This is a genomic window from Bacillus cereus group sp. BfR-BA-01360 (assembly GCF_022663595.1).
GTDB classification, from domain to species: domain Bacteria; phylum Bacillota; class Bacilli; order Bacillales; family Bacillaceae_G; genus Bacillus_A; species Bacillus_A cytotoxicus.
Window position 1 is genome coordinate 1 of sequence record NZ_JAKUFV010000022.1, and the last position, 57,671, is coordinate 57,671.

The following is a 57,671-nucleotide window of genomic DNA, read 5'->3' on the forward strand; positions in this document are numbered from 1 at the left end:
CTCCTGTAGGTCCAGTTGGCCCAGTAATACCAGTTTCTCCTGTAGGTCCAGTTGGCCCAGTAATACCAGTTTCTCCTGTAGGTCCAGTTGGCCCAGTAATACCAGTTTCTCCTGTAGGTCCAGTTGGTCCAGTAATACCAGTTTCTCCTGTAGGTCCAGTTGGTCCAGTAATACCAGTTTCTCCTGTAGGTCCAGTCGGCCCAGTAACACCAGTCGGCCCAGTCGGTCCTGATGGAAGAGTAAATGGTGGAATAGGCGGTAATGTAGGGCCGATAGTGTCAGGGTCTAGTGCACTAGCTGTTAAAAATTCTTCATCGTTTGAATAATTTTCTTTTGACATAAATTCACCTCCAAAAAGCATTCATTATATAGTAGATGTACAGCATGAACAAAATGACACTGACATATGAATTATTTCTTTTTGGGAAAGTTTTCACTTCTTTCAACATAAACTTGAGTGGGAGAGGGTGAGGATTTTGAGAGATAAGGAAATTACAATTAGCTTATGTATGATTGTGCGAGATGAAGAACAAACAATTGGAAGATGTTTAGATTCTATTCAATCTCTTGTTGATGAAATAATTGTTGTGGATACAGGATCTATTGATCGGACGCAAGAAATTGTTCGGGAATACACACCTCATATATACGAATTTCCTTGGGTGGATGATTTTTCAGCGGCTCGTAATTTTTCTTTTTCAAAAGCGACACAAGATTATATATTGTGGCTCGATGCAGATGATGTCTTATTAGAAGACGCGCAAGAATTGCTAAGAAAATTAAAATGGGAGTTAGATGATAAAGTAGATGCCGTTTCTATGCCATATCACCTCGTAATGGATTCGAATGGAAAACCTTTATATTGTACGAGAAGATATCGGCTCGTTAAGCGAGAGTGTGGATTTGAATGGTTTGGAAAAGTGCATGAATATTTAGCGGTACATGGTGAACTTTTTCAAAGTGAAGTTGCCATTACACATAAAAAGGAGAAAAAGCCAACAAATCGTAATTTGAAGATTTTCCAAAATATCGTAGCAAATGGAGAAGAATTAACTGCTAGAGATATTTTTTATTATGCCAATGAATGTGCAGATCACCAGCGCTATGAAGATGCTGTTTCATTATATGAAGTATTTCTAGAGAAGGAAGAAGGATGGGATGAAGAAAAAATTTACGCGTGTGGGAAGCTGGGGGATTGTTATTTACATTTAGGAAAATGGAAAGAAGCTATATTAGCTTGTACAAGGTCGTTTCAATATTCTATTCCGAGAGGTGAGAATTGTACAAGAGTAGGGGATATATATATGAAACAAGAGAAATATGAAGAGGCTATATTTTGGTATAAGTTAGCAACAGAAGTGCCTGCTCCCCAAGCGAGTCCGTTTTATAGTCCAGCTAGCTATACATGGCTTCCTTATTTGCAAATGTGTATTTGTTATAGTCGTCTAGGGGATCAGGAAAAAGCTCTTTATTATAATGAACTGGCAGCAACTTACGTCCCAAATAATGCAGCTATTGAATATAACAGAACTTACTTTAGAAAGGTATTTAGGCAGGAATATGAGGGATAACATGTAGCGTGAGTGCGTAGAGTATGGTAAGGAACTTAAAATAAGAAGTAAGATTGTCGATCATTCATAAGGAGGGGAAATAACATGAATAAAGAAGAGTCTCCCTTATATAATGAAAAACCAGATTTTTATTATACAGGAGCAAATCCACATTTACTAAAACATATAAAAAGCGAATGGAAAGAAGTATTAGATATCGGATGTTCTGAAGGTGGATTGGGAGCTGTCATAAAAGAAAAGGGAGCACGTGTGTCAGGGATTGAAGCATTTTCTAATGCGTTTGAAAAAGCAAAGCAGAAATTGGATCATGTTTTGCACGGTGATATTGAAACGATGGAATTGCCATATGAGCATGAACAATTTGATTGTATTATTTTTGGGGATGTGTTAGAACATTTATTTGATCCTTGGGCAGTGATTGAAAAAGTAAAACCATATGTAAAAAAAGGTGGAGTCATTTTAGCGAGTATTCCAAATGTAGCTCATATTTCAGTTATCCAATCATTATTAGCCGGGAATTGGACTTATACAGAATTTGGACTTATGGACAAAACGCATATTCGCTTTTTTACTTTTAATGAAATGCTAAGGTTATTTTTGAAGGCTGGTTTTTCTATACAAGAAGTTGATCGTGTATATGTGCCATACGATCAAGATGTGCCGCTCATTGAGGATTTGCAGAACATATGCAATAAATATCGATTAGGGAGCGGTTTTTTAGCAGAATCAGTTGTTTATCAGTATGTAATCTTGGCGGAGAAACAAGAATGAATCAGGCGGAGAAAACCATTTTATTTGTTACATGTGTTAACGATCAACAAATGTATGCAAAATGTGTTAAGCATATTATGAATTTAGAAGTGCCAGATTCATACCGCATTGAGTTTCTACCGATTCGAAATGCCAAGAGTATGACAAGCGGATATAATACAGCGATTTCTCATCCGGCAAAATATAAAGTGTATTTACATCAAGATGTGTTTATTATTAATCGAGCATTTTTATATGGAATGATTGAATTATTCACAAAACATGAGAATCTCGGGATGATTGGGATGGTTGGTGCGCAATATGTACCGCAAAATGGCTTATGGAATATTGGAAAAGGGGTTGTGGGGAAGGTAATCGGTTATATGAATGATATTTTCTATATGGCAACATTAGAGAAACCATTTCATGAATCAAAAACATTTATGCCTGTAGAAGCAATTGACGGATTGTTAATGGCGACGCAGTATGATATTCCATGGCGGGAGGATTTGTTTGATGGTTTTCATTTTTATGACGTATCGCAATCATTTGAGTTTCGAAAAGCAGGATATACAGTAGGAGTTCCTGTGCAGCGTGATGCATGGTGCATTCACTATCATATTGATTTAAATTTGGAGCATTATGAGAAGTACCGTAAAATTTTTGTAGAACATTATATGGAGGAAAAATCGTAAGAGAGAAAGGATTGTAAGCATGCAAGAAAAGACAATATTATTTGTCATTTGTACAAATAATGAGGAACTTTTTGCGCAATGTCAAAGACAGATTCATAATTTATTCGTACCTCCGGGATATCGAATTCAAATTTTACCAATATATGGAGCGAAAAGTATGACAAGCGCATATAACCAAGCAATTTCGCATCCTGCAAAGTATAAAGTGTATTTGCATCAAGATACTTTTATTATTGATCGAAATGTGGCTATTTATTTGATTGATCTTTTTACAAAGAATGAAAAGCTTGGATTAATTGGTGTTGCTGGTTGTCAAAGCCTTCCCGCTAGTGGGATTTGGTGGGAAGGTAAAAACTTAGTCGCACAAGTGATTGAATACCGAGGACAAAATTATCAATTGTTGAATTTAGAGCAGCCATTTTATAAGTCAAAGACATTTCTATCTGTGGAAGCAATTGATGGACTATTTATGGCAACGCAATATGATATTCCATGGCGCGAAGATGTATTTGATGGTTTTCATTTTTATGACATTTCCCAATCGATGGAATTTCGAAAAGCGGGATATTTAATTGGAATTTCTACTCAAAAAGCACCGTGGTGTATTCATTATAATGGTGATGAATTTGATGCTGTAGCGTATGAGAAATATAGACGAAAATTTGTAGAACACTATATGAAACCACTATTTTCATTATAAGGTAGTGGTTTCATAGTTAAGTATAGAGATAAGGAATAGATTGATTACTAGTATAAGGAGTAAAGGAGAGATTTGGGTGAAAGGGATTATTTTAGCTGGAGGAACGGGATCGCGGCTATACCCCATTACAAAAGTAACGAATAAGCATTTGCTTCCAGTTGGTCGTTATCCGATGATTTATCATGCTGTTTATAAGATGAAACAATGCGGTATTACCGATATTATGATTGTTACGGGAAAAGAACATATGGGGGATGTTGTTAATTTTTTAGGAAGCGGTCATGATTTTCATGTTTCATTCACGTATCGCGTGCAGGATAGAGCCGGAGGGATAGCTGAGGCGCTCGGACTTTGTGAACAATTTGTTGGAAAAGATCGGATGCTTGTTATACTAGGAGATAATATTTTTTCAGATAATATTTATCCATACGTTCAGGAATATGTGAAGCAAGAAAAAGGAGCAAAGGTATTATTGCAGGAAGTGGAAGATCCAGAGAGATTTGGAGTCCCGGTTATACAAAATGATAAAATTATTGAAATTGAAGAAAAGCCTAAAAAACCGAAAAGTTCATATGCAGTGACAGGAATTTATATGTATGACGCTGAGGTGTTTTCGTATATTAAGCAATTAACACCTTCAGAAAGAGGAGAGCTTGAGATTACGGATTTAAATAATCGGTATTTGAAACGTGGCTTATTATCTTATAATATTATGTCTGGTTGGTGGACAGACGCAGGAACACATGCATCATTGCAGAGAGCAAATGCATTAGCGTGTCATTTAGATTTTGGTCAACAATTTAATGGGGAATAGGTGGGTATATGGAAATAGTTGAAACACATTTTCAGCATGCTTTATTATTACAACCTCGTTTATTTGAAGATCATCGTGGTTTTTTTACAGAAAGTTATAATTGGAAAGAGTTTCAAAAATTAGGCGTTTCTTATTCGTTCATTCAAGATAATCTTTCATTTTCAGCGAAGGCCGGCACAGTGCGTGGTTTGCATTTTCAGAAAGAGCCGAAAGCACAAACGAAATTAATTCAAGTATTAAAAGGGGCAATCTATGATGTTATTGTGGATTTACGCGTTTCCTCTCCAACATATAAAGAGTGGAAAGGCTTTATATTAAGTGAAGAAAATCATAGACAGCTTCTTGTGCCAAAAGGTTTTGCTCATGGATTTTGTACGCTCGTGCCAAATACACTCGTCATGTATAAAGTAGATGAATATTATAGTTCAGATCATGATGATGGATTATATTGGAATGATGAAAGCTTGGCGATTACATGGCCGGTCAGTGAACCGATTCTTTCAGAAAAAGATAAAGCGTTGCCTACATTTGACCAATATCATGATTGTTTTAAGTAGAGGTGTTGGATATGAATATATTCGTAACTGGTGGAGCAGGTTTTATTGGAAGTAACTTTATTCGTTATATATTACGGACGCATCAGACATATCGTATCATTAACTACGATCTTTTAACATATAGTGGGAATCTTGACAATTTGCAATCTGTTCATCAAGATTCTCGTTATTTTTTTGTACAAGGAGATATTCAAAATCGAGAACTTGCCCAAAAAGTAATTTTGCAACATCGTATCGATTGTATTATTAATTTTGCAGCAGAATCACATGTAGATCGAAGTATTGAAAACTCAACTCCCTTTTTCAATACAAACGTAATGGGAACAGTCGCATTGTTAGAAATAGTGAAAGAGTATCCGCATATAAGAATGCTTCAAGTTTCAACAGATGAAGTGTATGGGTCGTTAGGAAATAAGGGGCTTTTCACAGAAACGACACCACTAGCGCCAAGTAGCCCATATTCTTCAAGTAAAGCAAGTGCAGATATGATTGCTCTTTCTTATTTCAAAACATATGGAACGCACGTCTCAATTACACGTTGTTCAAACAATTATGGCCCGTATCAATATCCTGAAAAGTTAATTCCGCTTATGATTATTCAAGCGTTAAAAGGAAAACAGTTGCCTGTATATGGAGATGGAAAAAATGTTCGTGATTGGCTTCATGTAGAAGATCATTGCCGAGCTCTTGATGCGGTTATGCATAGAGGAAAAGCAGGAGAAGTATATAATATTGGAGGGAATCAGGAAAGAACAAATATAGAAGTGGTGCGAAGTATACTACAGCAACTTGGAAAGTCAGAAACAGCCATTGAATTTGTAGCAGACCGCCTTGGACATGATAGGCGTTATGCAATTGATGCAAGTAAAATAAAGAAGGAACTAGGATGGAGTCCGACTTATACATTTGAAGAAGGTTTAAGGGAAACGATTGAGTGGTATTGTGAGAATGAATTATGGTGGAGCCGACTACAACAAAAATAAGGAGCGACTGTATGAAGAAGATCAAAGTCTGTATTACAGGAGCTAACGGTCAGTTAGGGAAAGAATTGCAAGAAGTATTTATGCTTGATAAATATGAAGTGCATCCCTTAGGAAAAGATGTTTTAGATGTAACGAAAATGGAAGACGTGATGAGGCTGATGCAACAACTGCAGCCAGATATCGTTATTCATGCTGCTGCTTATACAAAAGTGGATAAAGCGGAAGAAGAGCAAGCATTGGCTTTTTTAGTCAATGCAATTGGAACAAGGAATATCGCAGTTGCTGCACAAGAGTACAATGCAAAGCTTGTTTATATTAGTACAGATTATGTGTTTTCAGGTGATCAAAAAGAAGGATACCATGAATTTCACGCTACAGCACCTATCAATATATATGGTCATTCAAAGTTAGCGGGGGAACAATTTGTCCAAAGTCTACATCACAGGTACTTTATTGTTCGGACTTCCTGGCTATATGGAAAGTATGGGCATAATTTTGTGAAGACGATTCTTCGCTTAGCGGATGAGAGAGAGGAAATATCAATCGTTTCCGACCAAATTGGTTCACCAACATATGCTGGGGATTTAGCTCGTATGATTGAAAAATTAGTAGAAACGAATTTATATGGTATCTATCATGTGTGTAATAGCGGATCATGTTCTTGGTATGAATTTGCAAAGAACGCATTACAAATAATGCGAAAAGATGTGAAAGTTCATCCTATAACGACAAAAGACTATGGAGCAAAAGCAAAGAGACCTCAGTACTCTATTTTGAAAAATCATATGATAGAATTAAATGGTTTTCCTATTTTGAGAGGATGGAATGAGGCGTTGGCACAATGTATAGAGAGAATAAAGTGAAACTTTAATCAGTGGGGTTTTCTTCATCCCCCACTGATTATGAGCCCTCACCAATCAGGCTGTTACGGGTAGCCCTACTCCCACCTATCTTCCTTGCTTCTTTCTGAATCTTGAGGTGGGAGCCTTACTGCCCTAAAATAGCGGGATAAAGTAAAAAGAAAAAGCGGCTTTCGAAAAATCTTTTCGAAAGCCGCCTTTTTTATTAACCAATTTGTGCCACAGTTAATGCGGCAGCACGAACATCAACGCTTCCAATCACTTCAACAGGAACAATTTGAATAAGGTTACCAGGGTTCAAATTAATAAGAATTACACCGCTAGAAACATCAACTTCACCAGTGCCTACGATATTAGAACGAACTGCAGTTCCTGAACCAGGAATAATATTATCCAGTGTATTTAAAGTTAAAAAGAATCGAGCAGCCTCTGGAGTAACTGGAACATTATCAAGACTAATCGTCAATGTATAACTAATTTGATAAATACCTGCTCTTTCAATTCGAATTCCAGCTCCTGTGCTAACAGTATCATTCAATACAGGTACACTAATATTTGGATTTGGATTTGTGCTAGGTAATGCTAGAGGAATGCCTAATGTTGCAAATTGAGGTGCTGAAGCATTAAATGCAAAACCGAAAGCGGGTAGTGTATCGACTGGAACGTTGGGGCAAAATTGAGTAGGCTTACAATCCCAAGAAGACATATTTTTCACTCCTTTACTTGTTCTACTGTTATTTAATGAATTAAATCATGTTCCTGCCATAGACAGGTTCCTAATTTTTGTAAAAAATACTCAAAAATAATGTGAATGATATCGAAAGTAGGAGGAAAAGGCTTTGATTTTAATGCAGGACAAATAAAGTGAAACTTTAATCAGTGGGGGTTTTCTTCATTCCCCACTGATTATGAGCCCTCACCAATCGGGCTGTTACGGGTAGCCCTTGCTACTCTTTGAACCCTTGAGGTGGGAGTCTTATTGCCCTAAAATAGCGGGATAAGTCAAGAGGGAGAAGGAGTCCTGTTTATGCAAGTTGTATTGTTAAGAGTCTCGCTTTCTAATGAATGATCATTATGGAAACAGTGATGGGGTGGCATCGTTCTACCACCCCAATTGTTCGGTAACATATACGTCGTTACATTAAATAGAGACATCTCGTAAGCATTGGATACCACAGAAACAATTTAAATCAACAGTAATACAAGCAGTTGTCGCACGCAATGAAGCATTTGGCACATTTAAAAATGTACAAATTGGGTTATCGCTTGTATCTGGTTCGCCTCCTACAAATACGGCTAAAACACGCAATACGGCACAGCAATCATCATCTACACTTTCAACACGGAATATAGGGGATAGGCAGCTTGTAATAGATCCTGATGGAGCGAATGCTTCAAACGGTGTTCCGGATTTGGTAAATAAAACAAAAGGTCTTGTATTGGCAACTCTTGCGTCATTATTTGGCCCTAAAAAGGGAACTTCGCAACCTGTTGAACAGGTTGTAGTTGCACATTCTTGTAACTCATGTATAAAACGTACTACATTACATACACAATTAGAATCAAAATTCGAATCAAAATCGTGAGGATGCTCCTCGTGACAGTTGCAGCTCATTCTGTTCACTCCTTATCGTGTGTTCTGACATACACTATTACAATATGAATGGAATAGGATTGATATTACGCTAATTCATACGATAAAAGCATGAATTTTTCATTTAAAATAGAGAGGCATTAGGAAGAATGAGACGTACAAGAAGTAAAAAAGACACCTAGTGCATTTAAGAAGGTGTCTTTTTTGGTAACGTGATATATAAAAAACGAGATATGTCTAATTTTTTCCCTCTAAAAAATTGTGGAGAGGAAATATACAGTTCTTCTTTTGCACGCGTAATGGCAACATACATCAATCTTCGTTCTTCTTCTAACGCTTCAGAAGAATCTGTTGGGCGATCGTTTGCATCTTTTAAAGAGGAGGAATGTGGCAATATGCCATCGCTTGCGCCGAGCAAAAAGACACAAGGGAACTCAAGGCCTTTTGCATTATGAATGGACATGAGTGATACGGCGTCTTTTTGTGGTTTTGTTTTTAATGCTTCCATTTCTTTTTGATTTTGAATCGCCGCATGAACAAATTCTAAATAAGCGGGAATATCGGTAAAACGATTGGCAGACTCGATGAGTTCTTCCAGCATTTCTTCCTGAATATCTTTATGCATCGTAAAGGAAGAACGATCGTTGTTCTGCAAGTATTCTAAATATTTCCCTTTTCCTTTAATAATCTCTTTTAGTGCTTTTTTTGGTTCCAGCTCTTTTATAAACTTAATAAAATCGATTTTGTCATTCAGTTTTTTCACTTGAAATGATTTTAAATTTGGATTCAGCAGTAGGAAATGAAGAAGGGAAGGGAATCTTCCTTCACCATATTTCCACTTTTCACGTTCAATAAAAGAGAGGCAATCATCACGCCCAATATACATTGTTGGCAATATGCTTGCCAGTGCCTCCATCTGAAACGGTTCGTATGCTAAGCGCAAATGATCAAGCACAGGCTTAATTAAAGAATGTTCATAGAATGATTGACTGGCGCCGTACTTAATAAACGGTACTTTATGAATGGTAAGTTGATCGAGTAACGAGCGACTTACAGAATGTGTACGATATAATAAACAAAAGTCTTTATATGAACGTTCACCGCTTGATACTTTATCTTGAATCAATTGCAGAATTTGGTTTGCTTCATCAAGTGTCGTAGCAGGGCGAGCGTAAAATGGACGCATTCCTTCTTCATGCACAGAATATAATTCTTTATGGAAACGCTCTTGATTCAGCTTGATGACTTCATTTCCAAGTCCAACGATAAATGGATTGGAACGGTAATTTGTATTTAACGCAATGATTGTTGTATCATCAAATTCTTTTGGAAAGGATAATATAATTTGATGACTGGCACCGCGCCAACCATAAATCGCTTGATCATCATCACCTGCGATAAATAAATTATTTTGTGGTGCAGCTAATAATTTTACAATCTCATATTGTGCGTAAGAGGTATCTTGAAATTCATCGACTTCAATATATTGGAAACGCTCTTGTAATTGCATGAGCAAAGGAGCGTTATTTTCAAGCATATAGAAGGTTTCAAGCAGAATATCATCAAAATCAATATAGCCGTATTTTTGCTTCACTTCTTCATAGCGTTCATATACTTCGCGAAATTCTTGCTCAACAGGTGTTTTTGCTTGTACATCTTTCGGACGATGTAATTTATTTTTTTCAAGTGAAATCATGGCGAGCATCGTTTCGGCATCATAAGCATCTTTTAAGCGCAATTCTTTTAAGATTTTCTTAATCATAATTTGTTTATGTTTTTCATTTGCTAAAATTTGCTGATTATATCCTTGACTACGCAATAATTTTAAAAAGACAGAATGAAACGTTCCTGCCACAACATAGCTACTTGCAGCATGATTCATACCTGGTAAACTAGCAACGCGACTTCGAATTTCTTCCGCTGCTTTTTGTGTAAAGGTTAATAACAAAATATTGCGTGGATGAACTTTTTTTACATTTACTAAATAACCAACGCGCGTGGTTAAAACAGAGGTTTTTCCACTCCCAGCACCAGCTAAAGTTAGGACAGGACCTTCTGTTGCTCGCACTGCTTCTAATTGTTTCTCATTTAAATAAACGCCTTGCTGTTCTAAAGCGCGAAAATAAGCGGCATCTGCATCATGCTCCATAATTAAATGGGAAGATGTCTTAGGAATATGATATGTCGCTTGGGGAACGTCGGCGTGTGTTAATAATTTTTGTGAAAATTTTTCCTGAGTCATACATTCACCTTCAAATTTATAGCATCAACTTTTAACTTTAGCGGAAGAAAAAGAAAATAGCAATGTAAAAAACAGGAGGAATGACCTCCTGTCTTCAAAAGTTATAATTTTTTTATCATGATCACATGCGGTATATTTGCTTCTAAAAAAATATCAGAAACAGTTTGGTATCCTAATCTTTTATAGAAAGATTCCGCATGTGTTTGCGCATGAAGTTTGAGTTTTGGTATTGCTTCTTCCTTGGCATATGTTTCGCGCGCATCCATAATGAGTTTTCCAATTCCTTTTTTTCGATAGGAAGGGAGAACGCATATGCGCTCTATTTTCCCGATACCATCTACCATACGCAAGCGCCCAGCTCCAACGGGAATGTCGATATCGTATATGACAACATGTTTGGCGATTTCTTCAAATTGATCATATTCTTCTTCAGCAGATACATGCTGTTCTTTCACAAAGACTTGTCTACGCACAGAGAATGCATCTTTCAGTTGTTAATCTGTTTGGACAAGTTGTGCCTTCAAATTATTTGCTCCCTTTCCCAAGGTGAAAGGTTTCGTGTACATTCCACGTTTCGTTTTCTAATTGATACAGGAGATGGAAACGATCGATTGTTTGTTCATAATAAAAATCTTTCATGCGCAAACGTCCTAAAATGTCAGCGTGCTCAGCGTCCGATAACTTTTGGGCAATTGTTAAATGTGGTACGAAAGCATACTCGCGTTCTTGTGTAAGGAACCCTTTATGCATTTCTTCATTTAAGAATGTCAGTTCAGGTGTTTTTTCAACTTTAAAATAAATAACATTATTAACAGGGGCAAATGAGCCTACCTTTCCAACATGAAGGGTGAAAGGATTCGTTTTATTTGCAATTGTACGCAATTCTTTCACAATCGTTTCTAATTGTTCTTCTGGTGCTTCAAAGGGTGCCTTTAATGTGATATGTGGCGGAACTAATGCATAATGTGGATCATAGCGCTTACGCAACCCGTTCGCTTTATCTTGAATCATTTTTGACGGAAAGATTACAATGCCTAGTTTCATTTCTCAATTCCTCCCTTTGTAAGTCTAGTTAGATTTTAAAGAAAACAAATCTTTTTTATATTATATCAAATAATTCAGAATACTGCTGAGTATTATTTCATTGATAGAATATGAGCAAAGGCTTTTGGTAAATCCATTTGCCAATATTTCCATGTATGATTCCCTTCAAACTCTTCGTAATGTGTAATGAAATTTCTTTCAGTCAGCAATGCATGTAGTTTTCGATTCGGTTCAACGAAATCGGAAACTTGTCCATCAGTTCTTTCTACAGCTGTTTCCTCTGTCCCAATGACATGATAAATATCCAATGCCTCGGGCTCTTTAAACTCTCGCACAAGATTTAATACCGTTTCATCTACAAATGGAGATTGCATAACAACTTTACCAAATGTATGCGGATACATAAGTGCTGTCATAAAGGATACTGTACCGCCAAGTGAGTCTCCTATTAATACGCGACCTTTTCCCATCTGATATGTTGGATAATTTGCATCAATATACGGTGCTAATTCATGAGCAAGAAAGCGAATATATGCGTTATTTTTCACTTCATTTGGAAAATATTTCTCCTTACGGTCGTGTACATTTTTATATGGAATCCCGACAATAATGGTACGGTCAATTTCTTCGTTTTCACGAAGGCGTTCAAGTGCACGATGTGCCTTCCCAAGTTGAAAATAATCTTTTCCATCTTGTGCAATAACGACAGTATGTTTATGAAGAGGTGTGTAATGAGTCGGTAAGTAGACGAGCAGTGTCATCTCTTCTTGAAGTGCTGTACTGAAAAATGAAATTTCTTCGATTTTCCCTATTGCCTGGTTCATGTAAATCCCCCTAAATAAAAATAGCGTATAGATATCCATTCCTTTTCCGACATATGAATCTAAGTAGCAGTGATAGCTGCATGCTCTTTTCTACTTGAATATGTATGTCATTTTATATTTTACCATAATAATAGAAAGAATCTAAAAAATTAGTATTTCAGTAAGGGAAGAAAAAAGCTATAATGAAGTTTGATTTTGATAGAGGGAGGGGGCAATTCATATGAAAAAGGATAAATCAATCGCACTGCCATTAGCAGTTTCTATTATAGCAATCTCATTTGCAGCTATTTTCGTGAAGATGTCTTCAGCGCCATTTTCTATTTTAAGTATGTATCGCTTATGGATTATCACTTTCATTATGCTACCTATTGCGTGGAGGAAAAGGGAAGAATTTCACAGAATTCAACAGAAAGACTGGTATTTTTTAATCGGATCAGGATTTTTTTTAGCGCTGCATTTTTTATTATGGTTTGCCTCTTTAAAGTTGACAACAGTTGCAAGCTCGACAATCATTTTAGCACTCCAGCCCATTGTATCCTTAGTAGGCGGTTTCTTTCTATTTAAGGAACGAACAACATATTCAGCAATAATCACGATGGGAATTGCTATTTTAGGTGTCATGTGTATTGGATGGGGGGATTTAGGATTAAGTAAGAAAGCGATACTAGGAGATCTTTTATCATTTTTAAGTGTCATCGCAGTCGTTGGTTATTTATTTATCGGTCAAACAACAGTGAAGAAAGTATCGCATTGGATTTATAGCTTTACTGTTTTTACATTTGCAGGTCTTTTTATGGCCGTTTATAACATAGTGATGAATGTACCATTTACAGGATATTCAGCATGGGACTGGTGGATTTTTCTTTTACTTGCCATTGTACCAACAGCTTCGCATATGATTAATAATTGGTTGCTAAATTACGTGAATGCTACGACGATTTCAATGAGCATATTAGGAGAACCAGTTGGTGCATCGATACTTGCATTTTTCTTACTTGGAGAAAAGCTAAATAGTATGCAAATCATCGGCAGCGTCTTTGTCCTATTTGGTGTATTTCTTTTCTTATTACAAGAACAAAAGCGAAGATCAAAAGGGCCAGTGAACGAAGCTGTATATACACAAGAATTGTAAGTGCTAGATTCATTATACTGATATGAGGTATGGTGAATCTTTTTAGAGTGTAAAAAAATATCATATAGTGGAATGACTCTTTTTGTAGTTCAGTTCATTTATAACATTGGAATGATCTTAGGGATACTACCAATTATTTCTATATCATTACCTTTCTTTAGTGAAAAGTAAAAATCCTTAAATCCAAATTAAAAAAAGCGGCTTTTGAAAACCGCTTTTTTTAATTTGGATTTGTCATATACGGTTGTACGTGTACGATGCATAAATCACGAAACTTTCCTTCAGTCGATGTTACGATAATGACGGCTCTTCCAGCTGATTTTCCTGTAATGGTGACCGTATTTCCTTTTGGAGATAATGTGATAATGTTCGAGTTCATATTTGTCCATATTACCTCTTTATTAGTTGCGCTCTCTGGCAAAACAGAAGCTGATAATTCGATGCTTTGTCCAGCTTTGATCTTCAATTTCTGTTTTTGTATATGAACACCAATTACGGGAACAACAGAAGGAGCGATGGAAAAGTTTCGTTGGATGTTGAGACAGGAAGCAGAAGTATTTGTGATAGGTGCAAGTTTTCTTATGTTTTGCGGTTGTAAAGATGCCAGCATGTGGAAGTCTCCTTTCTGTATAAGTATCGATAGTTATACTATAAAGGAAGAGTGTTATGGTACATTTAATGAAACATAAAGAATTTGTTAATTTAAGGAAGGAAATTGTCGAAGTACCCACGAGATGAAAAGAACCTCCACCTTTATAAGAGGGAGGTTCTTATTTGTTGCTTATGCAGTTTTCTCAAATTCTTCAAACTGCTTTTCGACTTCTTTTGAAGGTGTTGTGAATAAGCTGACAATCACAATGACAAGCAAGCTGACTGCGAACCCTGGAATCATTTCATATAAGAAGTCTTTTAAAAATGGAAATTGCGTCCATGTAATAACAGTTGCCGCTCCAGCAATCATACCAGCTAGCGCACCCCATTTTGTCATGCGCTTCCAATATAAACTTAATAAAATAGCAGGACCAAATGAAGAGCCGAAACCAGCCCACGCATATCCAACAAGTGCTAGAATTGTATCGTTTTGTTTATATGCCAATCCGCATCCGATCAGTGCAATAATGAGAACCGCCATACGACCGACAAAAACAAGTTCTTTATCAGAAGCAGAACGTTTAAAGAATGTTCTATATAAGTCCTCTGTTACTGCGCTTGAAGTAACGAGAAGTTGAGATGAGATTGTACTCATAATTGCTGCCAAAATGGCGGCTAATAAAAATCCAGTAATGAGTGGATGGAATAAAATCCGTCCTAATTCAAGGAAAATTGTTTCCGGATTAGCTAATGTTAAATCATATTTTGAATAATAAGCAATACCAATAAGACCGGTAAACATAGCTCCAATAACAGAGAAAACCATCCAGCTCATACCAATTCGGCGTGCGCTTTTAATTTCTTTAACAGAAGAAATAGCCATAAAGCGTACGATAATATGAGGTTGTCCAACATAACCAAGACCCCATGCAAATAAGGATATAATGCCTAATACAGAAGTACCTTTAAATATATCTAACAATGTTGGATCGATGGATTGAATGGTATGAAATGCAGAACCAAGTCCATTTACATTCATGATTGTTACGGTTGGAACAAGAATAAGTGCTACTACCATAATGATACCTTGCACGAAGTCTGTCCAGCTTACTGCTAAGAAACCACCAAATAATGTGTAAGCGACAACAACACCTGCGACAATGAATAATCCAATATGATAGTTAATACCAAATGAATTTTGGAATAAGACCGCACCTGAAACCAATCCAGAAGCTACATAGAAAGTAAAGAAAATCATAATAACAAGTCCAGATACAAGTCGTAACATATGAGATTTGTCGTGGAAACGATGTTCTAAAAATTCTGGGATAGTAATAGAGTTATTTGCAATTTCAGAGTAGATACGTAAGCGAGGAGCAACATAGATCCAGTTTGCGTATGCGCCAAGTGTTAGGCCAATCGCAATCCAGCTGCTGCTTAATCCAACGCTAAACATTGCACCGGGTAAGCCCATTAAAAGCCAACCGCTCATATCGGATGCTCCAGCACTTAAGGCTGTTACTGCGGGGCCTAGTGTACGCCCGCCAAGCATATAATCTGTTAAGTTGGATGTTTGTTTATAGGCGAAATAGCCAATTAGTAACATCCCGAGCATGTAGATAGAGATCGAAGTTAAAGTTAACATCTGCGTACTCATGTAGTTCCCCTTCCTTTTGTAATGTCTGTTGATGAATTTACATATTTATAATCTAGCATGATTATGGTAGAAAATCCACATATAAATACGAATTTTCAGAAATGTAAGCGTTTTTTGATAAAGTTTTACTTTTAGAATATACAATTTTCTGACATGAAACCTTTGTTTTAATAGAGTATTTATTATATTTACATAAAAATAGGTTGTTTTGTCAATATAATATTGAATGAATGAAAAAATAAAATTTTTTAAAAGGTATCGACTTATAAGAAAAATGAGAATTATAACAAATGCAACTTAACAAAATATAAGCGTTGATGAAGAGGAGTACATATTATGAACATGTCAGAGAGCTGATGGATGGTGCAAATCAGTATGGAATGGACTTCGGAGCTTCCAAACCGAACCGAAAGAAGTAGGCTTTGGCGACATGATCTCATCGATATAAGAGACACGTATTATGTTTGATACGGTTAAGTATGTTACAATTGTAACGAATGAAGGTGGCACCACGGGAGTACCCGTCCTTTTTATAGGATGAGTACTCCCTTTTTGTATGGAAATAGTAAATAAGTGAAATCGCTGAGTAAGAAGAGTCCGCATGATGGAGACGTTCCAGAGAGCTGGGATAGGCGGGGGCCCAGTGCGGTGCCAGATGCGGAATGGGCTTACGAGAGGTTTGCTGAACAGAGATAAGTAGGCAACCCGGGTTCCGCTGTTACAAGGATAAGGTATAGATTTGTACCTCAATAAAGCGGAATGTTTTTTACATCCAAATGAGGTGGTACCGCGGTAAATTTATCGCCCTCTACATATTTCGATATGTAGAGGGCTTTTTTATTTTAAGACAGAGGTGAAAGGTATGATGACAAAAGAGGAGTTTATGAGGAAACAACGACAAGAATGCCCCTTTTTCGTAATTGAGGAAGCAGAAGGAGATTGTATGACGCCTATTTCTTTATATCGCCGTATGAAGGGAGACAAGAAATTTTTATTGGAGAGTTCACAGTTGCATCAAGATAAAGGGCGTTATTCTTACTTAGGGGGAAAAGCAATAGAAGACAAGTAGAACTGACAATACAGGGGCATACTAGGCAGTTTGAAGGACAGGTATTACATGTACTAAAAGAAGTCATTGCACTGTATCAAGTTGAGGGCCCATTCCCATTTTGCGGGGGAGCAGTTGGATATGTTGGGTATGACGTCGTTCGGCAATATGAAAATATCGGTAAGGAATTATATGATCCCATCCATATTCCAGAAGTTCATCTTCTTTTATACCGTGAATATGTCGTCTATGATCATGTGAAACAGAAGATATGGTTTGTATATGTGTGCAGAAAAGAAGAATCGACCTCTTATGAAGAAGTATGTGAAAGATTACAAGGTTTCAAACGTGATATATTTAGTGAATTAGAAGAGCAAGTTGAAGTAGAAAAAGCCTCTTTATCTTTTACATCTTCTATTACAGAAAAAGAATTTTGTGAAATGGTAGAAAGGGCAAAGGAATTACTAACAAATGAGAAAGAGCGGGCAGAGCATATTATGCTAGTTGATCTTGCTCGAAATGATATTGGAAGAGTAAGTGAAATTGGGAATGAACATGGTTATCGGCGCAAACGGCACTTTTATCGGCGGTTGTGCACCATATATCGGCGCAAATCAAAAAATAACGGCGTTTCGACAGAGAATATCGACCAACGACACATAACGACAAAAGAGGCTACCTGCTTAGGAGCCCCTTTTGAAAATGTATCACTCTTAGAATTGAATATTCTGACAATTGTTATATAATGGTTACAATTGTACCTTATAAGAAATGAGATGATAATATGGATGTATTACTAGCCCTTATTCCGATTCTGATGATTTTTATTTGTTTATTTCTGTTTAAACAAACATCATTAAAAGCATCGCTAATTTCTTATGCTATTTGTACGGGCATCGTGTTATTAACACCGATGTTTCGTCTGCAAATCGGGGAAGTAGTGCATGCAACGATTAAGGGTGGATTAATTTGTTTTATCGTCGGATATGTTTTGTTTTTTGGTATTCTTTTATTTCACCTCATGAACAAAATGGGATATATTAATCAAGCGGCAAAGTTTATTAAACAAGTGACAAAAGATCGTTTGCTACAAATGTTATTCATGTGTTTTGGCATTTGCCCGCTTATTGAATCAGTCAGTGGATTTGGCATCGGTTTTATGGTAGCGGCACCTATTTTTCTTTCGCTCGGTTATCAGCCGTTTCAAGCTGTTTTATTATCGTTTATCGGTTTACTAGCAAGTTCATGGGGAGCGATGGCAACGGGAACCATTATTGGAGCACAGCTTGTTCATATATCGCTCGTTCAGTTTGGAACTAGCACAGCACTGTTCAGTATTCCTTTCTTTGCATACTTTATTGTACTTTCCTTATATGTTGTTGGCGGATGGGAAGCAGTGAAACAAAAATGGAAAGAAGGACTCGGCTTTTTTCTCTTATTTTCTATTTCTATTTATCTTTCAAATGCATATGTAAGTGTCGAGTTGGCCGGTATTTTAAGTTCAATTGTAACGATTGCATGTGGTTTGACCATAATAAAACTGACCGCGAAGCAAGAGAGTAGAATGTTATCAGAACATGCAGCAACGATAGAGCGGGGGCCTTCCATTGTTAAGATTATGAGTCCTTATCTCTTTTTAACAGCTTGTATTTTATTATCTCGCCTCGTTCCTACTTTCCATCATACATTACAATCTTACGCTGTTTTAAATTTACCATCTTACTCTTATAAACTAGAACTACTATATTCCCCGGGATTTTGGCTTGGTGTTACTTGTTTGTTTACTATTTTTGTCTTTCGTGTACCATCTGCGATTATAAAAGAATCATTATTTCAAACGGTAAAACAATGGATTCCGTTTGCGATTACAACGACAATGTTTATTGCCATTTCAGAACTAATGGGAGCCGCAGGGATGCATTCCTTGTTAGCAGATGTAGCAGGAAATACATTTGGAACGTTATTTGTCTTTGTAGCACCTTTCATCGGTGGAATTGGCGGCTTTTTAACAGGAAGCAATGCTGGATCTAATGCGATGTTTATTAACCTGCAAATGCAAACAGCACAAAACGTAGGATTGCCATGGCAATATGTTACAAGTCTACAAAATACGGCATCATCAGTAGCAACCATTGCCTGTCCATCGCGGATTACACTTGGAGCTTACTTATGTAATGTTCCATTTCGCGAAAATGAGTTATTGAAGAAAACAACACTCATGATTTTCGGCGCAGTGTTGATTGTAGGTATCGAGGTCCTTATTTGGTATATATTCTAATAAATTATTTGAAAAAATCCTCTGCCACAGGAGGATTTTCTTTTTGCAATGAATAATTTATAAAAGAACAAACGTTTCTATTAAACAAAGAGGAGAGGATCCCCGTGCCGCTAAAAAACTATGGTGTATTAAAAGGAAAAGCAATACAGTCTAGGAGTGGAAAAGGGAAAACACCTCATTATCAAGTCCATTTACAAGGTGAACAAGGAGTGGATTATCGAATTGCGATTAATGTGAAGTCACAAAGGTATCCATCAGAAGTACTATATTTCGCAAGCGAGAATATAAAATCAGACGCGATTACCATTTTACTAAGCTTGCCATTTGGTTTTACAAAGGTGAAGCAGAACGAACCGAAAGTTGCATTGGATTATGTGAGAGGGAAGTTGTTTGATGCAAGACAAATGATTCCTTTACCACCAGAGAAATCAGGCGCCAACAATGACTTAAATGAAAAAATAGAACAGTATATAAAACGAGCAATAGTCGAAGAAGCAACTATTTATGCATTTGGAGAGCGATGGGGGCCAGAAGAAAATACGCCAGATGCTTATTTTCACTTTAAACCAGGAAATGGTATCCATGATATTCATATGAATCAAGGGAATGTGGAAAAGTGGAAAAAGGATGATGGCATATGGCAAGATGGCGGGATATTGATTCATTTTGAAAAACAAGACAAGTGGGCTGGTATTTTCCTTGCCTTTCAATCACAGTCATGGTGCACAGACGAGAATGGGCATGCTCTTGCCCCTGTGGAGGAGTGTAACTATAGAGGTAGAAAGTGATGCTAATGACTAAACAAGGCACATTCCAACATCGTGATGTGCCTTGTTAATATGTTTTTATTTTATAGAACAAGTAGCTGATCAGCATAGAAATGCATAAAAATAGAATGGTTATACTTGAAAAAGCGAGCATATACATATTGTATTTTACGATTCCTTCTATTAGCGTATGACGATCGTAATGAAACAAATGAGCGATGCTATTGCATAAAAGAAGAAATCCGAACAGCGTAATCAATCCATCTATTGAGCCTTCTATATCGGATTTGCTTAAAGCAATATGTGTTGAGATGCATATTGCAATGAAGAGAAAGAGCCAAAAAGATGGAGTGGATAAGTTATTTATCGTAAATAAGCTTTTCAATAAAATGATAGATGAGAAACAAATATGTTGCACCATTTCCATATTGATAGAAGCTGATTGTGTGTGTGTTTCTAGCACATTTATAAATAAATCATAAGAGTCTGGGACAAAATAATACATACATAGAATGAAAGCGGCCATTCCTGAAAAAATGGGAGCAATTCCAATAAAGAAGTTTCCTATTCTTTGATAAACACTTCTTGGGTGATATTGATGTCTTACATATCCTAAACGCCCATTGCTTACATTCGTAGGAAATAGCTGTATAGATACAATTTGGTGACGAAATACAAGGCACATGAGAGCGTGGCCAAGTTCATGAATGGGAACGCCAATCCATGCTGTTAAAAGGAATCCCTTTCTACCAAAAGCTCTCGTCCAATAAGTTCGAGTTCGTGATTCTAAATATCCAAGAATGAAACCAACTATAATAATCATCCCCACTAATGAAAATAATTGTATAAAGCTTACAAAAAGTATATGAACAATTGAGTATACAAGTTCCATATGTTTCATCCAATCTATTTATAATAGTATTTATTATCATATCACTTTGTTTACAAATTGCTAGAGCATGTTTTGTCTTCCTTTACATATATTAATCTTATAGCAGCTTAGAACATGCATATAAAGGGGGAGATGGAATGACATGTCCAAATTGTCATATGGAGAATACCGCTCATGCAAAGTTTTGTGGGTATTGCGGGCATGCTTTAACCGAGCTTGCAGAAGAACAAGCGGGAAGAAATGACAATTTAGAAAAACGAACCAATGAAGTGCGAGAGCAAGTAAAGGAATTTGTAAGCGGGTATTTTCATTTCTTTAAAAATGCAATGAAAGCTCCTTCAGCCATTATGAAAAGTGGATCCATTGAAGGGAGAAATGGAATAACAAGTCTTATTTTTATTTGTTTTTTATTTACGCTTGTTTTCTATCGCATTATGAATGAGACGACATGGATGACAATGAGTCTTATGCCTGAAACACCGTCTCCTTCATTGTTAGGAGAATCTATTAAAATCTTTTTCTTTCTCCTTGTTTTATTCCTCTTTATTGGATTTATTATTTTTATAAGTGGTAAGTTGATGCAGTCATCTTTTTCTTTTTGGGAGACGTTAGGAGTATGGGGAACAGTAGCAACACCAGTTGTTACGATGCTCATTCTTTCATTTTTATTTAGCTTTTTAACTATTTTTCTAACTATGTTATTTTTAGGAATGGCTGTAACACTTATGGATGTAGGGATTATTGTTTCGATATTTAGACTAGATCGAGGTGGATTAGATCCAGTTTATACATTGATTATCGCAAATATTCTTATTTTTATTGCAGGATGGCTTGTATTTTGGTCTTATTTGAAAATAATCGTTCATCTGTTAACTGGTTTATGAATTTTTTAATGTGAAAGGTACAGTAGCGATGATGCGCTTGTACCTTTTTTGAATGGAAAGAGCAGGATATTGGTGAAACAAGAAAGCAAATATTATACTTTGTATAAGAAAAAGGTGTTATTTGTAGAAAATCTGGAAAATGTAAAGAGTAGAGTAAAATGAAGGAGTGATATAGTGAAGTATGTAATTATTGGTGGAGATGCGGCTGGTATGAGTGCGGCGATGCAAATTATTAGAAATGATAAAGATGCACATGTGATTACGTTAGAAAAAGGAGAAATTTATTCGTATGCCCAGTGCGGACTCCCCTATGTAATAAGCGGGGCAATTTCTTCTACGGAAAAATTAATTGCACGCGATGTGAAAACATTTCGTGATAAGTATGGGATTGATGCAAAAGTACACCATGAAGTAACAAAGATTGATACGGAACATAAAATGGTGCATGGAATACATACAGATACAAAAGAGGAATTTCAATACGAATATGATCGCTTATTAATTGCAACAGGAGTTAGACCTGTTATGCCAGATTGGGAAGGGGCTCATTTACAAGGCATTCACCTTCTCAAAACGATTCCAGATGCTCATCACATATTAGAGACGTTAAAAGAGAGAAATGTGGAACGAGTGACAATTATCGGTGGTGGAGCGATTGGTCTTGAAATGGCGGAAACATTTGTAGAACTTGGAAAAGCGGTGCGAATGATTGAAAGAAACGATCATGTTGGTACAATTTATGATGCGGATATGGCAAAGTATATACATGAGGAAGCAGAGAAGCATGGAATTGAAATTTTAACAAATGAAAATGTGAAAGCTTTTAAAGGGAATGAAAAAGTAGAAGAAATTGAAACAGATAAAGGGACATATGAAACGGATCTTGTCTTAGTATCAGTAGGAGTAAAGCCCAATACAGATTTTCTTGCAGGAACGAATATACGTGTAAATCATAAAGGAGCGATAGAAGTAAATGCCTATATGCAAACAAATGTGAAAGATGTGTTTGCAGCTGGGGATTGCGCGACTCATTATCATGTCATAAAAGAAATACAAGATCATATACCAATCGGGACAACTGCGAATAAACAAGGACGACTTGCGGGATTAAATATGGTTGATAAACGAAGAGCGTTTAAAGGAACGCTTGGTACAGGAATCATTCAATTTATGGGACTTACACTTGCAAGAACCGGTTTAAATGAAAAAGAAGTAAACGGATTGAATTTGCCATATGAAACGGTAAAAGTAGATTCGACAAGCAGCGCTGGTTATTATCCGAACGCGGCGCCGCTTCATGTGAAATTATTGTATCGTTCAGATACGAAACAATTACTTGGGGGACAAGTAATTGGAGCGGAAGGTGTGGATAAGCGAATTGATGTGATCGCAATGGCGCTTTTTCATAAGATGAGTATTCATGACTTAGAAGATGTGGATTTAAGCTATGCACCACCTTATAATAGCGTGTGGGATCCAATCCAACAAGCAGCTCGGCGCGCGAAATAGTACTTCTTATCGAAAGGCTATTTTTCATATTCACTCTTGAAAAATATAGTATTTATCGATTATATTTTCATATAGTATTCATTTTTATATAATGAAGAAGCGCTAGTGTTCATGCAGGAGGATTAGAAATGGCAATTAATTTAAAAACAGTAGAAGAGTGGATTGAAGAAGCAAACGAACGACATGAAGAGGACTTTGGAGAAGTTATTCAAGAATTAAAAGAATTATGCATTGGAATTGATAATGCTACATTAATTTATCCGAAGCATGTATTTTGCTTTGGGAAAAAAGTAGAAGTATTCTTTTTCTTCCAAGATCATGTTGTAATTGGACAAGCAAAAGAAGAGTATATTGAAGTGGAAAAACTAAAGTATGACGATATGACAGACGTAAATTTAAAAACAAATGACAAAAATACAACATTACAGCTGAATTTTTCTAATGGAAGATCTATTTTATTAGATAGCTTAAATGATAATTGTGGTTCGAAAAATTGGCTATTTGCAAGACAAATTAAGAGCATTTTTAAATTAATCTAACGAAAAAAGCAGACGAAACAACGTCTGCTTTTTTCGTTTGGTAAGAGGGGTTTAAGGCGCTTGTCACTATTTGTCGAGCGGTCGATATTCTCTGTCGAATCGCCGATATTTTTAAAGTTGCGCCGATATATGGTGTACAATCGCCGATAAAAGTACCAGTTGCACCGATATAATTTCATGTACTACGACTTTTAGCATTTACATCGGCAGATTTTAGCTATGCAAGTTGCCTTTTAACCAATTGCGTGGTCGAGAAAAACCAACTGGAATTTGGATGAGAGTCGTTTTTTGCGTTACATCAATTTTATATAATTGATCACAAAGATTAACATCGAAACCTAAAAGGGGGTGACCACCCATGCCCATTGCAGTGGCAGCTAAGAGGAGCTTTTGAACAAGTATACCAGCTTCCATTTGCTGCATGCGGTACCCTCTATATCCAAATGTATCTTTCATATAGTCTGTATTGCCGATAACATGAAGACAAAGTGGGACTTGATATAAGTTTACATTATCTATTGTTAGACTTGAATGCAGGAGATGACGATGATCTCCAGGAGCAATGGATTCTAGTGCATGAGCGTCGCTATTATAGGAATACGCCCCGCTAGGTAAACCGTCTATATGAGAAAAGCAGCCGTACAAGGAAACGCGTGCTTTTGGATTCTTGTCGCTATTATCTATGTCATTTTGGTAAAAAAAAGAAGAAGCTGTTTCTTGCAATAAAGTAGCAAGTTCAGTGACATTCAGTTTTGTTAAGAAAAAATCAGACTCTGGTGAATAACGTTTTTGGCAAACAACTCTAAAATCATAAGATAATTGCTCTACTTTAGGAAGAGAGAAACTGTCTTTACCATACGTAGTAATTGCTTCGTTTCGTAATGTTCGAAATTGCTCAGTTGTTTCGAGCATAGAGGCTTCGTTTATTTTTAGAATCATTGGATATTCAGTCACATGTTTTGAACGAACAAAGTGTTTATGTTTCAAAATAGGGAGTTGCTCCAATAAATCGTTAGACGTGACGTTTGGTATTGTTAGAGGATTGCGCCAAGTAGATTCATTAGATAAAGGAATAATAGCATATACGCTCTCTTCTTCTTCAGAAAGTCCAAGTAAATGATTGATCGCCCGATCTAAAAATTGATAATATACGCCAGTTGTATAGCCAAATTGTTTGGAGGACGCCAGTAATTGTCCGATAAGAACACCGGTATCTAGACTGTGGAGTCGATAGGAAAAATGATTATATTTAAAGAAGTTTTTCCAAAACATTGTCGAAACAAAGATAGTGCCAAAGCAATCCGATATGTCACAGCGATCGCCAAGTGATTTTTCAAGATAAGAGTCAAAGTTTCCAGCGCGAAGTAAGAGAAGCCGATGATGCGCAACATCATAATGATAGATTCCTTGTGGGCAATCTTCAATCTTTAAATAGATATATAATTCGTTTGGATATAATCCACCCCCAGAGGGGAGAAATCTTCGAAATATATTGACGTTATGTTCAACAGAAGGTTGACATACCTTTGTTAACCCAAATGTATACCAAAGAAAATGACCAATATTTGTGATAGTAGGGCTGTTATACATCTGTTGATTTCTTACTGTTAATGGGACTTCTAGAGAAAGGGGAATACTGGGTAACCCGCGGTATAATTTATAGGGAAGCGGGGCATCTTCCCAGTTTACTTCTTGATTGTGAGGCATAATTTCATCGACTGAAAAATGTAAATGATGAAGAAATGTATCTAGTTGCATTTCGAATGAACCTCCTTCATAGTGATCCCCCACTAACATAAGTTGGTGGGGGAGAGTAGATTATGGGAAAGGATGCGGATGTGGATTTAACTGTTCAAATGTAAGAGACTGATCAACATATCCTAGTTTCATTGGTACAGTCAATACTCTTTCTAGACCGGTTATACGGGTTAAGTGATGCCCAAATGTCATCGGTAACATGCCGGGAATTAGTACTTTTACACAAGATAACCCATTTTTCTCTATAAGTGGAACAGTTTGATCAACGACAATAACATCAAGGCCTGCATGATGCAATCGAGTTAAAAGATGGGATAAATCTGATGTTAAATTTTTATCGATGGATTTTAAATAACTCATCTCTTTAAATGTTTGTAGCGGCTGATGAGTGTCCAATAAAAATTGAAGGCGCTCTTCCGCTTCTGGTAATCCATATAGCATGCTGTGGTCTTCCATTTTTGTCACAAGATAAGGGTCTTGTAAACATTGTTCATATGTTTTTCGATTTGTTTCAAGATTTTCATCCATAATGAGTAACATACCGGCTAGTTCATGAATTGCGCTTTTTACAGCGCGCGCAGGATCCATATGAGCACCACCTGCACAGACGAGATTCATGCCGCTTTTCCTCGTATTTTTAGCGATTGCCCATATGCTTGGGATGCCGTGTTCCATTGTTGCATTAAATACATGTAACTCATAGCCTGTAATCGCCTGCATTCGAGCAATCATAAGTTGTAATTCTATATCCTCTGAAGAACGGAGATCGATGCGCGGTAAGGGTAATTGTGCATACCAAGTTAGTAAGAAAGAGTCGCGTTCTATCACTTCTAAAATGCCGTGGAAAATAGCTTCTTCTATACTGCCGCCAATCGCGCATCCATTTGAAGTTTCATAGACAAAAGCATCTTTATGTCCCAAGCTGTAATAAGCAAGTGATTCTGGAACTAAAACGGAGCGATTTTGTAATAGTGAGTATCCCCATACCCAATTTTGCGGATGATCAGGATCAAATGGTTTAAATGGGAATCCATCCCGATTATAATGTTCATCTGTATGTACACCAAATGTAAGAGGATTGATCGCGATATTTTCAAAGTCTCGGTAACTCCCATAAACATTTGTCCGTTTCCCGCGCGGAGCCATTCCACAGTAGCGCTCTAAGCCTTCCAAAATTGCGGTTGCTTCACTTATTTTGAATGAATGTGTCCGTCCGGCAACACCTTCATTTCCTAATATTAAAGGCATATTGACAATGACATCAGCAAATGGCAGAAGGGAATGCTGCATTTTGCCATTTAACAGTCCTGTTTTCTGATTTAAATAATCTTTCTTTAAACATATGCTTAAATCGTGTATGGAGCGGCAACGGTAACTGTCGCTGTTCGTTTTCAAACTTGGTTTGAATTGCAGAATAGCAGCTTCTTCAGAATCATTTGGCACTGTCCCGCATACTGGGCAGAGAGGGTCTGGAAGAAATGAATGGCGTGAAGATTGGAACGTTTGTAAGTTTAGGAATATGAGTTCATCTGATAAGGAGGTATGCTCTTCTCGCTGTATGTTCTCGATTTCAGCATGAATAAGATAGGACATGTGCAGCAGCCCGATTGGTGTAGCACATATATCCCGCTTTGTCATTTGGTCTGTTTGGAAAGAATATGTTCGTTGTAATTCCCACATCTCTTTTTGGTCGAATCCGGCTGTAAATCGCCTTGCATCAGCGCATTGAGAACATCCTGGTTGATTCGGTGTAACATAAGGACCGATAATTCCTTCCCCAAATGAAGTAAAGGCGCGAAGCCATGGAATATGGGCGGATCGAAATCGTTCTTCAGCTTGCTGATGAACGGAAAGAGGGAATCCGTCGTGTAGTACAAGGGCGAGACGAGTATGCTCTGGGATACATTCTTCCAGTGTATGTTGACGAAAGATCGGGTAGTGAGCAGACAATTGCTTATCTACATAATCTGCAAGTACGCCATCTCCGACAATTAATAATTGAAAATCTAGCATTCGTCTACCTCCTCTTTTATAACCACACCGAAAACACCGCTTAAACCTTCTTTAAGGAATGGTTCAATAGATAAATCAAGAATATATGGATAAAGATGCTGTTCTTTTAATTTCTGTAAAGCATTTTGCAAAGTGGAAAGATTTGGAGTGACTTCTTCTGTTTGGATTTCGATTCTACATGGTTCTCTATCTAGCATGAGGATAGAGGAATTCCATAATAGATTAGACTGATAAGGAGCTTCCTCGTTTTGAAAATGGGACAGAGCTTGTTGTAATGCATTCCTTAATGCCAAAGTTACGTTGAAGTGAGCGCTACCATACCACTTATGATGTGCTTGAACCCAAATGACGGGAAATCCATATAAATTTTCAGCCATTCCAATTGTAGGTTCTTCGCATGCGATGCGAAGCGCATCGAAATAAAAGCGGCACTGTTTATCAGCAATCTCAGTAAGTTCTAAAGGAATTATTTCTTCCGGTTTGCTTGTTTGCCTCATACATAATTGATGTGAGAAATAATGCTGAAATGCGCGGTAGATACCTTCTGTCATCGTTTCTCCAGCTCCAATTCCAATAAACTCTTCTTGCTCAGAAAGGAGAAAGTCAATCATTTTGGAGACGTATGTTTCAATTCCGGTTAGACCTGCTGAGCGCCGCGCTTCATCATGAGTGAATCCACTACAAATAATGGGAGGAAGGAGTGCTGTTGGTCCTTCTGATAATGGATCTGCGATTTGAATATAGCACTGTGACAAAGGAAGTTGTTGTAAGTCATCTTCTTCCCACATATGAAAAATACCGGATGTTCTAGAAGTTAGCTTGTCAAAAAAGCGAAAAAGTTCATGGGAATGATTGCGCTTGGCATCTTGTTCTAGCTTCTTATCGATCTCTGTTAAAAGTTCGAATGTTACACAATTGTTTATTGTAAGGGGGTGTCTAACGAAAGAATGCCAATTTCCTTCAAGTGTCTCTAAATCGAGTAAAAAGAATTGGCCGTTTGTTTCTCGATTTGAAGCTCCAGTAATCTCTTTAAATAGCTCAAAAACAAGTACATTTGCTAGCATGGCACCAGCGATAGGAGAGAAGGAATCTTCCCATTCGTTTGGGTGAAGAGCTGTTTCATGCATGCGATGCCATGCAGATTCCCAGCATTGTCTGCAATCAGAAGTGATGATGGGTCCGACTAAGCCAACTTGTTCTAAATAAATAGCAGGGATAAAGTTTTTCTTTTCTTCCTGGCAAATGGAATCGAGTAGACGTAGTTTGTCGATATTCCCATTTTGAGATACATATAAAATCCAATCGAAAGGCTCGAAAGTTTCTGCTAAGGAACAATCTATCGTCGTCTCGATTTCCTGAACAGAGACACCTTGATCTGCTGATTGTGCTTCTTGGATGAGTTCGTCTAGTCTCGCTAAGTTTGTTGCATCTCGATCCGTAATTAAGTAATGAAACGTAGGTAAACCAGATGTTAGTAAAGAAGCAACTAGTGAGATAAGCATAGGGCCAGATCCAATCGCTAACACGTTTGCCTGCCGATACGTCTGAAAATGTAAGGCGCCAGAGTGAGACGATGCCTCTAAAAATTCAATTTGTGATGCATACCTTTCTAAGAGTGTATCATCTAGTTGATGCGGAGCATTTTGACTGACGTCGCGAACAAAACCATTTGTATATAAAAGCTCACCGATTTCAAATACTCTTTTTTGATAAGGAAGGGGGAGTCCGTTCGTTAGTTCTTCCAGTGTATGTTTGCCGTTAAACATCGGCATTAATTTTTCAATCCATTCGTAGATGCCATCTCCTTGCATCCGAAATGAGCTGACATTATTTCGAAAATAGACACCTCCGTCTGAATCGGGAAGGAAAAAGGTATCTTGATTCATTTTCAGCTTTGCAGAAGGCGAGAAATTACTCATTACATTACCTCCTAATCATCGCATATTTTAGGCATACATTATCAGTGTATGTATCATAAATTGTCCGTTATGAGTGCGGAAAGAATGGAGATTTCTAAATAAAAAACCAGATGAAAGATTTTCCGCTTTCATCTGGTTTCTATCATCTAGAAAGTCTATCAACCTTCTAATAATAATGATTTTGGATCTTCAAGCATTTCTTTTACTGCTACAAGGAAGCTAACAGCTTCTTTACCGTCGACAATACGATGGTCATAAGATAAAGCAATGTACATCATTGGACGGTTTTCCATACGCTCGTTATCAATTGCAACTGGTCTTACTTGAATTTTGTGCATTCCAAGAATACCGACTTGTGGAGCATTCAAAATTGGTGTTGACATAAGGGAACCGAATACACCGCCGTTTGTAATTGTGAATGTGCCACCTTGTAGTTCTTTTAATGTAAGTTTATTGTCACGAGCTTTTTTACCTAGGTCACGAATATTTCTTTCAATTTCAGCAAAGTTTAATTTATCTGCATCGCGTACAACTGGAACAACTAATCCATCTGGAGCAGCTACAGCGATACCGATGTCATAGAATTTTTTAACAACAAGCTCGTCGCCTTGAATTTCAGCATTTAATAGTGGGAACTGTTTTAATGCTGCAACAACTGCTTTTGTAAAGAATGACATGAAGCCAAGACGAACATCATGTTTTTTCTCAAATGCTTCTTTGCGTTCTTTACGTAATTCCATAATCGCAGTCATATCAACTTCGTTAAATGTTGTTAACATAGCAGATGTTTGTTGAACTTCGACAAGTCGTTTTGCAATTGTTTGACGGCGGCGGGACATTTTTACGCGCTCAACTGGTTTGTCAAATTCAGTTGTTACAGCTGGTTTTGGACTTGTTTTTTCTTGTTTTGGTTCTGCTTTTGGAGCTGCAGCATGTGCTTGTACATCATGTGGTCTTATGCGGCCAAGTGGATCAGTACTGCGCACTTCATTTAAATCGATGCCTAATTCACGTGCCATTTTTCGAGCAGCAGGTGATGCGATAGGGCGGTCTGTATTTGGAAGACCTTGTAATGCTGTTTGACTTGGCGCAGCGCTTGGAGCCTCAGCTTTTGGAGCTTCTTCTTTTGGTTGTTCTGGAGCAGCTGGTGTACTTGCTGCAGCTGTACCATTTTCATCTAAAATTGCAATGACGTCGCCAATTTCAACTGTATCTCCAGGTTCTCCTAATAGTTTTGATACAATACCTGAATCTTCTGCAATGATTTCAACATTGACTTTATCAGTTTCTAGCTCAACAACGCTACCACCTTTTTCAACTTTGTCGCCTACGTTGATCAGCCATTGCGAAATAGTTCCTTCTGTAATAGATTCTGCAAGCTCAGGTACTTTAATTTCAATCATTTTAAATGTCCTCCCCTTATTTGCCTAACGGTGTGTTTTCTTTTACGGTAATCTCCAAGTTTTTTAGCTTACTGAGGTAGATGAAACGCTACCTCAGTAAGCCAGAAATCACTTTCTTTTTCAGTTACTATACACTTCTATTTCTTGTTTATCTTGGCGAAAGTTATAGTTTGTATCTAAAGCATGAGCAATAATGAGTTCTTGCTCAGCTTTATGAGCATGTGGATCGCCGCCAGATGGGCTAGAGCGGTCTGGGCGTCCAATATATCCTGTTTTCAATTTGTCGCCAGCAAGTTCGAATAAGATTGGAGCCATGTAATGCCATGCGCCCATATTGCGAGGTTCTTCTTGAACCCAAATGATTTCTTCTAAGTTTTTAAAACGTTTTATAATGGATTGAACTTTTTCAGCAGGGAATGGGTACAATTGTTCAATGCGAACGATATGAAGTTCATCTAAATTGTACTCATGTTTACCAGATTCAATCTCAGCTGCTAAATCAATTGCCATTTTACCAGTCGTAAAGATAAGGCGTTTTACTTTCGTTGGTTTTGTACCAAGTTTTTCTTGCTCTAGTGCAGGTTGGAAACATCCTTCGCTTAGTTCGCTACCTGTAGAAGCTGTAAGTGGATGACGCAATAAACTTTTTGGTGTCATAATCACTAATGGACGAACCGCTTCTGTACCAAGAATAGAAGCTTGACGGCGCAAGATGTGAAAATATTGTGCCGCACTTGTTAAGTTTGCAACAGTCCAGTTATTCTCTGCAGCTAATTGTAAGAAACGTTCTGGACGTGCACTAGAGTGCTCTGGTCCTTGCCCTTCATAACCGTGTGGTAGAAGGAGAACAAGACCTGATTTTTGTCCCCATTTTGCTCTACCAGATGAAACATATTGGTCAAATAATGCTTGAGCTGTATTTGCAAAATCACCGTATTGTGCTTCCCACATCACAAGAGTTTCTGGAGCAAACACATTATAACCATATTCGAAACCAACAACAGCAGCCTCTGATAACGGACTGTTATGAACAGAGAAAGATGCGTTAATATTTGGTAAACGGTGCAGTGGTGAATATGTTTCATTTGTTTCTGTATCATGTAGTACAATATGCCGTTGTGCAAATGTACCACGCTGTGAATCTTGACCAGTTAAACGAATTGGCGTTCCTTCTTGTAAAATGGAAGCAAATGCTAATGATTCAGCTAGTGCCCATTCCACTTTACCATCTGCATCTAAAGCAGTTCGGCGGCGTTCTAAAATTTTCTTCACTTTCGGATAAACGTTAAAGCCTTTTGGCCAAGATAAGAGCCCTTCATTAATCGCACGAAGCGTTTCCAGCGGAAGACCAGTGTCAATTGGTTGAATACCTCTTGCGACTACATCTGGAACTTTCACATGTATCGCTGCTTCACTTGTATCAGCAGGTGGCACTTGTGCATATTCCGCTTTTAATTGCTCTTGTGTAAATTGCGTAATTGTTTCCACTTCATCAGAGCTTAAAACACCTTCCGCTTTCAATTGTTCAGCATAAATAGCTCTGACAGTTGGATGGTTTTTAATCTTCTTATAAACTTGTGGTTGTGTAACGGCTGGGTCATCCATCTCATTATGACCATAGCGGCGATAACCGATTAAGTCGATTAAAATATCTTTTTTGAAACGTAGGCGATATTGAATCGCAAGGTTTGCCGCTGCCAGACAAGCTTCAGGGTCATCTGCATTTACGTGAACAATTGGAATATCGAAGCCTTTTGCAAGATCACTTGAATATCTTGTAGAACGAGAATCATAACTATCTGTTGTAAAACCAATTGTATTATTTGCGATAATATGAATGGTTCCACCAGTTTGATAAGCGTTCAATCTGCTTAAGTTCAATGTTTCAGATACAATACCTTGACCAGGGAAAGCTGCATCTCCATGAACTAAAATGACGAAAGATTTTGAACTATCTTGCTCAGGATAACCGGCTTTTTTACGATTTTCTTGAGCCGCACGTGCGTAGCCTTCTACAACAGGATTGACGAATTCAAGGTGACTTGGGTTATTTGCTAATGTAACACGTGTACGAACTGTTTCATTACCAACAACTTGTTCGCGACCTAAATGATACTTCACGTCTCCTGTCCAGCCAGCATTATGGTTCGTTTTATCGTCAGATTGAATCGTTGCATGTTTAAACTCAGCAAACATGTGACTATATGGTTTTTCTAATACGTGAGCGAGAACACTGAGACGGCCGCGATGAGCCATACCAATCATGACATCTTCAACGCCAGCTTTTGCACCTTCAGCAATCATTTCATCTAATACAGGTACAAGCATATCGACGCCTTCTATAGAGAAACGTTTTTGCCCAACGAATGTTTTATGCAAGAATTGCTCGAAACCTTCAACGGCTGTTAAGCGTTTTAAGAGAGCAGTTCGTTTTTGATTTGATAATGGTTGACGCAAGGAATTTGATTCCACCATTTGATGCAACCATGTACGTTCTTCGCTATCTTGTATATGAGAGAATTCATAGGCTAAGGACTTTGTATACACATCTTTTAATCTATGAATTGCATCAAGAGCTGTGTGAACATCATTTGGCGCATCTGGCCATACTGTTTTCGCTGGAATCGCTTTCAAATCTACATCGTTTAATTCGCGCATCATTGTCTCAATGAGAGATTGTCCATCATGCGGTTCTTCCATTGGATTAATATGGGCAGATAGATGACCGAATGAACGGATATTCTCGACAACTTGCACAGCTTTCAAAATTGTTTCAATGTTTCCTGTACTTTGAGGAGAAAAATTTGTTTCTTTGTTGTCCCCTGTTACGACATCCACTTGGAACGTAGGAGCTCCGAACGTTTCAAAAAGCTCTTGTAATTCCGGATCAACAGAACCTTCATTCGTCATATAACGATCATACTGTTCAATAACATAGCCAAGGTTCGGACCATGGAATTTGGCCCAAGGGTTTGTCGCTGTATTCTTCCTCGTCATTTGTTTAAACCTCCCAATGCATATATTCCTTTCTTTATGTGAAAAGGATGCATTTCACTCTTTTCATAATTGATGAACCAGTAATGAATGTAAATGTTAACTTTACTCTTATGTTATTACAATAATTTACATAATACCAAACATTATTACTTATCCGTTTTGTAAAAAAACATTCACAATTACTTATCACCTAAGTTAATCTTTCATGTTATAAATTAATTTTAAGGAAAAAATAGGTGATTTCATCTGATACGCCTGTATTTCAAACAAGTAGTATTACGATGAAATATAAAAATAATTGTTAGAATTTTTAGTTAGAGTGTCGTTTGGATTATGTATATTAGAATAATAAGCGCTTACAAATATATTATACAACAATATAACAGAATATAGTATAAAAAATGAAAAATTTTGAATTTACCACAAACTTTATTTCGATAGTGTTAAATAATGAAAGAAAAAAGGAAGTATTTGATTATAAAGGAGGATTATAAATTGAAAATGGCGTATAAATCGTTTGTTTTTGCAAAAATAGCAAAAAATCCTAAAAAGCCATGGCTCATTTTATTTGTAAATGATAAGAAATGAAATATTTTAAAAAGATAAAAGGCATATAGACATATTAATTTTTCTTATGACAAGGGAATGAATATAACGAACATTTATTATGTTTATCATTCCATTTTGAATTGAAAATAATCATGATGAAAGATATAGATAGATGAACGAATGAAATGAATTCATCAAAAAGGAATGTTGTAGTCCGCTTCAAGATTCAGAGAGAAGCAAGGAAGATGGGGGGCTATCCGCAACCCCTGATTGGTGAAGGATGAAGAAAGCCTCCACTGATTAAAATTTTACTGCATTCTTATTATTTTAGCGGCATTAACAATTAGTACAATCTTTCTTTCATTTGTGATTTGTACCAAAACATATTAAAGTGAAAGCGAGAAAGGTGAATGAGATAAATGCAAGCTATGTATGTTTTAGGATTAGGTGTACTTTTAATGTTAGCGGTGTATTTCTTCGTTCGGAAGGATATACAAGGCAATACATTGACAAAGCGAGGATTTTATAAATTAATAGGTTGCTTAGTTGTGATGTTCATTGGCATTATCGTTATGATTGTGTTAATTAGTAAGCAATTGTAAAACAAAAACCCTATTTTTGGTTGTCAATCAAAAATAGGGTTTTTGTCTTGAGCATTATTCCTTATGAAAGAGATGGATTGCGAAAGGTTTCAAGGAAATGCAGGGCGACTTTGGAAAGGGAACGATTTTTTAACCAAATCACTGCGGAGTCAGATGTAATAGTCGAGTCTTCAATATCCATCATTTTTATACCATTTAAAGGAAGTGCAATGAGAGTTGATTTCGGGAGTAATGTGCACCCAATGCCGGATCGAACGAGTGAAAGAAGCATAGCAGCATCCGGACAATCGCAAATGATATTTGGTTTTAAACCATGCTTTTGAAAGTTTTCAAGAACTTTTTCGTAAAGACCGAACCCTTTAATTCGCTGGAGTAGCATAAGAGGTAACTTGGCGAGTTCTTTCATAGAAATCATTGACCGGTTATCCGCCTTATCATTCGGCATGACAGCAACAAATTGATCTGCAGGTAGCGATAGGGAAGCAAAGTCTTCCATCTCTAATGGAAGGCGGACAATCGCGAGTTCAATTTCGCGATTTTTTATAAGTTGTGCTAAGCGAAATGAATCTCCTTCCTGCAAGCGAAATGTCACGAGCGGATATGTTTCGTGGAAGGAACGTAGTCTGTCTGGAATATAAGAGAAAGCGGATTTCACAGAACCAATCGATAAGGTTCCTTTGAGACCACTTCCAACTTCTTTTACTTCAGTAATAGTTTCATGGAAGTGAGTAAGAATCTCCTTTGTCTTTTTAAATAAAACATGTCCAGCTTCAGTAAGTTCTAGTTTTCGTCCATTTCTTTCTAGTAATTGAACGCCGAGTTCTTGTTCTAGCAATTTCAATTGCTGACTTAATGGAGGCTGTGCCATATGGAGTCTTTTAGCTGCCCGGGTGATTTGCCCCTCTTGTGCAATTGTGTAGAAATAACGAAGTTGCCTAATATCCATACTGATTCCCTCCCAATGGATCACTATATTTTTTTCGTATGGAATGCAAATTTTTTTAGTATTTTTCATCTATGATATCACGTGATAGAGTAATAATGTAATGAATTTTCTGATTAATTAGAAATTTGAAAGTAAGGAACTGTGCAATGCGTAAAGAAGTAGAAATGAAAAAGGAGAGACGAAAGAATGGATAAATTCGCAGAAGCAAAGAAAAAATTGAGAGGTTCGATCGCCCCAATTATTACACCATTTGACGAGAGCGGTGCAATTGATTTTCAAACATTTGAAAACTTAATTCATTGGCATATTGAAAGCGGGAGCCATGGTATTTCTGTTACAGGTACAACGGGAGAGCCAAGCTCTTTAAAGGTCGAGGAACGTGTAAAGGTAATGGAAACGGCGGCAAAGGCAATTAATGGGCGAGTTCCTTTCGCACCGGGGACGGGGTCTACCAATCATGAAGAAACCTTGTATTTGACAAAAAAGGCACAAGAAATTGGAGCGGATGCAGCGCTTGTTATAGTGCCTTATTATAATAAGCCATCGCAGCACGCATTGTACAAACATTTTAAAACTGTCGCGGATTCTGTTGATATTCCGATTATTATTTATAACATCCCAGGAAGAACAGCTGTCAATTTACAAGTGGAAACGATTGCGAAGTTAAATCAAGATTGTCCCAATATTATTGGAATAAAAGAGTCAAATAAAGATTTTGAACATATTAATCGTGTTCTTCTGCATTGTGGAAGAGATTTTCTCTTGTTCTCCGGCATTGAATTGCTTTGTTATCCAATGTTAGCAATTGGTGGCGCGGGGCATATTAGTGCTACTGCGAACGTTGCTCCAAAGCAAGTTGCAGAAGTCTATAATGCGTGGAATGAAGGAGACATAAAACGTGCATTAACTCTTCATTATGAGCTTATGCCACTCAATGATGTGTTATTTAAGGATACAAATCCAGCTCCTGTAAAAGCAGCGCTCGGTATGATGGGGAAAATTAAGCCGGTACTTCGTTTACCAATGGATGTTCCATCACAAGAATTGCAAGATGAAATTCGGGACGTCTTAAAGAACTATGTAGAATTACCAGAAAGCATTGTATCTAGATAAGGACATAGCCCCTTTAAAGTCATACAGATTTTAAGGGGCATCATTCAAAAAATTGTAGGAGGGAAGAATGTGCATATAGAAGCGAAGGATATACAAAAGGATAAATCTTATGAGCAAATAGAACATGTAGATTTATATATTGATGGAGAATTTAGAAAAGCGCAGTCTGGAAAAGTATTTGTAAATATGAATCCGTTTACAAATAAGGAGATTAATCGAGTAGCTGAAGGGGATAGAGTTGATATCAATCTGGCAGTTGCTGCAGCGAAATTCGCTTTTGAAAAAGGGCCATGGGGCAAGATGAAAGTAGAAGAGAGAATGCGATATATCAATCGAATTGCGGACTTAATTGATGAGGAAATAGAAGAAATCGCATATTTGGAAGCACTAGATACGGGGCTTCCTATTAGTCAAACAAGAAAAATGACATCGCGTGCAGCAGAAAACTTTCGTTTCTATGCAAGAATGGTGCAAACGAAATTACACGGTGAAGCATATCCGGTAAACAAAGAATTTATTAATTACACTGTCTATCATCCAATTGGGGTTGTTGGTCTCATCACTCCATGGAATGCACCGTTCATGTTAGAAACTTGGAAAGTAGCTCCGGCATTAGCTACCGGGAATACAGTTGTTTTAAAGCCGGCTGAATTATCTCCTTTAACGGCTAACAAACTGGCTGAAATAATTCATAAAGCAGAAGTGCCAAAGGGCGTCTTTAACGTCGTTCATGGCTTTGGGGAAACAGCGGGTGCCTCTCTTGTCGCTCATAAAGATGTGAAAGCAATATCGTTCACAGGTGAAACAACGACAGGTTCGATCATTATGAAAAATGCGGCTGATACGCTAAAGAAAACCTCAATGGAACTAGGTGGTAAATCTCCTCTTATCGTCTTTGAAGATGCGGATTTAGAGCGCGCTTTAGATGCGGCTGTGTGGGGCATTTTCTCATTTAATGGGGAACGCTGTACCGCTAATTCTCGCTTGTTACTGCACAAAAATATTAAAGATCAATTTATTGAAAAATTAAAAGAACGTGTAGGCTACATTACAATCGGCGATCCGATGGACTCTAAGACAGAACTTGGTCCGTTAATTGAAAAACAGCATTTTCAAAAGGTACAAAAGTATATTGAAATCGCGAAAGAAGAAGGATGTGAAGTGATACAAGGAGTTGTTCCCGAATCGGTGCAAGCGGGTAACTTTGTGCCGCCAACTTTATTATTACATGCAAAAAATGAGATGCGAGTATGCCAAGAAGAAATATTTGGTCCTGTTATGGCTGTTATGGAATTTGAAACGGAAGAAGAAGCGATTGCAATTGCTAATGATGTAAGGTACGGACTTGCTGGTTATGTTTGGACAAATGATATGAAGAGAGGTCATCGACTTGCGCAGTCCATTGAAGCGGGCATGTTATGGGTGAACGCTCAAAATGTACGTGATCTTCGAATTCCGTTTGGCGGAGCAAAAGATAGCGGGATTGGAAGAGAAGGTGGACACTATGCCATTTTCGAGTTTTATACGGAACCAAAGGTGATTCATGTTGCAATCGGAGATCATCATATTCCGAAGTTTGGCACAAAGAAATAACAAGCTGCAGATGAAAGTATAAAAACAATAGTTTCATGAAAGGGGAGAGTGAAATGCCAGCAAAAACAGGAAAAGAATATATCGAAAGAGTAAATCAAGCAAATGCCAATGTATGGATTGACGGGAAGAGAGTAGAAGGAAACATCTCAGAACATCCTGCTTTTAAAGGAGTAATGAAAACGCAAGCTGAGTTATATGATATGCAGCACGATCCTGAGAAAGCAGAGTATATGACATATACTTCTCCAACTTCAGGAGAGCGGGTCGGCACTTCCTTTTTGCAACCAAAAACAAAAGAAGACTTAGCAAAGCGCCGCAAAATGATTCAAGAGTGGGCAAAGTACAACGGCGGTATGATGGGGCGCTCTCCAGATTATATTAACGCGGGAATGATGGCTTACGGATCGGCTGCTGAAATGTTTGGAAAACAAGATGCGTTTTATGCGAAAAATATGGCGGAGTATTATGAGTATTGTCGCGAGAATGATTTATCTTTAACACATACATTAATTCAGCCGCAAGTGAATCGTGCGGTTAATGCATCGCAATTATCTGATCCTTATATTGCTGCGCGCATTGTAGAAAAAACGTCAGAAGGCGTAGTCATTCGCGGAGCGCGTTTACTCGCAACGCAAGGAGGAATTACCGATGAAATTATGGTGTTTCCTTCGACTCTTTTAAAACAATCCGAAGAGGAAAATCCATATGCATATGCTTTTTCAATTCCAAATCATACACCGGGCCTGAAGTTTATTTGCCGTGAATCATTTGATTACGGAAAGTCTCATTTTGATCATCCGCTTGGATCGAGATTTGAAGAAATGGATACGATTGTCGTATTTGATGATGTCGTAGTGCCTTGGAATCGGGTGTTTGCCTTAGGGGATGTTGGCGTTTGTAATCAAGCTTACAATGAAAGTAATGCGGTTGTTCATATGACGCATCAAGTTGTCTCAAAAAATATCACAAAAACGGAATTTGTATTAGGAATTTTACAGCTCATGGTAGAAACGATTAATATCGGTCAGTTTCAACATGTACAAGAAAAGATGTCGGAAGTTATTATGGCGCTTGAAACAGTGAAAGCATACGTAACGGCGGCAGAAGCGAATGCGAAGCTGGATAAGTGGGGCATTATGACACCGGACTTTACACCATTAAATGTTGCACGCCATTACTATCCAAAAATTTACCCAAGATTTAGTGAAATTATGCAACTGCTTGGAGCAAGTGGTTTAATGGCAATTCCATCCGAATCAGATTTTCAATCGGAATTACGCCCTGATTTAGATAAATATTTACAAGCGGCAAATGGGGACGCATATAATCGTGTGAAATTATATCGACTAGCTTGGGATGTTTGTATGAGTGCATTTGGCACGAGACAGACATTGTATGAACGCTTCTTTTTCGGAGATCCAGTTAGAATGGCAAGCGCGCTATATAATGGCTACGATAAGCAAGTATATGTGGACCGCGTAAAAGAGTTTTTAAATCGCTCGGAAGAGTTAATCGAAAAAGTATAAAAATGTGGAGGTGCAACAAATGGAGTTTAATATTATTCGCATTGCAAGAACAATTCTAAATGTGAAAGATTTGGATCGTTCGCGAGAATTTTATGTAAACGCTTTAGGGTTTATCGAGACGGAATGTGATGAGGAGCATATTTATTTAAGAGGGTTAGAAGAACATGTTCATCATAGCTTAGTATTGAAAAAATCAGAGCAGCTAGGGGTTCATGCACTTGGGTATAAAGTGAAGAGTGAAGCAGATTTAGATAAACTAGCAGCATTTTTTCAATCAAAAGGATTAAAAACAAAGTGGAAAGAAGAAGGAACACAATATGCACTGGGCAGGGCATTACATGTTCATGATATATCAGGAATGCCCCTTGAATTCTTCTGTAAGATGAAGGGGGCTGAGCGTATGATTCAGCGTTATGATCAATATCGTGGAGCAAGAATTCAGCGTATTGATCATGTAAACTGCGCTGTGCCAGATGTAGAGAAAGCTTACGACTTCTTTGTCAATGAACTTGGTTTTGCATGTTCTGAATATACAGCAACAGAAGATGATCGCGTATGGGCTGCTTGGCTTCACCGGAAACAAACGGTACACGACCAAGCATTTATGAATGGAGAAGGACCACGCCTTCATCATATTGGCTTTTGGTTACCAGATCCATTAGCACTTATTCATTGTTGCGATGTCCTTGCATCACTTGGCTATGGTGAAAATATGGAAAGAGGTCCTGGACGCCACGGATTATCGAATGCATTCTTCCTGTATTTACGAGACCCAGATGGATACCGAATTGAGCTGTATAACGGAGATTATTTAACAAGTGATCCAGATTTCAATCCAGTACGCTGGGATTTAAATGATCCAAGACGCCAAACGTTCTGGGGGCATAAAGCACCGGATAGCTGGTTTAATGAAACATCTCCATTTTTAGATATCGAAACAGGGGAAAGAATCCAAGAGGCAAGTCCAACGTTAGAACAGAGAAAACCAGATTTTGTGCTATAGATTATCAGAATAGTTTGTGAAAATGATAGGTGAGGTGATAAGGTGAAGACGCTGTATATGCAACACTCCATTTCTAAAACGTTACGAGAAGAAACAGAGGAATGTGTGCTTGCACTTGGCTTCTTTGATGGCGTTCATATTGGTCATAGAAAGCTCATTAGAACAGCAAAAGAGATTGCCAACCAAAAGAAAATCACATTTGCTGTTATGACATTTTACCCACATCCAAAGGAAGTTGTGAATCCTTCTGATGGCCCGATGAAATATTTAACACCTTTGAAAGTGAAAGAAGAGCGTTTTAAAAATATGGGTGTTGAAAAATTAATCGTAGTTAAGTTTGACCCTGTATTCGCCCGCCTATCTGATCAAGAGTTTGTGGAAACATATATTATCGGATTTTGCTGCAAGCATGTTGTTGCCGGATTTGACTATCATTACGGATATAAAGGGCGAGGCAATATGCAGCTATTAAAAGAACAAGGACAGAATAAATTTGAAGTTACAACGATTCCAAAAATAGAGCACCGTCATCATAAAATTAGTTCAACCGCTATTCGAAAACTACTTTCCCATGGTGCAACACATGATATTCCGAATTATCTCGGTGATTATTATGAAATAAGGGGAATTGTACAGAAATCCTCCCTTTTTTACGAAACGTATAGATTTATTGAAGTGTTCGTAGAACAAGATTATATGCTACCAGTACCTGGCGTTTATCATATTGTGGTAGAGATTGATCAAATTTTCTATAAGGGAGTATGTCAACAAATAAAAGAACAGCAGCTTCTCCTGCAGTTATCCAATTGCCCCATTGATGTATTAAATAAACAGGTAAAAGTAAAATGGATCCAATCTATTTTTGGAAACGCAAATGTATATGATATCAATCGGTACGTTTTACTAGATCACTTAGCGATATAGAGAGCCTTACGTTCTTAAAATAGCGGGATAAAGTTGAATAAAGGATGAGGTGGGTTTTATATGATAAAATCCAAAAACATAAATTACGAGGAGATTGCAAATTCAGAAAAATTTAAAGCGTTATTGCGCGAGAGAAAAAGATTTACAGTTTCTGTAACAATCTTTTTCGTTTGTTTTGCGCTACTTTTACCGATTTTAACATTGGATACAGAGGTATTAACAAAGCCAGCGATTGGTTCTATATCATGGGCTTGGGTATATGCCTTTGCTCAGTTTGGCATGACTATTGTCATTTGTCATCTATATGTAAAAAAAGCAGCTTACTTTGATGCATTAGCTGAGCAAGTGTTAAGGGAAGAGGCAGAGGGGAGAAAAGTAGATGGACTATAAAGTGGTAGTAATGTTTGGATTCATTGTGATTATGACGCTTGTTATTACCTATTATGCCTCGAAAAAAACAAGTAATGCGCGTTCTTTTTATACAGCTGGAGGGGGACTAAAGGGATGGCAAAATGGTTTTGCAATTGCCGGTGATTTTATGTCAGCCTCTTCTTTTTTAGGTCTTATTGGTGCGATTTCCCTTCTAGGATATGACGGATATTTTTTAATGTATGGTGCGCTTGTATCGTATTTAGTCGTTTTGCTCCTAGTGGCCGAACCGCTTCGCAATCTAGGGAAATATACATTGGCAGATATGATTACAGAGCGTTTTCAAAATAAAAAAGTGCGAGGTATTACGGCATTTAATGCCCTTACGATTTCTGTTTTTTACATGCTTGCACAGCTTGTCGCAGCGGGAGCGCTCTTTAAATTACTATTAAATATTCAATATGAAATATCTGTCGTTATTGTAGGGCTTGTTATGCTTGTATTTGTTATTTTTGGCGGTATGACAGCGACGAGCTGGGTACAAATTACGAAAGCATTTTTATTATTAGGCGGGACATTTCTCATTTTCATCATGGTAATGAGCAAATTCGATTTTAATGTTTTTCGGATTTTTGAAGAAATGAAAACAGCAACGCCCCTTCAAGAGGCTTACCTACATCCAGGTGCAAAATATACAAATGGATTAGATGCCTTTTCTTTAACGCTTGGCTTAATTCTTGGTACAGCTGGCCTTCCTCATGTTTTAAGCCGCTTTTTAACCGTTCCAAATGCAAAAGTAGCGAGAAAATCTGTTGCTTATTCCATTTGGATCATTGGCTTATTTTATATTATGGTCATCTTCTTAGGATTTGCTGCTGCAAAATTCGTTGGAGCTACAGAGATTATGAAAGCGAATCCAGCGGGAAACATGGCGGCACCATTGCTAGCCAAAATATTAGGCGGTGACATGTTATTTGCTGTTATATCAGCTGTCTCCTTTGCTACTATTCTTGCTGTCGTAGCGGGAATTGTTGTCACAGGGGCAACCGCATTCTCTCATGATTTTTATAATGAAATTATTCGAGAAGGAAAAGCGACTGAAAAGGAACAGCTTCGCATGGCGCGATTTGCTTCGATTGGCATTACAGTTTTCTCTATTATATTGGCATTGTTTGTTCAAAAAATGAATGTCGCCTTTCTTTCATCATTAGCATTAACAGTTGCAGCAAGCTCTAATTTGCCTGTCATTTGATTTACTGTATATTGGAAGCGTTTTAATATAGCAGGAGCCATTACAGGCATGCTCGTAGGTTTACTTGGCAGTATGATTCTCGTTGCGCTTAGTCCGAGTGTATGGAGTCCGAAAGTAGGAGAAGCGCTTTTTGTAGGAGAACCGTTATTTCCATTGTCTTCCCCAGGCATTGTCTCCATTCCGTTAGGATTTCTTGGAGCTTATATAGGTACAATTTTATTTGCGAAAAGAAGTAAGACGGGTAATTTTGAAGAAATATTGGTGAAGTCGAATACAGGAAGCAATGTGAAAGGTATTAGTCATCATTAAGTGAAATGAGGGAGGAAAATATGAGGAAAATACAGTTTAAATGTTATGGCCGATCCCAAATAGAAGAAGCGGAGCTACATATAACAGAAGATATGGTCATATGGAACGGAAAAGAGTATAAAAGTCACGAGCTTGCATTGGATATTCCAACTTCAGGAAATATTTACGGGACATTGCTCAATTATAAAGGAGCACTTGCCGCATTAGGAAATTCGGTACATGAATTGCCATATAAACAAGCGCCAATGGCTCCCATTTTATATATCAAACCGATAAACACAATGATTGCCCGGGGAATGCCGATTCCGTTACCGAGTGAAGAAAGGGAGTTAGAAGTTGGGGCAGCACTAGGAATTGTCATCGGAAAAAGAGCGACGAAAGTAAGGGAAGAAGAAGCGTTAACATATATTCAAGGATATACGATTGTAAATGACATCAGCATACCTCATGAAAGCGTGTATCGCCCAGCGATTAAGCAAAAAGCACGCGATGGATTTTGTCCAGTTGGCCCATGGGTGATAGAGAAAGGGGCTATTCCAAACCCAAATGATGTAAGCATTCAAGTATATGTGAACGGTATATTGCGGCAAGAAAATCATACGAAAAACTTAATTAGACCAGTGGAACGACTTATCGCAGATGTAACAGAATTTATGACGTTATATGAAGGAGATATACTGCTTGTTGGTGTCCCGGAAAATCCACCACTCGTAAAAAATGGAGACCGCATTCGAATTGAAATCGAAGGAATTGGCAGCTTAGAAAATCAAGTCGTTTTAGAAAAAGAACTTGTGAGAGGAGGAGTACGATGAAACGAGCGCGCATCGCATATGCTGGTGGGATTTACTACGCAACTGAAGTAGATGGCAAGTTGCAATTAGATGATGGACGGATGCTAGTAGAAGAGGAAGTAACATGGCTCCCACCAGTTGAGCCGCGAACAGTATTTGCCCTCGGCCTAAATTACGCAGATCACGCAAAAGAGTTATCATTTAACGCGCCAACAGAACCCCTTGTCTTCTTAAAGGGACCTAACACATTCATCGGTCACCGTGGTCAAACATATCGTCCAGAAGATGTAACATATATGCACTATGAATGTGAGCTAGCTGTTGTTATGGGAAAAACAGCTCGAGGCGTTAAGAAAGAAGAGGCATACGATTACGTCGCTGGCTATACAGTAGCGAATGACTATGCAATACGGGATTATTTAGAAAATTATTATCGTCCAAATTTGAGAGTGAAAAACCGCGATACATGTACGCCAATCGGTCCATGGATTGTCGATGCATCCGACATTGACGACCCGATGAACTTAGCGCTCCGTACATATGTGAATGGCGAGCTGACGCAAGAAGGAACAACGAAAGATATGATCTTTTCCATCCGGGACTTAATTTCCTACTTAAGTAGCTTTATGACATTAAGTAAAGGAGACATCATTTTAACAGGTACGCCAAAAGGATCCGTCGATACGAAAGTAGGAGACGAAGTCATCACCGAAATTGAAGGAATAGGCCGTCTGATCAATACCATTGTTGGGGAAGAAACGTTTTCTAAACGATAGAAATCGAGAGAGTAGCTAACAGAACGGCTACTCTTATTCTAGTAATCTATAAAAAGAAGGGGGCTTACGTCCATGCCGCATTTTATAGTCGAGTATACGGATAATATAAAAGAAGAAGCGAATATGAAAGAACTATTAAAAAAAGTAAACGATATCCTTATTTCACGAAGTGACATCTTCCCAACAGGAGGGATTCGTTCAAGAGCAATCGAATTACAAGATTACTATATCGCTGACGGACAAGAAGAGGATGCATTCGTCCATGCGACGCTTAAAATTGGAGCCGGGCGAACCACACAAGACAAAACAGAAACATGCGACCGCCTATTCAACATGATGAAAGAACACTTCGCAGACCTCGCCGCCAAACGCTACTTCGCCTTATCCATGGAACTAGCAGAATTTAACGAAGCAGGAACGTATAAGTGGAATAATATACATGAGCGGTTTCGGAGGAAAGAGAAGAAATAACAAACGATTATATCATCTTATAAAATGAAAGGCTTACTGGCTAAAAATGGACAGTAAGCCTTGTATATTTTTGCTATGTGCATATTATATTGGAAAATAATGGTATCCTCTTTTTGTGACCGCTGTATAGAGCGCTTCTATATTATTTATAATTTTTCGTAGGAAGTGTAGGGGATTCTCATGCTCATTAACTTAAGGATATTTCAGGTTATAATTCTGAATATTATGTGTTTTATGGATAAAATTAAAAAAGAAGTATTAATGTGGAATTTTTTGTTAATATTAAGATGCATAATTCTGTAATAAGGAGGATTTATATGTCCGTAATCGTGAGGAATGACAGATTGATAAAACTATTGAATGATTGGTATATCGAAATTCGTTCAAGACATATCGCGAAAGCTCATAGTATGAAGGAACAGATTGATAGTTTGATTCAAGAACTGAAAGAGGAGAAACAGGAGTTATTACAGAAACAGGATTTATTACTTTATTATTCTCTGCTTGATTTTCGATATAATTATTTAATAGACAATATGAGTATATCGAAAGATAGTTTTAATCAAGTCGAATCTTTTGGAACACCAACAGATGAACGTTTATCTTATTATTATCATTTCTTTAAAGCAATTTATATGAGTGTTACAGGTAGCTATACTGAAGCAAGAGAACACTTTGATAAGGCAGAAGTCCTTTTAAAACATATTCCGGATGAGCTAGAAGAAGCTGAGTTTCATTATAAATTAGGCTCGTTTTATTATGATATATACAAAGGACTTTTATCAGTTAAACATGTTACTAAGGCAAAAGATATTTACCTTAAATTTACTGGTTATGAAACCAATATTGCTTTTTGTGAAAATATGTTAGGGCTGGCTTGTACTCATTTGAAAGAGTGGGAATTAGCTGAGGAACATTTTACAACTGCAATGGATCAATTTCAAAAAAACAATGAAGAATATTATATTTTAATGGTTCGACATAATATAGGATTATTATATGCAAGTCAAAACCTCTCAAGTCTAGCTATTCGATATTTATCTGAAGTAAATCTAAAAACATCAGGAAATTATCGAGCAATGTTTATTGAAGCACAAGAACATTTCAAGCTCAAAGAACACGAAATAGCAGGGGAACTGATTAAAAAAGGGTTACAAATTTGTAATGCATTGGAACATGAGGAATATCAACATCGTTTTATGATTTTGGATGCTAGGAACAAAAATGTTTCTGCTGAAGAGTTTGAAAAAATTGTATTAGCAGGAAATGAGTATTTTGAAAGAGAAGAATTATATACGTATATGTATGAATCTACGGAGGCTTTAGCGATTAAGTTCTATAAAGAGGATAATCACACAAAAGCAAGTAAGTATTTTTATTTAAGTACACAAGCAAGAAAGAAAGTATTTGATAAGGGGGCACTAAAATGAAGAAAATGATAGGTAGTATAATGGGAAGTATGATGGTTTTAACTTTAACGTTCGGGATACACACATTAGTAGAAAAACCGCAATATGCAGACGGTAATCATCATAAAATGATGTTGATTCAATATGCAGATGGGAATCATCATTAATATTTGTACACGTTTTAGGTCTTCTAAAAAAAGGGAGACCTCCTTCGATAACTTCGGGTTTAAAACGTTAAATAGAGCTGACTTCGTGTAGAAGTCAGCTACTTAAATTATTACAATATTTTTCCCTGGTTCTATTTGAACATTGAGGAATTTTTCACTATGTAAATCATATTCTAGCTGAATCTTAATGCCGGCTGTTTTTGCACATTCTCCTGAACCAGAATAATATAGAAGCCAAATGATAAATGATTAGGAACTTGAAAAATAGTAGCATCTAAAATACATATACGTTGAAAATAATAAGTGTACTAGTTAGGGGGGAGACAAATCGTTTAGTTGTCTTTTAACTAAAAGGGAAAATACAACCTATAGAAATAAAACAGCGTATCGGTTAAAACGTTGGTTAAGCATAAGTGTAGCTGTATTGGCATAAAGTTGAAATGAGAGAATTGCTTGCTACATGTGACTAATACAGATACATAAAGCAGCTAACTCTCGTGCACCATACTTACTAATAAAATTGGATTAATTAAAAGAATTAGGGATGGTTCTGTATATTATGTTTTTCCTGGTGGTGGAATTGAAGATAGTGAAACACCAGAAGAGGCAACAATGAGGGAAGCCATAGAGGAATTGGGTGTTGAAGTTAAAGTTAAAGAATGTATTGCGAAAGTTGAATTTAATGGTATACAATACTTTTTCCTGACTGAAATCATTAAAGGAAACTTTGGTACTGGTGAAGGTGCGGAGTTCACTGACATAAATAGAAACAGATGTTCATATTTGCCAATGTGGGTAGATATAGAAATGCTATCATCTATAGATGTAAAGCCTAAAGAAGTTGCTTTAAAGGTGCAAGCCTTATTCAAGTAATAAGTGTATTGGTGAAATAACGGTGGTTGCTACAACTGTTAAAATCTAGTGCACCTTTTCATGAAATTAAACACTTTTTACTATTGCACATGCAGAACATTTACGACATATCAAACAACTTTTCATTAGAACAAGAAAGTATATCAAGAGTTCCTGCCTTAGCATATATTTTAACTTAAGAAATTGCTGTTTATAAAAAAGAAATGTGAACACTTTGATACGTAGGCATTACAAATGCTTTGAAGGGTATTGTTGATTTACAAAAATCGTAGCAATGTTTATCGTTAAGTATTCTTATATTATTCGGGGGGAAATCAAAACAAGAGATGTATTGGAATTCATCAATCTTTATATTATTTATAGGTTTAAATGTGTTTAAATCGAACAATAGATGTTTAGAGGTCTTATTGAGCTACAATTCTATTTGTATATAAATAGAGGGAATGTTATCATATAAAGTAATCCAATACTAAAAAATCATATTGCAAAAGGACATACCTACGCATAACCATAGCGTGGGTGTGTCCTTTTTTTGTTTAAGGAGGAAAAAGTTGTGGGGAAAACGTTATTTATTGCGGAAAAACCGAAAGTTGCCAATGAAATTATGAAATTGCCGCGATTCCATCACTCACAAAAGTACATTAGTAGCAAACCTTATTATGAAAATAATCATTATATTGTCAGTTGGTGCCGTGGGCATCTGCTGGAACTAAAAAATCCGGAAGAGATGGATCCAATGTATAAAGTGTTTAAGTTAGAGCATTTACCCTTAATTTATCAGCCAGATTATAAAGTGAAACAAGAAAAAGCTGAACAATTGTAGATTGTCAACCAAATTTGACCCACCTACTACCAATCGTTGTCGCATCAGTCCAGCTCAAGGGTATCGTGAATCTATTATTCGTCTTGAAAAAGAGGGAAAAACACTTAAAACGATTGATCCACTTATCCGTAAGAAGGGGGATAACGGCACCTTTTCAGCTATGCGCACACTTGTTGAAAGGGATAAGGCGCAAACAGAAACATGCTAATCCCCCATCTCCTACCTATCAAATAGCTAGAAAACGTCTTGCCAGATAGTTTTGGATTCATCCGAATCATCTGAATACCTCAGAAAGAAGGGATTTAGAGCGATGTTTCAAAAAATATCCTAATCTCCAAACTGTTTATGAAGTCATACAAGAGTATCGTGCAATGATAAAACAATCTGATTATGAAGGATTTTTGCAATGGCTAAGAAAACAACTTTCCCATAAAGAACAACCCTTTTATCCATATGCCGTCATTTACGCAACGATTTACAAGCCGTGAAGCATGCCTTTATTCTCCCCTATAGTAATGGCGTGTTAGAAGGGCAGGTAAATCGCTTGAAATCAATCAAACGAATGTTGTATGGGCGAGCTGGTTTAGCTATATTGCAAAAGTGCATGTTATATAAACTCTGATTTATTATTTTGAAAGAATAAAATTTTATACGGTAACAACGTTATATGAGATTTCACCAAATCTGCGTAAGAATCACTTTGATATTGCAAAAAACAGTTGATAAAGTTGAATGGACACCTGACAAGGGAACGGTTATAAAAGAATTTAATGACCTTTTACATAAGGATAAGTAGTCATAGTATAATAATATTAAGGGTTTTTCACCCAAAAATATACTAATTAGGAGGAAGCCATTATGTTCAAAAAGAAAATTTTTAATGCAATAAATAAGATCGATAATGTTTTAGTACCTAAAATTTATCAGGTGAAATTTGAGAATAATCCCTCTATTAAACTAGAAGACTACCCTGATTTATATGAATTAGGTGAATGGTTGAGTCATTCTACTAAAAGTTGGGGATGTCATTCTAAACTAAATAAAGTAGAATTTGAGAATGAATTTTTTACAATAACAAATTTAACTGAAAATGAAGTGAAGATTACTTATGGAGGGGAAGGAATGAATCCCTTTTTTCCAGGTTGGCGACAATCTGTCAATGAAAAAAAAGACTAAATTTATTTTTAATATTTCCATCATTAGTGTCGCGTAAAAGTGTTTTGAATGTTCCGTTTCTTGTTTTTTTTCCATAAAAAGCAAAACAAAGATACTTTAACAGAGGTAGTAAACATCCATTTTTTTACTAAAACCTTCGACTCGTTTAGCAGAAACATAAAAAGTTTTATGGAACGCTCTTTCCTTGGATTTTACGTTGCCAAATGTGTGCAGGGTTCCATAACGACGCTTTTAAAAAGCGACTGATTTGCAAATAGGCTCGCTTACTTCGCGAAGACAACTGAGCTAGCACATGTAAACAGTACACAATCATTGCAATGTATACTTGATTGTGCACCGCTTGTTCGCTCTGACCGTAAAACTTCTTGATGTTCAAATGTTGTTTCATCCATTTGAAAAACAATTCTATGGCCCAGCGTGACTTATGTAACTCAGCGATTTCGTCCGCGCCCAAATCAAATCGATTCGTCAGTAAATGTAGTTCATTTCCTTTTGAATCGAGTACCTTGATGAAACGAAATGCGTTTTCAGAACGATTTTGCGTCGTGCCAATCCCAATCACAATCATTTCATCCGAGATCACAGCGGCTTTTTTCGGGAAAGAGAATTTCTCAATCACCTGTGTCACCGCATTTTTACGTAATCGTGAGACAAAAAAGTAACCTTTATCCGTCATATGGTCGAATCGCTCATAATCTAAGTAGCCGCTGTCAAACACATACATGCATTCTTTGTCATCTACGAATACCCTTTTTCCATAAAGACAAGCCGTAAATGAAGCTTCACTCCTGATTTTGTTCGACGACATTCCGCTCATTGATGCTTTTTCGGTGGTGTTCTGCAATTCTTCTGAGAAGATGCAAGCACTCAACGCAAGTAAACTCTCGGTTTCATGGAGTTGTGCATACAGAAGTAATTTCATAAATGAAGCCATATGAAGTTTCTTTGTATAGTGGTTTAAATGATGCTTTTTCACCTGTTCTTCAAATAATGAAGTAGAAATTGGTGAAAGCCATTGTTTAAATGATGTTTTTCGTGTAATCTTCTCCATGAGATGTCCTTTGTTTTGGATTTGGACAGGTTACTACCGCCAAGCCATTATAAAGGATTTTTTTATGAGTTTTATAATAAAAGAAAATTCAGATTAATATTCCAGGTTGCATTAGTTTAATGCGACGCTAGTGAAGTTTTATATGTAATAAATTCCTCTTTTTCACTATCAGTTAAGTTGCCGTTTAAAAAAGCAGGAGCACCATTACATGAACTAACTGTAAAAGTCGACGGGATATATAATAGCGTTTCCGCACATATGGTAGAAGCACAGAAACCATTCCCAACCACTTATACAGATATGATGTCAGGATTAGATGTAGCTAATAATATTATGGGGTCTGCGAATAAATTAGCAAGTCATAAGGTTGATATTCCTGCTGCTACACGTAATATAGGGAATATTGACTTAAGAAATAGTTTGCGAGATTTTGGAGTACCTCCAGAAAAAATGGAAGCGTATCTGGCCGAAGAAAAGAAGACAAATGAACAAATATCATTTATGCTCGATATTACGCCTGGCGTTGGTGCAATAAAAGAAGGCACACAAATGATAATGGGAAAAAATCCTTTAACAAAAGAACAATATGGACCTGATGATTATGCATGGGGTACATTGGCGGTTGTTTCAGGTGGTACATCAAAAGTTGTCGGTCGAGTTTTTGGCAAAGTTGGAGATCTTGAGAAGAAAGCGAACAACCTAGAGAAGGCTGCTAAAAATATAAAATATGAAGTGAAAATATTAGGAAGAGGCTCTACAGGTCGAACAACTGCCAAATCTTTAGAGGAGCAACTAGCAATGAAAGAAGTTAAGTCCAATCCTCTAGGAAAGCCAATTCCCAAAATAGTAATGACAGATCCTCGTTGGCCTCATGAAGAAGGATGGGTTAAAATGGCTCAAAATGTGAATGGAGTAGAAATACACTATGTTAAAAACACAAAAACAGGTGAATTTGATGATTTTAAATTTACAAACTAAACAAGAAGTAAGGGGATAAAGAATGAAGGTAATATGTATAAATAACAAATGTAATCAATTTTCAGACAAACGATTAAAGCAAGGTTATACACATGACATGATTTTAAATTTAGAAGTAAGAAAAGAATATGTGGTTTATGGTATGAGTTTATCAAATGGAGAATTAGATTATCAACTTTTAGGAGAAAATGAGAATATGCCATCATGGTATCCAGCAGAATTATTTAATGTTTCAGATCCTTTACAACCGTTAGAATGGTATTTTGCAGATCATAGACACATAAAAGAGACAACAATAGATTATATATGGGGCTATAAAGAATTAGCCTTAGAAGATTCACATGCCTTTGGTTTAATAGAAAGGGAGAAAAAAGATATGGAAATATTTTTAAAACGCAAGGCAGAAATTGATAAATTTATGGAACTATAATGTCCAAATTTCTTTGATGTGTGGTTAAATAAAAGCAATGTAACTTAGCTAAACCGTAGGAATAAACAATTTCTACAGTTTTATTATCGAATATTTTTCTAGAATAGCCTCTCATTCCCAGAATCATTTCCGTACTCCTACGGGATTTGTGACCGTCAAGTAAAATTGGTTCTTACGCACTTTTGGTGAGGATCTATATGTCCCCATGTAAAGAGATTTGGATATTTTTTTAGGAAAACATTTTCCCTACAAAGTTATTAACACTCTTTGTGTTTATAGTTTGCTACTCGCACGTCCATACATCATTCGTTTGATTGTTTTAAGTCGATTAATATGTCCTTCTGTTATGCCGTTACTAAATGAAAGAGAACATGCTGCACTAATTGCTTTTACGTCTTTCTCCGCATAATTTATAAACGTTCGAATGGCGGGAAATGGAATATCTTTATATGTTATAAGCCAATTTGCTAAGCCTTCAGCTCGTTTTTCACGAACAATAGATAGGAAATCTTGAATCATGCGATGAACTTTTTTCAGCTCAGGAAACTCTGTTCAAAATGTTTCTGGTATGCTATTTTTCCACTCTTCATATTCTACCTCACTTCACATAGACCGTAAGAGATGTGATCGAGATACTGTGAGCATAGTTTTACCTAATCCTTGCTCTCTTCGTATTTTAGCAACACATGTATTTAGGGTAGAGCGTGATCCTTTATATCCTATTTTCCTTAGGAGTTCTTCCATTTCGTCAACAGTCTTCTCTTCCGTACTATAGGAATTAGTCTGTCAGACTGTATATAATCTATTTTCTTCCAATCTGCAGGGACATGTTGGTTTAGTGATTCTTTCAATGCATCAAATAGCCCTTTCAGAGTATATGCCACTGTTGGGCATGAGGAAGTGCTTCGGAAATGGTGGGAAAGATAGTGTTAAAACAATTGTTCGGAAAATTGTGAGATAAAATCTTAAAAGTACTAAATAATGAACCCGTCCAAGAATTATTGTGGGAAGTGTTAATGAAAATCATTAAGGTTACAAGAGATAATTAGGATAAAAAGAAAAAGGAAGAAAAAAGAAGAATCGATCGCAAAATGAACAGGCATTTAACTAATTACGCTTTTAATCCCTACGTGTAACCTTATGTTTGAAGGCGCAAGTGTTGGACGAGATGGAAGGGAATTGTATACGAAAAAAGAAACCGCCTTCGATTACGGAGGCGGTTTCTTTTTATTTAGTAGTAGATGGAAGTGTAAGGTTGTTCGTTGGTTTCAAAATCCACTTATAAAAAAACTTCGGGTCTAAATTACGAGATAATACTTTCAAAAATAGGTTATATAGCTCGATTTAAGAACAAGTTAGATCAAACTTATTACGAATTTTATTGGTTGTATGCATCTAAACATGATTTCTTATATGACTTAGAAACCATATAAATTTATCGGCACTTTTCGTATTTCTCATTCCATATTTTTTTATAAAGCTTCTGATAAATTCGATATTATCTGCTGATAATACTAAGTTAATTTCTTCCTTCAAATTTTTAATGTATTCATCGCTTTCAATTTCTTTATATTCTTTAATAAGTGCATCTAATTCTGAATAATCGGCACTTACATTAAAGTAACATTCAAGAAAATATCTTAAATTGCTTAATTGTTCTTCATTAATCATTCTAATTTCTCCTTATTTTACGGCAAGGGAAAAGATGTTAGTATTCTAAAACCTAATTCTGATGAGTTATCTTTTATTAAAACTACTCTCGACTTATTTAAATTATACAAAACCTGCTTTTTATCTTCTAATACTCCTTTTCCTATACCATATGTATGTTCAACATCAAAAACTGTTCTCCCGCTTTTCTCTTCATTTCTTTCATTTTTTGGGGAAAGCATTCCTAAAATAGAAGCATACTCTTAATAATATGCATACATAAAATGGGTCTGGTGCAAAGGTAAAATGAAAACCAGTAAAACGCACATATTCCTAACAGAATTGTATTTTATGCTACAAGTTCAAACAATCAATGGATGAATTCTTTCTGATTTTGAACAGACTGTTCTCGTAAATCTTTTTATCATATGCATAGCTTCTACTCCAGAAAGAATGGATGTAGCTGTGTCAAAGATTTGAACCCTAGCATAGAACGGATTCGTTTCTTTATAAAGCGATGATCTTGTTCTACTGTTATAACACGAGGCTTTGAAACATGAAAAGACCGCAAAGCTTTCTTGAAAAAACACTTTGCGCCTTATGATTTCTTGTTTTACTTAAATAAAAATCAATTGTATTTCCTTTTGAATCAACAGCACGATATAGGTACATCCATTGACCTTCACATACGTCTCATCAACTCGCCAAGAATCATTGGTTTTCTTAAAATGACACCTTAATCGCTCATCTAATTCAGGGCCATATTGATGAACTCATCGCATAATCGTTGTGTGAGCAATTGATAATCCTCTTTCCTTCATCATCTTCACCAAGTTACGGAAGCTCAAATTGTACCGTAGGTACCACCTTACTGTTAATAAGATTAGTTTAGGTTGATAACGCTTATATTTGAATAAATTTTCCTTTTCCATACTGATCACGCTCCTTTTTTAGAGTCATACTGTCAGTATGGAAAAGCATGATAGATTTCTTGCACCAGAACCGTTTTTTTGTGAATTTATTCCTTATTCTGTAATAGTTGATGAACAAGTAATTGGGATTTTAGTCCTTCTATTCCATTAATACATGGTTGTATATCATTTTGAATACAACGAATAAAATGATATACGGCGTCTTCAAAACCTTTTTGTTTTAATATACTATCCCATGAAGGAGTATATTCAGTGGATAATATACCTGCACGTTCAATCTCTAATGTATTTAGGTTTTTTACTTGAACTAAAGCGCCTTCTGTTAAGAAGTTTAATAACTCTACGTTTGTTCCAGCTTTCCTATGCATAGTCGTACAAAATGAAGTACCATCAGATGTTTTAAATATATGATTTGCATATAAAAGATGATTTTCAGTATTCACGTTAATGGTACCATTTAACACATAGAGGTCATCATTCCCTAACCAACGTATTGTATCAACTAAATGCAAATAATCATCTATCATTGTAAATTCATATGAATAAGGACCAACACTATCTATCCTATGTTTTTCAATACGTATTAAGGAGGCTTTTTTAGCTTCTTGTTTGGCTTTCATATACATTGGTGCAAAACGGCGATTAAATCCTACCATGATTTTTCTTCCAGTTTTTTCACTAAGTTCAACTAGCTTTTCAGCATCTGAGATAGTTGCCGCTAGAGGTTTATCAACATATACATCTTTTCCCATGTTAAGAAGAGTAGAAACTACTTCAAAGTGTGAATCGGTAGAACTATGTACAAATATAGCATCACATTCTCGAGCAAGTAATGTTATATTATTAAAATCTTGTATGCGATATTGCTTGCAAATCCTCTTACATTTTTCTTTATTAGGGGAAAATGCACCTATAAAATCCCAATCTATTTCTTTTGATAAGATAGGTAAATATGCTTTTTGAGAAATATCCCCTAAACCTACCATTCCAATTCTTAAATTCCTCATAATAAATCATCCATCCTTTAAGTGTTTATAAACTTAAATTAAAATCTTAAATTAACGAATATTATTTATAGATTAACATTGTTAAATAAATTTTGGAATAAAGGTAGCCTTAGTTTTAATAATTTCTCTAAATTTCTTTACACCACCCATTTGAATCCATTTAGCTTTAATAAAGTCATCAACATACCTAAACATTATTTTATCATCTGATGCTACGAAGTATGTTTTTTTATAAGAAAATTCTTCCATTATTGCAGGAAATAATGGAGGATTTGTATAAAATATAATTTTTTTATCCGTAGCAATAAAAAATCCATATTTATAAGGAAATCCTAAAGTATCTATTTCATATAATCCATTTGTATATGCTAGAATTTTTTCTCCACATTCTAAATATTGATTGATACAAGTAGGAAGTTTATCCATTGAAACCCTCTCCTTATGGTAATTCAGAAACATAAATTGATTACAAATTTTAAAATTTAATTAAAATAGCAGCTTTATCATCAGAAATTTTTAAGCGAGATATTTTTTTTCGCTGAACATCTTCATCTTCAAATTTGTTTAGTTTTTCTAGGTACGAAGATAATCCATTTTCTATAACTTCCCTTATAAAAATGAAAGTATTTTCATTTTCACTATCACTATATTTAAGAGGATAAATTCCATCAGTAAAGAGAATAAGATGAGTTAAACCTTGTCTAGAAATCTTTCCACTTTCTAAGAATTTGTACAAATTTGGATCTCCATTGACAATGAACTGTACCCCGAATCATGGACACTAAAAAAAATCCGTGATTCGGGGCTTTTGTGTACCTTTATAAGCAAACCTCGTGATAATGGATCCAACGATAGAAGTGAGGTACGGAACATGAGTAAAATGATTTTTAATGAACGACAAAGGAAACAACTAGAAAAGAATGAAAATGT

Annotated in this window: 53 protein-coding genes, 8 pseudogenes and 2 other annotated features (1 of these 63 running past the window's edge); of the genes and pseudogenes, 36 read left to right on the forward strand and 25 right to left on the reverse strand. The window is 36.7% G+C overall.

Translation table 11 applies throughout. The features are described 5' to 3' along the window. Positions 1-340: exosporium leader peptide-containing protein (locus tag MR056_RS17040; RefSeq protein WP_242136593.1), on the reverse strand; the 340-nt coding region annotated here is incomplete at its 3' end. A 169-nt stretch (positions 341-509) separates the two neighbouring features. On the opposite strand from MR056_RS17040, the gene MR056_RS17045 reads away from it, so the two are divergent. From MR056_RS17045 to rfbD, 8 genes are all read left to right on the forward strand, one after another. Next, entirely contained in the window at positions 510-1,571 is a 1,062-nt protein-coding gene (locus MR056_RS17045; RefSeq protein WP_219339237.1) for a glycosyltransferase, read from the forward strand. Between the two features lie 84 nt (positions 1,572-1,655). Continuing rightward, positions 1,656-2,342, forward strand: coding sequence for a class I SAM-dependent methyltransferase (locus tag MR056_RS17050; RefSeq protein ID WP_011984019.1), 687 nt, complete (start codon positions 1,656-1,658; stop codon positions 2,340-2,342). Further along, complete coding sequence (locus MR056_RS17055; RefSeq protein ID WP_087097974.1) at positions 2,339-3,016, forward strand: glycosyltransferase family protein; 678 nt, start codon at positions 2,339-2,341, stop codon at positions 3,014-3,016. The genes MR056_RS17050 and MR056_RS17055 overlap by 4 nt, the downstream gene beginning before the upstream one ends. Positions 3,017-3,035: 19 nt before the next feature. Further along, positions 3,036-3,716, forward strand: coding sequence for a glycosyltransferase family protein (locus MR056_RS17060; protein ID WP_011984021.1), 681 nt, complete (start codon positions 3,036-3,038; stop codon positions 3,714-3,716). Positions 3,717-3,792: 76 nt separating this feature from the next. Then, complete coding sequence (locus tag MR056_RS17065; protein ID WP_041809530.1) at positions 3,793-4,530, forward strand: sugar phosphate nucleotidyltransferase; 738 nt, start codon at positions 3,793-3,795, stop codon at positions 4,528-4,530. 8 nt (positions 4,531-4,538) lie between these two features. After that, entirely contained in the window at positions 4,539-5,087 is a 549-nt protein-coding gene (gene rfbC / locus MR056_RS17070; protein ID WP_011984023.1) for a dTDP-4-dehydrorhamnose 3,5-epimerase, read from the forward strand. 11 nt (positions 5,088-5,098) lie between these two features. Then, positions 5,099-6,070: a dTDP-glucose 4,6-dehydratase gene (gene rfbB / locus MR056_RS17075; protein ID WP_011984024.1), complete on the forward strand. Its 972-nt coding sequence runs from the start codon at positions 5,099-5,101 to the stop codon at positions 6,068-6,070. 11 nt (positions 6,071-6,081) lie between these two features. Further along, positions 6,082-6,933, forward strand: a complete 852-nt coding sequence (rfbD, locus tag MR056_RS17080; RefSeq protein ID WP_087097976.1) for a dTDP-4-dehydrorhamnose reductase — start codon at positions 6,082-6,084, stop codon at positions 6,931-6,933. A gap of 202 nt (positions 6,934-7,135) precedes the next feature. Here rfbD and exsF read toward each other — a convergent pair whose 3' ends face one another. From exsF to MR056_RS17110, 6 genes are all read right to left on the reverse strand, one after another. Further along, positions 7,136-7,636, reverse strand: coding sequence for an exosporium protein ExsF (gene exsF / locus MR056_RS17085; protein WP_011984026.1), 501 nt, complete (start codon positions 7,634-7,636; stop codon positions 7,136-7,138). 435 nt (positions 7,637-8,071) lie between these two features. Continuing rightward, the gene (locus MR056_RS17090) at positions 8,072-8,545 is read right to left on the reverse strand and encodes a CotY/CotZ family spore coat protein (RefSeq protein WP_087097977.1); all 474 of its coding nucleotides are present in this window, start codon (positions 8,543-8,545) and stop codon (positions 8,072-8,074) included. A gap of 166 nt (positions 8,546-8,711) precedes the next feature. Continuing rightward, on the reverse strand, positions 8,712-10,766 hold the full coding sequence (locus tag MR056_RS17095; protein ID WP_011984028.1) for an ATP-dependent helicase: 2,055 nt from the start codon (positions 10,764-10,766) through the stop codon (positions 8,712-8,714). 101 nt (positions 10,767-10,867) lie between these two features. After that, positions 10,868-11,257 carry a GNAT family N-acetyltransferase gene (locus tag MR056_RS17100; protein WP_242136597.1) on the reverse strand — a complete coding sequence of 130 codons (390 nt, stop codon included), beginning with the start codon at positions 11,255-11,257 and terminating at the stop codon, positions 10,868-10,870. A gap of 34 nt (positions 11,258-11,291) precedes the next feature. Then, positions 11,292-11,810 (reverse strand): YjcG family protein, encoded by a 519-nt coding sequence (locus MR056_RS17105; protein WP_011984030.1) that lies wholly within the window; start codon positions 11,808-11,810, stop codon positions 11,292-11,294. A 92-nt stretch (positions 11,811-11,902) separates the two neighbouring features. Beyond that, complete coding sequence (locus MR056_RS17110; protein ID WP_087097979.1) at positions 11,903-12,634, reverse strand: alpha/beta hydrolase; 732 nt, start codon at positions 12,632-12,634, stop codon at positions 11,903-11,905. Between the two features lie 220 nt (positions 12,635-12,854). Between MR056_RS17110 and MR056_RS17115 the strand changes: the two genes are divergently transcribed. Beyond that, complete coding sequence (locus MR056_RS17115; protein ID WP_087094621.1) at positions 12,855-13,766, forward strand: DMT family transporter; 912 nt, start codon at positions 12,855-12,857, stop codon at positions 13,764-13,766. Between the two features lie 66 nt (positions 13,767-13,832). Next, positions 13,833-13,928, forward strand: a pseudogene (locus MR056_RS17120) (FtsW/RodA/SpoVE family cell cycle protein); the annotation flags it as partial. A gap of 58 nt (positions 13,929-13,986) precedes the next feature. Here MR056_RS17120 and MR056_RS17125 read toward each other — a convergent pair. Further along, a complete protein-coding gene (locus tag MR056_RS17125) occupies positions 13,987-14,376 on the reverse strand; it encodes an Ig-like domain-containing protein (RefSeq protein WP_087094622.1) in 390 nt (129 codons plus the stop codon). A gap of 171 nt (positions 14,377-14,547) precedes the next feature. Continuing rightward, positions 14,548-16,014 (reverse strand): sodium/proline symporter PutP, encoded by a 1,467-nt coding sequence (gene putP / locus MR056_RS17130; RefSeq protein ID WP_087097981.1) that lies wholly within the window; start codon positions 16,012-16,014, stop codon positions 14,548-14,550. Between the two features lie 305 nt (positions 16,015-16,319). Beyond that, positions 16,320-16,546, forward strand: a binding site (T-box leader). A 41-nt stretch (positions 16,547-16,587) separates the two neighbouring features. Further along, positions 16,588-16,826 (forward strand) — a binding site (T-box leader). Positions 16,827-16,876: 50 nt separating this feature from the next. On the opposite strand from putP, the pseudogene MR056_RS17135 reads away from it, so the two are divergent. From MR056_RS17135 to MR056_RS17145, 3 genes and pseudogenes are all read left to right on the forward strand, one after another. Next, positions 16,877-17,613 (forward strand): annotated as a pseudogene (locus tag MR056_RS17135) (chorismate-binding protein); the annotation flags it as partial. Between the two features lie 233 nt (positions 17,614-17,846). Continuing rightward, positions 17,847-19,340, forward strand: a complete 1,494-nt coding sequence (locus MR056_RS17140; RefSeq protein ID WP_011984035.1) for an L-lactate permease — start codon at positions 17,847-17,849, stop codon at positions 19,338-19,340. A gap of 104 nt (positions 19,341-19,444) precedes the next feature. Further along, positions 19,445-20,128: a DUF2278 family protein gene (locus MR056_RS17145; protein WP_011984036.1), complete on the forward strand. Its 684-nt coding sequence runs from the start codon at positions 19,445-19,447 to the stop codon at positions 20,126-20,128. Between the two features lie 46 nt (positions 20,129-20,174). Here the strand turns inward: MR056_RS17145 and MR056_RS17150 are convergent, their stop codons facing one another. Next, positions 20,175-21,008, reverse strand: coding sequence for a hypothetical protein (locus MR056_RS17150; RefSeq protein WP_011984037.1), 834 nt, complete (start codon positions 21,006-21,008; stop codon positions 20,175-20,177). A 128-nt stretch (positions 21,009-21,136) separates the two neighbouring features. Here MR056_RS17150 and MR056_RS17155 point away from each other — a divergent pair, with 128 nt between their 5' ends. The 3 genes from MR056_RS17155 to MR056_RS17165 all read left to right on the forward strand — a co-directional run bounded on the left by MR056_RS17155 (position 21,137) and on the right by MR056_RS17165 (position 23,931). Beyond that, positions 21,137-21,883, forward strand: a complete 747-nt coding sequence (locus MR056_RS17155) for a zinc ribbon domain-containing protein (protein ID WP_011984038.1) — start codon at positions 21,137-21,139, stop codon at positions 21,881-21,883. Positions 21,884-22,057: 174 nt separating this feature from the next. Continuing rightward, the gene (locus tag MR056_RS17160) at positions 22,058-23,392 is read left to right on the forward strand and encodes an FAD-dependent oxidoreductase (RefSeq protein ID WP_011984039.1); all 1,335 of its coding nucleotides are present in this window, start codon (positions 22,058-22,060) and stop codon (positions 23,390-23,392) included. A gap of 128 nt (positions 23,393-23,520) precedes the next feature. Next, positions 23,521-23,931 carry a DUF3908 family protein gene (locus MR056_RS17165; protein WP_011984040.1) on the forward strand — a complete coding sequence of 137 codons (411 nt, stop codon included), beginning with the start codon at positions 23,521-23,523 and terminating at the stop codon, positions 23,929-23,931. 213 nt (positions 23,932-24,144) lie between these two features. On the opposite strand, the gene MR056_RS17170 is transcribed toward MR056_RS17165, so the two are convergent. The 5 genes from MR056_RS17170 to MR056_RS17190 all read right to left on the reverse strand — a co-directional run bounded on the left by MR056_RS17170 (position 24,145) and on the right by MR056_RS17190 (position 34,021). Beyond that, entirely contained in the window at positions 24,145-25,689 is a 1,545-nt protein-coding gene (locus MR056_RS17170; protein WP_087097983.1) for a SagB family peptide dehydrogenase, read from the reverse strand. A 60-nt stretch (positions 25,690-25,749) separates the two neighbouring features. Further along, positions 25,750-27,702, reverse strand: coding sequence for a TOMM precursor leader peptide-binding protein (locus tag MR056_RS17175; RefSeq protein ID WP_087097984.1), 1,953 nt, complete (start codon positions 27,700-27,702; stop codon positions 25,750-25,752). Continuing rightward, entirely contained in the window at positions 27,696-29,621 is a 1,926-nt protein-coding gene (locus MR056_RS17180; RefSeq protein ID WP_087097986.1) for a putative thiazole-containing bacteriocin maturation protein, read from the reverse strand. Before MR056_RS17180 ends, MR056_RS17175 begins: the two co-directional genes overlap by 7 nt. A 158-nt stretch (positions 29,622-29,779) precedes the next feature. Continuing rightward, positions 29,780-31,024, reverse strand: coding sequence for a 2-oxoglutarate dehydrogenase complex dihydrolipoyllysine-residue succinyltransferase (gene odhB, locus MR056_RS17185; protein WP_011984044.1), 1,245 nt, complete (start codon positions 31,022-31,024; stop codon positions 29,780-29,782). Between the two features lie 120 nt (positions 31,025-31,144). Further along, positions 31,145-34,021 (reverse strand): 2-oxoglutarate dehydrogenase E1 component, encoded by a 2,877-nt coding sequence (locus tag MR056_RS17190; protein ID WP_087097988.1) that lies wholly within the window; start codon positions 34,019-34,021, stop codon positions 31,145-31,147. A 968-nt stretch (positions 34,022-34,989) separates the two neighbouring features. Between MR056_RS17190 and MR056_RS17195 the strand changes: the two genes are divergently transcribed. After that, the gene (locus tag MR056_RS17195; protein ID WP_011984046.1) at positions 34,990-35,172 is read left to right on the forward strand and encodes a DUF3976 domain-containing protein; all 183 of its coding nucleotides are present in this window, start codon (positions 34,990-34,992) and stop codon (positions 35,170-35,172) included. Positions 35,173-35,233: 61 nt separating this feature from the next. On the opposite strand, the gene MR056_RS17200 is transcribed toward MR056_RS17195, so the two are convergent. After that, positions 35,234-36,118: a LysR family transcriptional regulator gene (locus MR056_RS17200; protein ID WP_011984047.1), complete on the reverse strand. Its 885-nt coding sequence runs from the start codon at positions 36,116-36,118 to the stop codon at positions 35,234-35,236. Positions 36,119-36,304: 186 nt separating this feature from the next. On the opposite strand from MR056_RS17200, the gene hpaI reads away from it, so the two are divergent. The 12 genes and pseudogenes from hpaI to MR056_RS17260 all read left to right on the forward strand — a co-directional run bounded on the left by hpaI (position 36,305) and on the right by MR056_RS17260 (position 47,821). Next, positions 36,305-37,231 (forward strand): 2,4-dihydroxyhept-2-ene-1,7-dioic acid aldolase, encoded by a 927-nt coding sequence (gene hpaI, locus MR056_RS17205; protein ID WP_011984048.1) that lies wholly within the window; start codon positions 36,305-36,307, stop codon positions 37,229-37,231. A gap of 69 nt (positions 37,232-37,300) precedes the next feature. Beyond that, positions 37,301-38,824, forward strand: coding sequence for a 5-carboxymethyl-2-hydroxymuconate semialdehyde dehydrogenase (hpaE, locus tag MR056_RS17210; RefSeq protein WP_011984049.1), 1,524 nt, complete (start codon positions 37,301-37,303; stop codon positions 38,822-38,824). A gap of 53 nt (positions 38,825-38,877) precedes the next feature. After that, positions 38,878-40,350 carry a 4-hydroxyphenylacetate 3-monooxygenase, oxygenase component gene (gene hpaB / locus MR056_RS17215; RefSeq protein WP_087097990.1) on the forward strand — a complete coding sequence of 491 codons (1,473 nt, stop codon included), beginning with the start codon at positions 38,878-38,880 and terminating at the stop codon, positions 40,348-40,350. 19 nt (positions 40,351-40,369) lie between these two features. After that, complete coding sequence (gene hpaD, locus MR056_RS17220) at positions 40,370-41,353, forward strand: 3,4-dihydroxyphenylacetate 2,3-dioxygenase (RefSeq protein ID WP_087094625.1); 984 nt, start codon at positions 40,370-40,372, stop codon at positions 41,351-41,353. A gap of 42 nt (positions 41,354-41,395) precedes the next feature. Further along, positions 41,396-42,277 (forward strand): FAD synthetase family protein, encoded by an 882-nt coding sequence (locus tag MR056_RS17225; RefSeq protein ID WP_242136594.1) that lies wholly within the window; start codon positions 41,396-41,398, stop codon positions 42,275-42,277. A 60-nt stretch (positions 42,278-42,337) separates the two neighbouring features. After that, complete coding sequence (locus tag MR056_RS17230; protein ID WP_210351477.1) at positions 42,338-42,667, forward strand: DUF485 domain-containing protein; 330 nt, start codon at positions 42,338-42,340, stop codon at positions 42,665-42,667. After that, a pseudogene (locus MR056_RS17235) lies at positions 42,657-44,207 on the forward strand (solute symporter family protein). Before MR056_RS17230 ends, MR056_RS17235 begins: the two are co-directional and overlap by 11 nt. A 20-nt stretch (positions 44,208-44,227) precedes the next feature. Continuing rightward, on the forward strand, positions 44,228-45,019 hold the full coding sequence (locus MR056_RS17240; RefSeq protein ID WP_210351478.1) for a fumarylacetoacetate hydrolase family protein: 792 nt from the start codon (positions 44,228-44,230) through the stop codon (positions 45,017-45,019). Then, positions 45,016-45,774 (forward strand): fumarylacetoacetate hydrolase family protein, encoded by a 759-nt coding sequence (locus MR056_RS17245; protein WP_210351479.1) that lies wholly within the window; start codon positions 45,016-45,018, stop codon positions 45,772-45,774. Before MR056_RS17240 ends, MR056_RS17245 begins: the two co-directional genes overlap by 4 nt. 72 nt (positions 45,775-45,846) lie before the next feature. Further along, positions 45,847-46,245, forward strand: a complete 399-nt coding sequence (locus MR056_RS17250) for a 5-carboxymethyl-2-hydroxymuconate Delta-isomerase (protein WP_011984057.1) — start codon at positions 45,847-45,849, stop codon at positions 46,243-46,245. A gap of 317 nt (positions 46,246-46,562) precedes the next feature. Beyond that, on the forward strand, positions 46,563-47,675 hold the full coding sequence (locus MR056_RS17255; protein ID WP_011984058.1) for a response regulator aspartate phosphatase: 1,113 nt from the start codon (positions 46,563-46,565) through the stop codon (positions 47,673-47,675). After that, entirely contained in the window at positions 47,672-47,821 is a 150-nt protein-coding gene (locus tag MR056_RS17260) for a hypothetical protein (RefSeq protein ID WP_157671200.1), read from the forward strand. The genes MR056_RS17255 and MR056_RS17260 overlap by 4 nt, the downstream gene beginning before the upstream one ends. 117 nt (positions 47,822-47,938) lie before the next feature. Here the strand turns inward: MR056_RS17260 and MR056_RS17265 are convergent. After that, a pseudogene (locus MR056_RS17265) lies at positions 47,939-48,334 on the reverse strand (transposase); the annotation flags it as partial. A 15-nt stretch (positions 48,335-48,349) separates the two neighbouring features. Here MR056_RS17265 and MR056_RS17270 point away from each other — a divergent pair. The 4 genes and pseudogenes from MR056_RS17270 to MR056_RS17285 all read left to right on the forward strand — a co-directional run bounded on the left by MR056_RS17270 (position 48,350) and on the right by MR056_RS17285 (position 50,693). Continuing rightward, entirely contained in the window at positions 48,350-48,694 is a 345-nt protein-coding gene (locus MR056_RS17270) for an NUDIX hydrolase (protein ID WP_306298501.1), read from the forward strand. Between the two features lie 553 nt (positions 48,695-49,247). Beyond that, positions 49,248-49,514, forward strand: a pseudogene (locus MR056_RS17275) (toprim domain-containing protein); the annotation flags it as partial. Positions 49,515-49,518: 4 nt separating this feature from the next. Continuing rightward, on the forward strand, positions 49,519-49,725 hold the full coding sequence (locus tag MR056_RS17280) for a hypothetical protein (protein ID WP_041809543.1): 207 nt from the start codon (positions 49,519-49,521) through the stop codon (positions 49,723-49,725). A 650-nt stretch (positions 49,726-50,375) separates the two neighbouring features. Further along, entirely contained in the window at positions 50,376-50,693 is a 318-nt protein-coding gene (locus MR056_RS17285) for a DUF3884 family protein (protein ID WP_210351480.1), read from the forward strand. A gap of 166 nt (positions 50,694-50,859) precedes the next feature. On the opposite strand, the pseudogene MR056_RS17290 reads toward MR056_RS17285, so the two are convergent. Next, positions 50,860-51,744 (reverse strand): annotated as a pseudogene (locus MR056_RS17290) (IS4 family transposase). A gap of 177 nt (positions 51,745-51,921) precedes the next feature. Here MR056_RS17290 and MR056_RS17295 point away from each other — a divergent pair. Further along, a complete protein-coding gene (locus MR056_RS17295) occupies positions 51,922-52,722 on the forward strand; it encodes a pre-toxin TG domain-containing protein (protein WP_242136595.1) in 801 nt (266 codons plus the stop codon). 22 nt (positions 52,723-52,744) lie between these two features. Continuing rightward, positions 52,745-53,152 (forward strand): hypothetical protein, encoded by a 408-nt coding sequence (locus tag MR056_RS17300; RefSeq protein WP_210351481.1) that lies wholly within the window; start codon positions 52,745-52,747, stop codon positions 53,150-53,152. Between the two features lie 273 nt (positions 53,153-53,425). On the opposite strand, the gene MR056_RS17305 is transcribed toward MR056_RS17300, so the two are convergent. The 7 genes and pseudogenes from MR056_RS17305 to MR056_RS17330 all read right to left on the reverse strand — a co-directional run bounded on the left by MR056_RS17305 (position 53,426) and on the right by MR056_RS17330 (position 57,477). Next, positions 53,426-53,671, reverse strand: a complete 246-nt coding sequence (locus MR056_RS17305; protein ID WP_242136596.1) for a transposase — start codon at positions 53,669-53,671, stop codon at positions 53,426-53,428. A gap of 876 nt (positions 53,672-54,547) precedes the next feature. Then, a complete protein-coding gene (locus MR056_RS17310; RefSeq protein WP_210351482.1) occupies positions 54,548-54,823 on the reverse strand; it encodes a contact-dependent growth inhibition system immunity protein in 276 nt (91 codons plus the stop codon). A 17-nt stretch (positions 54,824-54,840) separates the two neighbouring features. After that, positions 54,841-55,044: an RNase A-like domain-containing protein gene (locus MR056_RS22740; protein WP_210351484.1), complete on the reverse strand. Its 204-nt coding sequence runs from the start codon at positions 55,042-55,044 to the stop codon at positions 54,841-54,843. 128 nt (positions 55,045-55,172) lie between these two features. Next, positions 55,173-55,734, reverse strand: a pseudogene (locus MR056_RS17315) (IS6 family transposase). Between the two features lie 86 nt (positions 55,735-55,820). Next, on the reverse strand, positions 55,821-56,741 hold the full coding sequence (locus tag MR056_RS17320; protein WP_210351486.1) for a Gfo/Idh/MocA family protein: 921 nt from the start codon (positions 56,739-56,741) through the stop codon (positions 55,821-55,823). An 81-nt stretch (positions 56,742-56,822) separates the two neighbouring features. Then, on the reverse strand, positions 56,823-57,167 hold the full coding sequence (locus MR056_RS17325) for a PH domain-containing protein (RefSeq protein ID WP_210351487.1): 345 nt from the start codon (positions 57,165-57,167) through the stop codon (positions 56,823-56,825). A gap of 49 nt (positions 57,168-57,216) precedes the next feature. Beyond that, entirely contained in the window at positions 57,217-57,477 is a 261-nt protein-coding gene (locus MR056_RS17330; protein ID WP_011984068.1) for a hypothetical protein, read from the reverse strand. A gap of 135 nt (positions 57,478-57,612) precedes the next feature. Here MR056_RS17330 and MR056_RS17335 point away from each other — a divergent pair. Next, positions 57,613-57,671 (forward strand): annotated as a pseudogene (locus tag MR056_RS17335) (IS3 family transposase) (it continues 1,275 nt past the right edge of the window).

Coding starts and splice junctions, on each gene's coding strand:
- MR056_RS17200 (WP_011984047.1), bottom strand. CDS start 36,118: ATGGATATTAGGCAACTTCGTTATTTCTACACAATTGCACAAGAGGGG.
- MR056_RS17165 (WP_011984040.1), top strand. CDS start 23,521: ATGGCAATTAATTTAAAAACAGTAGAAGAGTGGATTGAAGAAGCAAAC.
- MR056_RS17305 (WP_242136596.1), bottom strand. CDS start 53,671: ATGATTCAAGATTTCCTATCTATTGTTCGTGAAAAACGAGCTGAAGGC.
- MR056_RS17045 (WP_219339237.1), top strand. CDS start 510: ATGATTGTGCGAGATGAAGAACAAACAATTGGAAGATGTTTAGATTCT.
- MR056_RS22740 (WP_210351484.1), bottom strand. CDS start 55,044: ATGCTTTCCCCAAAAAATGAAAGAAATGAAGAGAAAAGCGGGAGAACA.
- MR056_RS17260 (WP_157671200.1), top strand. CDS start 47,672: ATGAAGAAAATGATAGGTAGTATAATGGGAAGTATGATGGTTTTAACT.
- MR056_RS17250 (WP_011984057.1), top strand. CDS start 45,847: ATGCCGCATTTTATAGTCGAGTATACGGATAATATAAAAGAAGAAGCG.
- MR056_RS17060 (WP_011984021.1), top strand. CDS start 3,036: ATGCAAGAAAAGACAATATTATTTGTCATTTGTACAAATAATGAGGAA.
- MR056_RS17175 (WP_087097984.1), bottom strand. CDS start 27,702: ATGCTAGATTTTCAATTATTAATTGTCGGAGATGGCGTACTTGCAGAT.
- MR056_RS17050 (WP_011984019.1), top strand. CDS start 1,656: ATGAATAAAGAAGAGTCTCCCTTATATAATGAAAAACCAGATTTTTAT.
- MR056_RS17285 (WP_210351480.1), top strand. CDS start 50,376: ATGTTCAAAAAGAAAATTTTTAATGCAATAAATAAGATCGATAATGTT.
- hpaD (WP_087094625.1), top strand. CDS start 40,370: ATGGAGTTTAATATTATTCGCATTGCAAGAACAATTCTAAATGTGAAA.
- MR056_RS17140 (WP_011984035.1), top strand. CDS start 17,847: ATGGATGTATTACTAGCCCTTATTCCGATTCTGATGATTTTTATTTGT.
- putP (WP_087097981.1), bottom strand. CDS start 16,014: ATGAGTACGCAGATGTTAACTTTAACTTCGATCTCTATCTACATGCTC.
- MR056_RS17115 (WP_087094621.1), top strand. CDS start 12,855: ATGAAAAAGGATAAATCAATCGCACTGCCATTAGCAGTTTCTATTATA.
- MR056_RS17180 (WP_087097986.1), bottom strand. CDS start 29,621: ATGAGTAATTTCTCGCCTTCTGCAAAGCTGAAAATGAATCAAGATACC.
- MR056_RS17155 (WP_011984038.1), top strand. CDS start 21,137: ATGACATGTCCAAATTGTCATATGGAGAATACCGCTCATGCAAAGTTT.
- rfbD (WP_087097976.1), top strand. CDS start 6,082: ATGAAGAAGATCAAAGTCTGTATTACAGGAGCTAACGGTCAGTTAGGG.
- hpaB (WP_087097990.1), top strand. CDS start 38,878: ATGCCAGCAAAAACAGGAAAAGAATATATCGAAAGAGTAAATCAAGCA.
- MR056_RS17300 (WP_210351481.1), top strand. CDS start 52,745: ATGAAGGTAATATGTATAAATAACAAATGTAATCAATTTTCAGACAAA.
- MR056_RS17110 (WP_087097979.1), bottom strand. CDS start 12,634: ATGAACCAGGCAATAGGGAAAATCGAAGAAATTTCATTTTTCAGTACA.
- MR056_RS17170 (WP_087097983.1), bottom strand. CDS start 25,689: ATGCAACTAGATACATTTCTTCATCATTTACATTTTTCAGTCGATGAA.
- MR056_RS17190 (WP_087097988.1), bottom strand. CDS start 34,021: ATGACGAGGAAGAATACAGCGACAAACCCTTGGGCCAAATTCCATGGT.
- MR056_RS17320 (WP_210351486.1), bottom strand. CDS start 56,741: ATGAGGAATTTAAGAATTGGAATGGTAGGTTTAGGGGATATTTCTCAA.
- exsF (WP_011984026.1), bottom strand. CDS start 7,636: ATGTCTTCTTGGGATTGTAAGCCTACTCAATTTTGCCCCAACGTTCCA.
- MR056_RS17245 (WP_210351479.1), top strand. CDS start 45,016: ATGAAACGAGCGCGCATCGCATATGCTGGTGGGATTTACTACGCAACT.
- MR056_RS17195 (WP_011984046.1), top strand. CDS start 34,990: ATGCAAGCTATGTATGTTTTAGGATTAGGTGTACTTTTAATGTTAGCG.
- rfbC (WP_011984023.1), top strand. CDS start 4,539: ATGGAAATAGTTGAAACACATTTTCAGCATGCTTTATTATTACAACCT.
- rfbB (WP_011984024.1), top strand. CDS start 5,099: ATGAATATATTCGTAACTGGTGGAGCAGGTTTTATTGGAAGTAACTTT.
- MR056_RS17090 (WP_087097977.1), bottom strand. CDS start 8,545: ATGAGCTGCAACTGTCACGAGGAGCATCCTCACGATTTTGATTCGAAT.
- MR056_RS17055 (WP_087097974.1), top strand. CDS start 2,339: ATGAATCAGGCGGAGAAAACCATTTTATTTGTTACATGTGTTAACGAT.
- MR056_RS17255 (WP_011984058.1), top strand. CDS start 46,563: ATGTCCGTAATCGTGAGGAATGACAGATTGATAAAACTATTGAATGAT.
- MR056_RS17240 (WP_210351478.1), top strand. CDS start 44,228: ATGAGGAAAATACAGTTTAAATGTTATGGCCGATCCCAAATAGAAGAA.
- odhB (WP_011984044.1), bottom strand. CDS start 31,024: ATGATTGAAATTAAAGTACCTGAGCTTGCAGAATCTATTACAGAAGGA.
- MR056_RS17325 (WP_210351487.1), bottom strand. CDS start 57,167: ATGGATAAACTTCCTACTTGTATCAATCAATATTTAGAATGTGGAGAA.
- MR056_RS17230 (WP_210351477.1), top strand. CDS start 42,338: ATGATAAAATCCAAAAACATAAATTACGAGGAGATTGCAAATTCAGAA.
- MR056_RS17150 (WP_011984037.1), bottom strand. CDS start 21,008: ATGAAACATATGGAACTTGTATACTCAATTGTTCATATACTTTTTGTA.
- MR056_RS17125 (WP_087094622.1), bottom strand. CDS start 14,376: ATGCTGGCATCTTTACAACCGCAAAACATAAGAAAACTTGCACCTATC.
- MR056_RS17310 (WP_210351482.1), bottom strand. CDS start 54,823: ATGATTAATGAAGAACAATTAAGCAATTTAAGATATTTTCTTGAATGT.
- hpaI (WP_011984048.1), top strand. CDS start 36,305: ATGGATAAATTCGCAGAAGCAAAGAAAAAATTGAGAGGTTCGATCGCC.
- MR056_RS17105 (WP_011984030.1), bottom strand. CDS start 11,810: ATGAAACTAGGCATTGTAATCTTTCCGTCAAAAATGATTCAAGATAAA.
- MR056_RS17095 (WP_011984028.1), bottom strand. CDS start 10,766: ATGACTCAGGAAAAATTTTCACAAAAATTATTAACACACGCCGACGTT.